General features: G+C 56.3%; 53 protein-coding genes and 3 pseudogenes. 24 read left to right on the top strand and 32 right to left on the bottom strand.

Translation table 11 applies throughout. The features are described from left to right. Positions 1-177: 177 nt before the first annotated feature. The 9 genes from BOW52_RS04650 to BOW52_RS04610 all read right to left on the bottom strand — a co-directional run bounded on the left by BOW52_RS04650 (position 178) and on the right by BOW52_RS04610 (position 8,005). Complete coding sequence (locus BOW52_RS04650; protein ID WP_078482925.1) at positions 178-411, bottom strand: sulfurtransferase TusA family protein; 234 nt, start codon at positions 409-411, stop codon at positions 178-180. 16 nt (positions 412-427) lie between these two features. After that, positions 428-934 (bottom strand): DsrE/DsrF/DrsH-like family protein, encoded by a 507-nt coding sequence (locus tag BOW52_RS04645; protein ID WP_330359758.1) that lies wholly within the window; start codon positions 932-934, stop codon positions 428-430. Positions 935-1,305: 371 nt separating this feature from the next. Continuing rightward, complete coding sequence (locus tag BOW52_RS04640) at positions 1,306-3,516, bottom strand: PAS domain S-box protein (protein ID WP_078482924.1); 2,211 nt, start codon at positions 3,514-3,516, stop codon at positions 1,306-1,308. Further along, positions 3,468-3,833 carry a hypothetical protein gene (locus BOW52_RS04635; protein ID WP_078482923.1) on the bottom strand — a complete coding sequence of 122 codons (366 nt, stop codon included), beginning with the start codon at positions 3,831-3,833 and terminating at the stop codon, positions 3,468-3,470. The genes BOW52_RS04640 and BOW52_RS04635 overlap by 49 nt, the downstream gene beginning before the upstream one ends. An 8-nt stretch (positions 3,834-3,841) precedes the next feature. Next, on the bottom strand, positions 3,842-4,819 hold the full coding sequence (locus BOW52_RS04630; RefSeq protein ID WP_135622031.1) for an ABC transporter substrate-binding protein: 978 nt from the start codon (positions 4,817-4,819) through the stop codon (positions 3,842-3,844). Between the two features lie 161 nt (positions 4,820-4,980). After that, positions 4,981-6,066, bottom strand: a complete 1,086-nt coding sequence (locus tag BOW52_RS04625; RefSeq protein WP_078482921.1) for an HD domain-containing phosphohydrolase — start codon at positions 6,064-6,066, stop codon at positions 4,981-4,983. 101 nt (positions 6,067-6,167) lie between these two features. Next, the gene (locus BOW52_RS04620; RefSeq protein ID WP_078482920.1) at positions 6,168-6,596 is read right to left on the bottom strand and encodes a rhodanese-like domain-containing protein; all 429 of its coding nucleotides are present in this window, start codon (positions 6,594-6,596) and stop codon (positions 6,168-6,170) included. A 35-nt stretch (positions 6,597-6,631) separates the two neighbouring features. Beyond that, a complete protein-coding gene (locus BOW52_RS04615; RefSeq protein WP_078482919.1) occupies positions 6,632-7,078 on the bottom strand; it encodes an NfeD family protein in 447 nt (148 codons plus the stop codon). 3 nt (positions 7,079-7,081) lie between these two features. Then, on the bottom strand, positions 7,082-8,005 hold the full coding sequence (locus BOW52_RS04610; protein WP_078482918.1) for an SPFH domain-containing protein: 924 nt from the start codon (positions 8,003-8,005) through the stop codon (positions 7,082-7,084). Between the two features lie 89 nt (positions 8,006-8,094). Between BOW52_RS04610 and BOW52_RS04605 the strand changes: the two genes are divergently transcribed. The 3 genes from BOW52_RS04605 to BOW52_RS04595 are packed head-to-tail and all read left to right on the top strand — an operon-like array spanning position 8,095 to position 10,340. Then, positions 8,095-8,838: an ATP-binding protein gene (locus BOW52_RS04605; RefSeq protein WP_078482917.1), complete on the top strand. Its 744-nt coding sequence runs from the start codon at positions 8,095-8,097 to the stop codon at positions 8,836-8,838. A gap of 6 nt (positions 8,839-8,844) precedes the next feature. Then, complete coding sequence (locus BOW52_RS04600; protein ID WP_078482916.1) at positions 8,845-9,735, top strand: lysophospholipid acyltransferase family protein; 891 nt, start codon at positions 8,845-8,847, stop codon at positions 9,733-9,735. Positions 9,736-9,755: 20 nt separating this feature from the next. Further along, positions 9,756-10,340: a GNAT family N-acetyltransferase gene (locus BOW52_RS04595; protein WP_078482915.1), complete on the top strand. Its 585-nt coding sequence runs from the start codon at positions 9,756-9,758 to the stop codon at positions 10,338-10,340. Between the two features lie 5 nt (positions 10,341-10,345). On the opposite strand, the gene BOW52_RS04590 is transcribed toward BOW52_RS04595, so the two are convergent. After that, entirely contained in the window at positions 10,346-10,972 is a 627-nt protein-coding gene (locus BOW52_RS04590; protein ID WP_078482914.1) for a TetR/AcrR family transcriptional regulator, read from the bottom strand. A gap of 267 nt (positions 10,973-11,239) precedes the next feature. Here BOW52_RS04590 and BOW52_RS04585 point away from each other — a divergent pair. Together BOW52_RS04585 and BOW52_RS04580 are read left to right on the top strand one after the other, a co-directional pair. Next, positions 11,240-12,160, top strand: a pseudogene (locus BOW52_RS04585) (homocysteine S-methyltransferase family protein). Positions 12,161-12,237: 77 nt separating this feature from the next. Beyond that, positions 12,238-13,005 carry a sulfotransferase gene (locus tag BOW52_RS04580; protein ID WP_172840157.1) on the top strand — a complete coding sequence of 256 codons (768 nt, stop codon included), beginning with the start codon at positions 12,238-12,240 and terminating at the stop codon, positions 13,003-13,005. Between the two features lie 13 nt (positions 13,006-13,018). On the opposite strand, the gene BOW52_RS04575 is transcribed toward BOW52_RS04580, so the two are convergent. From BOW52_RS04575 to def, 12 genes are all read right to left on the bottom strand, one after another. Next, positions 13,019-13,339, bottom strand: a complete 321-nt coding sequence (locus BOW52_RS04575) for a tetratricopeptide repeat protein (protein ID WP_078482912.1) — start codon at positions 13,337-13,339, stop codon at positions 13,019-13,021. A gap of 51 nt (positions 13,340-13,390) precedes the next feature. After that, on the bottom strand, positions 13,391-13,843 hold the full coding sequence (locus BOW52_RS04570; protein WP_078482911.1) for a C-GCAxxG-C-C family protein: 453 nt from the start codon (positions 13,841-13,843) through the stop codon (positions 13,391-13,393). Positions 13,844-13,851: 8 nt separating this feature from the next. Continuing rightward, positions 13,852-14,085, bottom strand: coding sequence for a hypothetical protein (locus tag BOW52_RS04565; protein ID WP_078482910.1), 234 nt, complete (start codon positions 14,083-14,085; stop codon positions 13,852-13,854). After that, complete coding sequence (locus BOW52_RS04560) at positions 14,066-14,671, bottom strand: class I SAM-dependent methyltransferase (protein ID WP_078482909.1); 606 nt, start codon at positions 14,669-14,671, stop codon at positions 14,066-14,068. Before BOW52_RS04560 ends, BOW52_RS04565 begins: the two co-directional genes overlap by 20 nt. A gap of 6 nt (positions 14,672-14,677) precedes the next feature. Beyond that, positions 14,678-16,129: a TrkH family potassium uptake protein gene (locus BOW52_RS04555; protein WP_078482908.1), complete on the bottom strand. Its 1,452-nt coding sequence runs from the start codon at positions 16,127-16,129 to the stop codon at positions 14,678-14,680. A gap of 15 nt (positions 16,130-16,144) precedes the next feature. Beyond that, positions 16,145-17,518 carry a Trk system potassium transporter TrkA gene (gene trkA, locus BOW52_RS04550; protein WP_078482907.1) on the bottom strand — a complete coding sequence of 458 codons (1,374 nt, stop codon included), beginning with the start codon at positions 17,516-17,518 and terminating at the stop codon, positions 16,145-16,147. An 85-nt stretch (positions 17,519-17,603) separates the two neighbouring features. After that, on the bottom strand, positions 17,604-18,971 hold the full coding sequence (locus tag BOW52_RS04545; protein WP_078482906.1) for a sigma-54-dependent transcriptional regulator: 1,368 nt from the start codon (positions 18,969-18,971) through the stop codon (positions 17,604-17,606). A 37-nt stretch (positions 18,972-19,008) separates the two neighbouring features. Further along, complete coding sequence (locus BOW52_RS04540) at positions 19,009-21,201, bottom strand: sensor histidine kinase (RefSeq protein WP_078482905.1); 2,193 nt, start codon at positions 21,199-21,201, stop codon at positions 19,009-19,011. Positions 21,202-21,215: 14 nt separating this feature from the next. Then, complete coding sequence (locus tag BOW52_RS04535) at positions 21,216-21,764, bottom strand: DUF4390 domain-containing protein (RefSeq protein ID WP_172840155.1); 549 nt, start codon at positions 21,762-21,764, stop codon at positions 21,216-21,218. A 93-nt stretch (positions 21,765-21,857) separates the two neighbouring features. After that, the gene (gene rsmB, locus BOW52_RS04530; RefSeq protein ID WP_078482903.1) at positions 21,858-23,150 is read right to left on the bottom strand and encodes a 16S rRNA (cytosine(967)-C(5))-methyltransferase RsmB; all 1,293 of its coding nucleotides are present in this window, start codon (positions 23,148-23,150) and stop codon (positions 21,858-21,860) included. Then, a complete protein-coding gene (gene fmt, locus BOW52_RS04525) occupies positions 23,147-24,100 on the bottom strand; it encodes a methionyl-tRNA formyltransferase (RefSeq protein WP_078482927.1) in 954 nt (317 codons plus the stop codon). The genes rsmB and fmt overlap by 4 nt, the downstream gene beginning before the upstream one ends. A gap of 29 nt (positions 24,101-24,129) precedes the next feature. Further along, complete coding sequence (gene def, locus BOW52_RS04520) at positions 24,130-24,672, bottom strand: peptide deformylase (protein WP_078482902.1); 543 nt, start codon at positions 24,670-24,672, stop codon at positions 24,130-24,132. Between the two features lie 147 nt (positions 24,673-24,819). Here def and BOW52_RS04515 point away from each other — a divergent pair, with 147 nt between their 5' ends. From BOW52_RS04515 to hemF, 10 genes and pseudogenes are all read left to right on the top strand, one after another. Continuing rightward, positions 24,820-25,836 (top strand): LysM peptidoglycan-binding domain-containing protein, encoded by a 1,017-nt coding sequence (locus BOW52_RS04515; protein WP_078482901.1) that lies wholly within the window; start codon positions 24,820-24,822, stop codon positions 25,834-25,836. 35 nt (positions 25,837-25,871) lie between these two features. Beyond that, positions 25,872-27,023: a DNA-processing protein DprA gene (dprA, locus tag BOW52_RS04510; RefSeq protein WP_236725640.1), complete on the top strand. Its 1,152-nt coding sequence runs from the start codon at positions 25,872-25,874 to the stop codon at positions 27,021-27,023. Beyond that, positions 27,004-27,483, top strand: a complete 480-nt coding sequence (locus tag BOW52_RS04505) for a DUF494 family protein (RefSeq protein WP_078482900.1) — start codon at positions 27,004-27,006, stop codon at positions 27,481-27,483. Before dprA ends, BOW52_RS04505 begins: the two co-directional genes overlap by 20 nt. Before the next feature lie 81 nt (positions 27,484-27,564). After that, positions 27,565-29,883 carry a type I DNA topoisomerase gene (gene topA, locus BOW52_RS04500; RefSeq protein WP_078482899.1) on the top strand — a complete coding sequence of 773 codons (2,319 nt, stop codon included), beginning with the start codon at positions 27,565-27,567 and terminating at the stop codon, positions 29,881-29,883. Positions 29,884-29,931: 48 nt separating this feature from the next. Continuing rightward, the gene (gene purE / locus BOW52_RS04495) at positions 29,932-30,441 is read left to right on the top strand and encodes a 5-(carboxyamino)imidazole ribonucleotide mutase (protein WP_078482898.1); all 510 of its coding nucleotides are present in this window, start codon (positions 29,932-29,934) and stop codon (positions 30,439-30,441) included. Positions 30,442-30,457: 16 nt separating this feature from the next. Continuing rightward, positions 30,458-31,018: an L-threonylcarbamoyladenylate synthase gene (locus tag BOW52_RS04490; RefSeq protein WP_078482897.1), complete on the top strand. Its 561-nt coding sequence runs from the start codon at positions 30,458-30,460 to the stop codon at positions 31,016-31,018. Positions 31,019-31,101: 83 nt separating this feature from the next. Then, complete coding sequence (locus tag BOW52_RS04485; RefSeq protein ID WP_078482896.1) at positions 31,102-32,502, top strand: YdgA family protein; 1,401 nt, start codon at positions 31,102-31,104, stop codon at positions 32,500-32,502. 25 nt (positions 32,503-32,527) lie between these two features. After that, on the top strand, positions 32,528-32,953 hold the full coding sequence (locus tag BOW52_RS04480) for an HIT domain-containing protein (protein ID WP_078482895.1): 426 nt from the start codon (positions 32,528-32,530) through the stop codon (positions 32,951-32,953). A 104-nt stretch (positions 32,954-33,057) separates the two neighbouring features. Then, a pseudogene (locus tag BOW52_RS04475) lies at positions 33,058-33,552 on the top strand (peptidylprolyl isomerase); the annotation flags it as partial. 47 nt (positions 33,553-33,599) lie between these two features. Beyond that, positions 33,600-34,517 (top strand): oxygen-dependent coproporphyrinogen oxidase, encoded by a 918-nt coding sequence (hemF, locus tag BOW52_RS04470; protein ID WP_078482893.1) that lies wholly within the window; start codon positions 33,600-33,602, stop codon positions 34,515-34,517. Positions 34,518-34,520: 3 nt separating this feature from the next. On the opposite strand, the gene BOW52_RS04465 is transcribed toward hemF, so the two are convergent. From BOW52_RS04465 to BOW52_RS04440, 6 genes are all read right to left on the bottom strand, one after another. Beyond that, positions 34,521-34,748 carry a hypothetical protein gene (locus tag BOW52_RS04465; protein WP_078482892.1) on the bottom strand — a complete coding sequence of 76 codons (228 nt, stop codon included), beginning with the start codon at positions 34,746-34,748 and terminating at the stop codon, positions 34,521-34,523. Positions 34,749-34,797: 49 nt separating this feature from the next. Beyond that, positions 34,798-35,850: an SO_0444 family Cu/Zn efflux transporter gene (locus tag BOW52_RS04460; RefSeq protein WP_408021563.1), complete on the bottom strand. Its 1,053-nt coding sequence runs from the start codon at positions 35,848-35,850 to the stop codon at positions 34,798-34,800. A gap of 71 nt (positions 35,851-35,921) precedes the next feature. Then, positions 35,922-36,464, bottom strand: coding sequence for a hypothetical protein (locus BOW52_RS04455; RefSeq protein WP_078482890.1), 543 nt, complete (start codon positions 36,462-36,464; stop codon positions 35,922-35,924). A gap of 2 nt (positions 36,465-36,466) precedes the next feature. Beyond that, positions 36,467-37,429, bottom strand: a complete 963-nt coding sequence (gene arsS / locus BOW52_RS04450; RefSeq protein WP_078482889.1) for an arsenosugar biosynthesis radical SAM (seleno)protein ArsS — start codon at positions 37,427-37,429, stop codon at positions 36,467-36,469. Positions 37,430-37,495: 66 nt separating this feature from the next. Further along, on the bottom strand, positions 37,496-38,626 hold the full coding sequence (locus BOW52_RS04445) for an NAD(P)/FAD-dependent oxidoreductase (RefSeq protein ID WP_078482888.1): 1,131 nt from the start codon (positions 38,624-38,626) through the stop codon (positions 37,496-37,498). Between the two features lie 45 nt (positions 38,627-38,671). Next, entirely contained in the window at positions 38,672-39,070 is a 399-nt protein-coding gene (locus BOW52_RS04440; RefSeq protein ID WP_078482887.1) for a hypothetical protein, read from the bottom strand. A 148-nt stretch (positions 39,071-39,218) separates the two neighbouring features. Between BOW52_RS04440 and hemB the strand changes: the two genes are divergently transcribed. The 3 genes from hemB to BOW52_RS04425 all read left to right on the top strand — a co-directional run bounded on the left by hemB (position 39,219) and on the right by BOW52_RS04425 (position 41,717). Next, positions 39,219-40,214, top strand: coding sequence for a porphobilinogen synthase (hemB, locus tag BOW52_RS04435; RefSeq protein ID WP_078482886.1), 996 nt, complete (start codon positions 39,219-39,221; stop codon positions 40,212-40,214). A gap of 69 nt (positions 40,215-40,283) precedes the next feature. Continuing rightward, positions 40,284-41,114: a shikimate dehydrogenase gene (gene aroE, locus BOW52_RS04430; protein WP_078482885.1), complete on the top strand. Its 831-nt coding sequence runs from the start codon at positions 40,284-40,286 to the stop codon at positions 41,112-41,114. Between the two features lie 21 nt (positions 41,115-41,135). Then, positions 41,136-41,717, top strand: coding sequence for a PhnA domain-containing protein (locus tag BOW52_RS04425; protein WP_078482884.1), 582 nt, complete (start codon positions 41,136-41,138; stop codon positions 41,715-41,717). A 40-nt stretch (positions 41,718-41,757) separates the two neighbouring features. Here the strand turns inward: BOW52_RS04425 and BOW52_RS04420 are convergent, their stop codons facing one another. From BOW52_RS04420 to gorA, 3 genes are read right to left on the bottom strand one after another with little or no spacing between them, the layout of a single operon-like run. Beyond that, positions 41,758-42,249 carry an RNA recognition motif domain-containing protein gene (locus tag BOW52_RS04420; RefSeq protein WP_135622027.1) on the bottom strand — a complete coding sequence of 164 codons (492 nt, stop codon included), beginning with the start codon at positions 42,247-42,249 and terminating at the stop codon, positions 41,758-41,760. A gap of 8 nt (positions 42,250-42,257) precedes the next feature. Continuing rightward, the gene (locus BOW52_RS04415) at positions 42,258-42,791 is read right to left on the bottom strand and encodes a gamma carbonic anhydrase family protein (RefSeq protein WP_078482882.1); all 534 of its coding nucleotides are present in this window, start codon (positions 42,789-42,791) and stop codon (positions 42,258-42,260) included. Then, positions 42,791-44,143, bottom strand: coding sequence for a glutathione-disulfide reductase (gorA, locus tag BOW52_RS04410; RefSeq protein WP_078482881.1), 1,353 nt, complete (start codon positions 44,141-44,143; stop codon positions 42,791-42,793). The genes BOW52_RS04415 and gorA overlap by 1 nt, the downstream gene beginning before the upstream one ends. A 379-nt stretch (positions 44,144-44,522) precedes the next feature. Here gorA and BOW52_RS04405 point away from each other — a divergent pair, with 379 nt between their 5' ends. From BOW52_RS04405 to BOW52_RS04395, 3 genes are all read left to right on the top strand, one after another. After that, entirely contained in the window at positions 44,523-46,088 is a 1,566-nt protein-coding gene (locus tag BOW52_RS04405) for a methyl-accepting chemotaxis protein (protein ID WP_078482880.1), read from the top strand. A 195-nt stretch (positions 46,089-46,283) separates the two neighbouring features. Further along, positions 46,284-47,870: a methyl-accepting chemotaxis protein gene (locus BOW52_RS04400; RefSeq protein ID WP_078482879.1), complete on the top strand. Its 1,587-nt coding sequence runs from the start codon at positions 46,284-46,286 to the stop codon at positions 47,868-47,870. Positions 47,871-48,074: 204 nt separating this feature from the next. Then, complete coding sequence (locus BOW52_RS04395) at positions 48,075-49,652, top strand: methyl-accepting chemotaxis protein (protein WP_078482878.1); 1,578 nt, start codon at positions 48,075-48,077, stop codon at positions 49,650-49,652. 4 nt (positions 49,653-49,656) lie between these two features. Here BOW52_RS04395 and BOW52_RS04390 read toward each other — a convergent pair whose 3' ends face one another. Further along, entirely contained in the window at positions 49,657-50,676 is a 1,020-nt protein-coding gene (locus BOW52_RS04390; protein WP_236725638.1) for a serine/threonine protein kinase, read from the bottom strand. Positions 50,677-50,742: 66 nt separating this feature from the next. Between BOW52_RS04390 and prlC the strand changes: the two genes are divergently transcribed. The 3 genes and pseudogenes from prlC to BOW52_RS04375 form a co-directional block, all read left to right on the top strand. Then, on the top strand, positions 50,743-52,782 hold the full coding sequence (gene prlC, locus BOW52_RS04385; protein ID WP_078482876.1) for an oligopeptidase A: 2,040 nt from the start codon (positions 50,743-50,745) through the stop codon (positions 52,780-52,782). 153 nt (positions 52,783-52,935) lie between these two features. Further along, positions 52,936-53,703, top strand: coding sequence for an exodeoxyribonuclease III (gene xth, locus BOW52_RS04380; protein WP_078482875.1), 768 nt, complete (start codon positions 52,936-52,938; stop codon positions 53,701-53,703). A gap of 19 nt (positions 53,704-53,722) precedes the next feature. Beyond that, positions 53,723-54,067, top strand: a pseudogene (locus BOW52_RS04375) (hypothetical protein); the annotation flags it as partial.

Below are 54,067 nucleotides of genomic sequence, written 5' to 3'. Positions count from 1 at the left end.
CGGGGCGCCGTAGGCATAAACGGTCGCGTTAAGTATTTGCCGCTTGCTTGGGCTTGGATGCCCAAAACAAGCTTCCGCAAAAATAGCGACTCCCCGACCACTTTCTGCAGCGCCTCAAGCGCGTGGCTACCGACAAAGCCGCTAGCCCCCATGACCAATACACGCCTTGCCACTCGCCTACCCCTTCTTCACCAGGAAGGCGAAGGCACCACTCTCTTCAGCCGTCTCAATCAACTCATTACCGGTCTGGGTACAGAACGCCTCCATATCCTTTACCGAACCGGGGTCGGTTGCGACCATCTTCACCACATCACCGCTCTCAACACTGCCCATCGCCTTTTTCATGCGCAGAATGGGTAGTGGACAGTTAAGTCCTCGGGCATCAACTTCCTGTGCAACTGCATGACTCATTACGCTCTCCTTATTGCTAGATAAACAGCCCGACATCGGCCTTGGCGGCCACGGGCAGAAATGAGGTGGCACCAATCCAGTCGCTCACCTCGGGGATAAACTCGTTCTGGTCATATCCGAACAGATCGACCGTCATCTGGCAGGCGACCAGCTTCACCTCAGACTCAACGCAGATGTCACGCAGCTCACCAACCGTTGCAACACCTTTGTTCTCCAGTGTTTTGCCAAACAGCCCCTTGGTCATGCCCTCAAATCCGGGCATGTTGTTCATCACCATATTGGGCAACTTCCAGTTGATACGCTGGAACCAGTCAGGTCCGACCGGCATCTTCATCGGCATCGCTGGATTGCCTATCGGTGTGACGTTGAGATCGAGATCGCGCTTGAGCAGCTCCAGACCGTAGAAGGTGAAAAAGATCGAGACATCCCACCCGAGTGCTGCGGTGGTAGAGGCGAGGATGAAGGGGGGGATAGGCCATATCGAGCGTGCCCTTGGTGGCGATGATTGCCAGTGAGGGGACATGGGCTGCCTCCCGCTCCGCCATTCGCTGATCAAACGCCTCACTGAACCAGCGATCGAAGGTCTTACGATCGAGTGATGCGATATCCGATTTAACCTGCTGCTCTGCCATCGCCATGGTGACCACCTCCTGAACCCGCCATAAGTAAGACAACTGTCTTATTTGTTATTAAATAAATAATACAGCCGTCTTACTATGTCAAGGATGGTGATGTGTGGTAGAGGAAAACAAAGTCGTACAGATCATATTAACCAACGATATTCTCGTTGGTTAATAAAGAGTTAAAAGTGAATATTCGCAGTGATAATGCGCCGACAGATGATAACCATCGACTATCAAGACGGGCGAGAAATGTCCGCGTGGGTAGAGATTATTATGTGGTGGGAAGGCCCGAGATTGGCAGCTCGATCCAGAAGGTGCTGCCTTCACCTTCACGACTGACAAAACCCAATGATCCACCCATCGCCTGGGCCAGGTTGTCAGAGATCATCAGGCCGATGCCGCTCCCCTCGATCTGACTCCCCTCCTGACCCAGGCGGTTGAAGGCCTCAAACATCTCGCTCTGATGACCCTCGGCTATACCGATACCACTATCGGTAACGCTGATGCGGACCCGATCCTCTATGAGGCCACAGCTCAATTCAATGCTGCCATTTTCACGGTTATATTTAGCCGCGTTGCTGAGCAGATTGAGCACCACCTGTTTGATGCGTGTGTAGTCACCATAGAATTTAAACTCTTCACAGACAGTGACATTACAGCCGAGGCTGAGCGATTTCTGCTCCACCAGCGGCTGCATCAGCTTACGGCACTCCTCAAACAGCACCTGTAGATTGACCTCTTCACAGCTCAGTGCGAAACGACCCGACTCGATTCGTGCGATATCGAGTACCTCATTGATCAACTCCAGCAGATGGTTGCCGGCCATCAGAATCTCCTGGATGCTATCACGCTGATCCTCACCCAGCTCCTCATCGACCTCGAGCAGCTGTGCAAATCCGAGCACGGCGTTCATCGGTGTGCGCAGTTCATGACTCATGCGCGAGAGAAACTCCGATTTGGCACGGTTGGCCTGCTCCGCTTCATTCTTGGCCTGCTGCAACTGCTCAGTACGCAGATCGACGCGCCGCTCTAGCTCATCGTGCGAATCGCGCAGCGCCTGCTCCATCGCCTTACGCAGGGTGATATCACGCAGCATCCCCTCCATGCCGATCACTTCGCCCTGCTCATTGGTCCGGCGCTGGAGATTGAGCGAAACCCAGACCTTCTTCTCATCTTTGCGCTGGAACTGCATCTCGAAGTCGTGCACCACACCCTCTTTTCGCAGCTTCTCCAGCATACGCGTGCGATCACCTGGGTCGACATAGAAGCCGCTTGTCTCTCGGCCCACCACCTCCTCAACCTCATAGCCGAGCAGATCGATTATTGCCTGTGACACCCGCTCGACCACACCGTTGAGATCGGTACGAATAAAGGTGTCAGACATGTTTTCGAGAATGGCACGCTGATCCGCCTCAGAACTCGTCAGTGCATGCTCTGCCCTCTTGCGTTGGGTGATATCCTCAACCGTCGACCAGATGTATCGCTGATCGTCATCTTCGATAATGAGCCCATTCAACAGAACCGGCACGCGGTGACCATCGGCGTGGATGTACTCCTTCTCATAGGGCCCATAGCGACCACTCTGCTCGAGACAGGCAAACTGCTGCTTCTCCTGATCCATATACTCGACCGGCGTGATGTCCATATAATTGATCTTCATTACCTCATCGACTGAACGACCGATTATCTTTGCATAGGCCTCATTCACATCGACGAGCTGGCCATCCATCGTGGCCAGCGCCAGGCCAATCGGCGTCTCCTCAAACAGGGTGCGGTTGTAGCGCTCACTCTTCTCCAGTGCCAGCTCACGACTCTCTCGTTCGATGATCTCGCCATTGAGTTCTTCAAGCGTCTCTCGCAGATCACGTGTCATGCCGTTAAAGGCAGCGGCCAGCTCGCCAAGCTCATCGTGGCTACCGACCTCAGCGGTGGCATAGAGATCACCGCCTCTGATTTCACGCGCCGTTACGGTCAACCTTTCAATCGGTGTAAAGATACTGCGCAGACCGTAGAAGGCCATATAGAGCGCGATCACCAACGTCACCACGATGATGGCAACCACCACGGCAACGGTCCTGATGGCTGGACGCATCGCCTCATCAAAGGCGATTTCGTTAACTATATGAAAGTGAGTAGCACCGATGTTGATCGGCTCAGCAGTCAGCACGGCATTCACGCCATTGATGCCACGTCCGACACCACTCTCGTGTTCGATATCGAAGTAGGTTTCACGCAGCACCACCGAGGGGTTCGGGTGCGCCAACACGCGATTATCTTGATCGAGTAGATAGACAATATTCTGCTCACCCTTACTCTCGGCAAGAATCTCACCCCACAGCCCTTTCAATCGCAGCTCAGCAACAAATGCACTGTGCACTTCGCCACTGCGAAGATCGATCTGTGGAACAATCATATTAAGGATCGGCTCACCGGTTAGCGGCTCGAAGAAGACACGTCCAAAGCCGATCTCTTTGCTGGCCATGGCGGCGAGGAACTCTGGCGTCTCTCTCGCACCATCAGCTCGGTCATATACTCGCGCTGCGTTGTGGCAGGAAGTTTATTAAAGGCCTGGAAACGGCTCAGCTCCTGAACTTCTCTTGAGGCATCGTTAAGAAAGGCGTTGACCTTGGCCGCCACGACACCGACTTCTCGCTGCTGATTGGCTAATACCCGATCGAGCTGCGTGTTGTAGCTGTACCAACCAAGCAGAAGCCCCGCTATTGTCAGAGGCACAATCGAGATCGCCAGCAACGACAGGGTCAGGTGTTTACGCAGTGAATCTCTTATTGCTTCAGCCATCTGCGTCGTTACCTGATGATCTCATCCATCTGCCGTAACATCGCATCTGAAACCTCAAGCCCGATAGCATTCACACTCTTCATATTGAGGAAGGTGTAATTTTCTGCCGTCTCCACAGGGAGATTACCTACTGCCGTCCCCTTGAGAACCTCAGCTACCAGGCGTGCCGCCTGCCTGCCAATACGACGATGTTCGAAGCCATAGCAGAAGAGCGCACCCTGGTCGACCTGTTGTTTGCTCGGTGCGGCTAGTGGTATTCCACGCGCCTCTGCGGCGGCAGCAAAGAGTGCGACATTGGCCTCGATACGGCTATCTCGTGGCAGGAATATTCCATCGATGTTCGCCGGCATCTGCGTAAGTAGTTTTTCAATACTGGCTCCTGGCATGGCACTCAGAGCAAACGTGTCTACCCGTTTAGCCTTGGCAACTTCACGAATCTGCCTGAGCGTCACCTCAGCACTCGGATCACCCTCGGTATAGGGGATGTAGATCTTGCGCATTGATGGCTTGAGTTTGAGCAGCCATTCAAAGCGTTTGCCGTCACTGGTCGCAAGACGAATACCGGTGACATTGCCACCCGGCTGTTTGTAGTCGGCAACGATGCCGCTGGCGACCGGATCGTTGACGGGCGCAAAGATGACAGGAATATTGCGTGGCGCTGCCTGCTTCTGCGTGGCAAGGGTGCCCGGTGTGCTGGTTGAGACAATCACATCGGGATCGGCCGCGATTACCTGTGCCACCCGTTTATCCAGCTGATCGGCCGAGGTAACGATCTCACGCCCGACAAACTCGACATTATCCCCCTCACGGTAGCCGTAGCGCTCCAGCCCCTCAATGAGACCAGCGGCAGTTTCACTGTTGATTGCAGTGAAAAGGATCAGTCCAACCCGGACAGTTCGCTTCTCATTCGTATCCTGTAGCGTATACATCGCAGCAGCCGCCACGACGATAGATAGAACAACGATTAAAGAGAGTTTCTTGAGCAAGGGTGTGGCCTCATTCCTATTAAGATCACTCTGAAAATATTTCAACAAAAGATAATGTGCTCATATGAGCCTCCGCACATCATAAAGGTCTACGGCTATTCTTGACCAATCTGCACTGTAATAGTTTGTTACAAGATATCCGGCATGGCGCGTTTTTAGCGTTACTCACCGTTATCGCGAAAGCGGTGACAGATCATCTTAAACTCCCCGGCATGCTGCTTCACCACCTCAGCGCACTGTGGATCGAACTGCCGACCCGACTGTTCAGCGATATAGTCAACCGCGGTCTCATACGCCCAAGCCTTTTTATAGGGACGTTCGGTGGTCAGTGCATCAAGCACATCGGCCACCGCCACAATTCGTCCCTCGATCGGAATATCCTCTCCGACGAGACCGGCCGGATAGCCGCTACCGTCATACTTCTCGTGGTGACAGGCGATGATGTTGCGAGCGATATCGAGGTGTTCCAGATGTCCCAGATCGAACTCAGAGATAATCGAATCGATGATGCCGCGCCCCTTGATCACATGCTCTTTGACCTGCTCAAACTCATCGGCCGTTAACTTATCCGGTTTCAACAGAACGCTGTCAGAGACACCGATCTTGCCGATGTCATGCAGCGGTGCGTATTGCAGTACCAGTTCAGCAAACTCGTCACTCAATCCCAAAGGCTCGGCCAACTTCTGCGCAATCAGGTGTGAATAGTGCGACATGCGCTGGATATGCGCGGCGGTCTCCTCATCACGATGGTGGGTGAGGTGTTTTGCGGTGTTGATCGCACCACGCAGGGTATGGATCGGAGCAAATTCGTTGATCAGGATCGCGCCGATCAGTTCAGAGTAGATTGCCAGGCTGTTGATGATCAGATCGGCAAAGTAGTTCGGTTTATCGGCATCAAAGAAGAGAAAACCGAGCAGCTGTTCGTGGCTGAAGAGCGGTACGGTATAGCTGGAGCGAAAGCCTGATTTGAGTAGCCACTGACTGTGTTTCGATTTTGAGGAGGCGAAAACCTCAAGATCCTCAACGACCCGACGCTCACGTGTATCGGCCAGCTGTTTTAACGAGGGCACCTCGGAGAGTTTCATGCTGTAACGCGAGAGTGGATCGACGCTATCAGTGCTGTTGACGAAGGTCTTGAGTAGATCGGTCTTGTCATCGTAGATGGCAACTGCGATGCGACAGAGGTGCGGCCAAGCGTCACGCAGTCCGCCGTGGAGCTGCACAACCTTCTCTCCGATGTAGTCCATGCTTAATACCCTTTTTATTCTTAGCGTACCCGGATCTTCCCTGCATGCTGGAGTAGTTTTCTCTATATGTTCTCTATTCTATCGCGCCTAACTAACACTAACTAACACTGCTCCCAGGGCAGCCCATCAAAGCGCCACCCCCCCAGGGTGCTGCGCCGATGGTTCTCGTCTCGTTCTCCCTCAAAACCATCAAGTACGTTATAGACTTCGTTGAAACCCGCCTCAATCAGGGCATTACCCGCATCCACAGAGCGCTTGCCACTGCGACAGATGAGGATCACCGGTGCGCAGCCTGCGTCACCGTCACAGATGATGCCTCCCAGCATCAACTCACGCACCAGGCGCACAAAGTTAGGATTAACCACCCAGTCGGGTTCATCGATCCACGGGATATGCACCGCCCCCTTGGGGTGGCCGACAAAGAGAAACTCCATGTTGGAGCGCACATCGACCAGAATCGCGCGCGGTTCCTGCTCAATCAGCTCGAACGCCGCCTTGGGGGTCAGGTGTTGTAGCTCATAATCAGCCATGGTGAATCTCCACTACACTTCGGATCGCCATAGATTTAGCGTAGTTCAACCTTGAGCACGACATTGTCGACACCAACCACCTCTACCTTGCTGCCCGCCTCACAATCGGTACCCTCGATCTTCCAGATGGTGTCATCGACCTTGACCTTTCCTGTGCCATTCAGAATCGGCTCCTCCAGGGTAAAGATGCGGCCGACGTACTGGTGTCCACGGCGGTTGAGGTTGGGCTGATCGGTCTGCTCTGGGCTCTGTTTGAACCAGGCACGCCACACCAGCACGCTACTAACCGAGAGAATGGCAAAGATCAGTACCTGATACTCCCAGCCGGTCGAGGGGGCAACCAGTACCAGCAGACCCACCACAGCGGCCGAAATACCCATCCACATGAAGAAGGTACCGGGTGCAAATATCTCGAGAATCACCAGCACCACGGCCAGAATCCACCAATGCCAGTGGTCGAGGCCCTGCAGTAGCTCGCCCATTAGTTAAACTCCCGTCTTGTTGAAGGCCTGTTTGGCCAGCTCACCGATACCACCGATGGCACCGATCACACCGGAGGCCTCAAGCGGCATCAATACCAGCTTCTCATTCGGTGCCGAGGCGATATTCTGCAACGCCTCCACATACTTGGTAGCAACAAAATAGTTGATGGCGTTGATGTCACCCTTGGCAATCGCCTGGGAGACCATATCGGTCGCCTTCGCCTCGGCCTCGGCCAGACGCTCGCGTGCCTCCGCCTCACGGAAGGCGGCCTCTTTTTCACCCTCCGCCTCAAGGATCGCACTCTGTTTCTCACCTTCAGCCTTGAGAATGGCCGCCTGACGGAAACCCTCAGCCTCAAGGATATTGGCGCGCTTCTCGCGCTCCGCCTTCATCTGGCGGGCCATCGCATCGACCAGGTCGCGTGGCGGCGAAATATCCTTGATCTCAATACGGGTCACCTTCACACCCCAGGGGGTGGTGGCATCATCGACCACATTGAGCAGCTGTGCGTTGATCTCATCTCGCTTGGAGAGCAGCTCATCGAGATCCATTGACCCCATCACGGTACGGATATTGGTCATGGTGAGATTGAGGATCGCCAGCTCCAGCTGATTGACCTCGTAGGCGGCCTTGGCCGCATCGACCACCTGGAAGAAGACCACGCCATCAACAGTGACCATGGCGTTATCCCTGGTGATGACCTCCTGCGAGGGCACATCCATCACCCGCTCCATCACATTCATCTTCGAGCCGATCTTGTCGATCACCGGCACAATGAACTTAAGGCCCGGGTACAGCGTGCCGGTATAACGACCAAAACGCTCCACGGTGTACTGCATCCCCTGCGGCACCGTTTTGACGCCCATGAATATCAGCACTACACCCATTACAAGCAGGAACAACACAAACGAGGCAAATCCTTCCATCACACTCTCCTAGTTATCGACTCTGATTATTCTTGAATAAGAGCGTAACACCTGCACCGCTCCGCTGTGAATCACGATAGAATCGCAACATGACTATTAAGATCAAACCACCCAAGGGACTGCTACGTCCCGTCGGTCGCGCTATCGGCGACTACACCATGATTCGTGAGGGCGACCGGGTAATGCTCGGCCTCTCTGGTGGCAAGGATTCACTCTCGCTACTGCATATCCTGATCCATCTGCAGCGTCACGCTCCGATCCACTTCGATCTCGCTGCGGTAACTGTAGACCCCCAGCACGAGAGCTTCGACCCCTCACCGCTAAAGGCATACCTGGCCGAACTGGGCATCCCCTACTTCTATATCTCACAGCCAATCGCCGAGGAGGCGATGACCCATCAGGATGAACCAAAGTTCTCTTACTGCGCCTACTGCTCACGCATGAAACGCGGCATTCTCTACACCACGCTGCGTAACGAGGGTTACAACGTGCTGGCGCTGGCACAGCACCTTGACGATCTGGCCGAGAGCTTCCTGATGTCCGCCTTCTATCGCGGCCAGCTGCGCACCATGAAGGCCCACTACCTCAACGATGCGGGTGATGTGCGTATTATCCGCCCGCTGGTCTACGCCCGTGAGCGTCAGACCGCCGAATTTGCGCGTGAGGCTGAGCTGCCGGTGATCTTCGAGAACTGTCCCGCCTGCTTTGAGAAGCCGACCGAGCGTTACCATATGAAGAAGTTACTGGCCGGTGAGGAGCAGCACAACAAACAGCTGTTCAAGACCATGCTGGCAGCGATGCGTCCGCTGATGGATGAGAACATGCCCGAGTAATCAGCCATGCGTTCCCTACTCGCCACTCTCTTTTTCCGTCTGATCAGCCTGCTGCCGCTACGCCTCAACTATGCGCTCGGCGGCTTCATCGGCTGGTGGATGGCGGTCATCCCCAACAATCTGCGCCACATCACCCGCATCAACATCGCACTCTGCTATCCCGACATGCCATCCAGCGAACAGGCTGCACTGGTTCGAGCCAGTCTTAAATCGACGGCACGAACCGCCATCGAGGCAGGACCGATGTGGCTCTGGTCGAGTGAGCGGGCACTAAAGACACTGGTCGAGGTAGAGGGCGAATCGATACTCAACGCCGCCGTCGAACGTGGCAAGGGCATTATCCTCGCCCTGCCGCACCTCGGCTGCTGGGAGATGGTCGGGCTCTACGGCGCCGATCGTATGCCGATGACCTCCCTCTACCGTCCACTGCGTCTCGACGGTCTCGACCAATTGGTTCGTAGCGGACGTGAACGCAACGGCGCCACCCTGGTACCCACCGATGCCAGCGGTATCCGTTCGCTCTACCAGGCGCTCAAACGCGGTGAGCTGATCGCCATCCTGCCCGATCAGGAGCCCGCCGATGGCGGTAGCGGCACCTTCGCCCCCTTCTTCGATATTGAAACCAACACCACCACCCTGCTCTCGCGACTGGCTGCCAAATCAGAAGCCACGGTTCTATTCAGCTTCGCTGAACGTTTACCGAAAGGTGGTGGTTATCGGCTACACTTTCTAGATGCTCCCAGAGGGATTGCAGAGCGAGATCAACGCCTCGCTGCAACGGCAATCAACCAGGGTGTTGAAACGTGTATCGCGCGAGCGCCCACCCAGTACCAATGGGCCTATAAACGATTCCGCAGTCGACCCAAGGGCGAACCAAAACTCTATAAAAAAAATTAAAAATAGGGAGACGATTACCGATGGAACTTGAGATACGTACTGCACAGCAGTACGACTGCTTTGCTATTGCCGAACTGGCATTGATGGCCGGCGAGGGCATTCCTGCCCACTTCTGGGAGAGCGGCCGCACCGGCGATGAACCGATCGAGGCGGTCGGCGCACGAAATGCAGCCAGCGAAGATGAGAACTTCTCCTATCGTAACGCCCACCTCGCCCTCATCGATGGCAAGATTGCCGGTATGCTGCTCGCCTATCGGTTGCCAGCCAGCGAAGAGAGTGACGATCTCAACGAGCTACCCGAGTTTATTCGCCCGCTGGTTGAGCTCGAACAGTGTGTACCGGATAGCTTCTACATCAACATGGTCGCCAGCTATCCCGAGTTTCGAAGTCAGGGTGTCGGCACAGCGCTGATGGGTGTAGTCGATCAGCTCGCCGTCGACGCAGGTTGCGACACCGTCAGTATCGAGGTATTTGACCAGAACGAGGGGGCGTTACGCCTCTATCAACGGCTCGGCTTCGATGTCATCGAGACACGTCCGGTTATTCCCCACCCCTGCCACCCCTATACCGGTAACATCGTACTGCTGACCCGTCCGGTTAACTGATCAGCTCATGAGAGCAGTGAGGCATCGTTAAAGAGCAGTCTCAGATAGGTGCGGTACTGCAACAGCTGTTCGGCCAGCACCGCCTGGGTGGAGAAGACACGTGAAACGACGATACTCCCCTCGATCACGCTGGTGAGCATATCGGCCAGTTCGGTCAGTGAGACCTCGATACGCATCGGATAGCGTGCTGCGATGCGTGCCAGGCGCTCCTCGAACAGCTCCCGCCAACTCAGCATTCCTTCAGCGGTAAGACGCTTGATCTCATCGTCAAATTGCTGGCTCTCGTAGGTGTAGGCGGCGACCAGACAGCCGGGGTGGGCACCCGGCAGATCCTCCATCGCCTGGGCATAGAGCTTGAGGAACAGCAGCATCTGCTGCAGTGGATCCTCACTCAGTGCATCTGCCTTCTCGAAGAGGTTATTGAAGAACTGCTCATCCTGCTGCAGATAACGCTCCAGCAGGTGTCGCGCCAGGTCTCCCTTGCCCTTGAAGTGGTAGAAGAAACCACCCTTGGTGATGTGCGCTCCGTCGATAATCTCGTCAATCGAGGTGGTTGAGAACCCCTTTTGCAGCACGATACATTGCGCTACCTCGAGAATTTTTTCGCGCCGATCCTCACCTCTTGCCGCCATCACCTGCTCCTTAGCCTCGTGTTGACTGTACCGACGGTACAGTTTGCGTGGTCACACGCCATCACACACACCTCATGACCGCCACACATACAATCCTATCTTGCTGATAGATCAAGAGAATATCAGACGAATCGATAAAAGCACCATCAGTTCACTAGTTTTGAAACGGGGTAAAAACTAAATTTATTACCACTGACCAGCCAGCCATTTTCAACCCAGGTCACCCAGGGGTGACAGAGATAACAGAACCCTTACAGGAGTAACACTATGGCTAAATATAGAGATCATCTCCCCCAGCTTGACGGCAACACCTTCCTCACTGATGGCGGCCTTGAGACGACGCTCATCTTTCACGATGACGAGGAACTCCTCTGTTTTGCCGCCTTCGATCTGCTCACCACTGCGGCGGGCGTCGACAAGCTCTATCGCTACTATGACCGCTACTGCAAGATTGCGATTGCTCAGGGGGTAGGCTTTACCTGGCGTGCCAGTCGCGACTGGGGCCAGCAGCTCGGCTACGATGCTGCGGCACTTGATACGCTCAATACGCAGGCGATTTAGATGCTGAGTGATATCCGCGATCAGTATGATGGACACGGATCTACAATGGTCATCAGCGGCTGCATCGGCCCGCGTGGCGACGGTTACGTGGTCGGTGAGGCGATGAGCGTCGCTGAGGCTGAGGCCTACCACCGCTTACAGATCGAGACACTGAGTCGTAGCGATGCCGATATGATCTCCGCCTTCACCATGACCAACAGCGAGGAGGCGATTGGCATTACCCGCGCGGCACGCGCTGCTGGCATCCCCGCCGCGATCTCCTTCACCGTTGAAACCGATGCTCGTCTACCAAGCGGCGAGAGCCTGCAGGGTGCGATCGAACGGGTTGATAGTGAGACCGACAACGGTCCCGTCTACTTCATGATCAACTGCGCCCACCCGAGCCACTTCGATAGCGTGCTCGACGATGCACCCTGGTTACAGCGCATTGTCGTCATACGTGCCAACGCCTCGGTAATGAGCCACGCCGAGCTTGATGAGGCGGAGGAGCTCGATGACGGCAACCCAGATGAACTGGCCCATCAGTATGGAGCGCTTAGCCACAAGCTACCGAATCTCAACGTGGTGGGTGGATGCTGTGGCACCGATCATCGTCATATCGACGCCATTGCCCGAGCCTGCAGCTAAGTTGTCGCTCTTACATCATTCTGGGAAGATGCGGTACTGCGCCTATCGGATGCCTCACTGCTGCCCAACCCAAGATAATGAAAATACTTAAAAAACTGATATTCACACCGCACCGAGCCGTCATCAAACTCGGTTATATCGCATTGAGCCTGGTCGGCCACACCGATTACACACCCTTTATCATTCTCTCCCGTTCTCGTACCGGCTCCAATCTGCTCCGCTATGCACTCCAGTCACATCCCAACATCTACTCCGCTGGCGAAATCTTTATGCACCTTAACGGGAGAGACTACCGTACCGTGCTTAATCGAATCTTCTCCAGACACCCCAGGTTTATACGTGCGGTCGGCTTCAAGCTCTTCTACTACCATCCACACGACGTGGAGGACCCAGGCATTCAACAAACACTGATCGAGAAGAGTCGATTACACGTCATCCATCTGAAGCGCCGCAACATATTGCGCTCAGCAATCTCCCGTAAAATCGCCACCAATAACCAGATATGGGTCACAAGAAAAACGCGTGACGTACTACCTGCCAAAGCGAAGCGAGTGAGCTTCACTCCAGAAGAGATTGAGTCTGAGATCGATAACACACTTCAGGAGATCGGGCAGGGAGACACACGCTTTGGCGACAAGCCAATGCTGACGGTCTACTACGAGGATCTGGTCGCCGATCACGAGGCCATCTTCAGAGAGATCACATCTTTTCTCGGCCTACCCTACGCCAAACCAAGACTCACCCTGAAAAAACAGAACCCAGAGCCGATGAGCGAGCTGGTGGAGAATTTCGATGAACTAAAGGCACACTTTAAGGGGCACCGTCTGGAACACTACTTTGAGTAGCGTACAAACCTCCCTATTGAGCCTTCTGTTTCTGCAGACGCCGGAGAAAAACTTGCATCTCCTTGGCTGCCTGAATATCGCCGCGTTGGTTGGCAATATCGATACCGCGCTGGTAGACCACCGCTGCCGCATCATTTCGCCCGACCTCAACTAACGCCTTACCATAGAGCTTCCATGCCGCTGAATAGTCGGGATCGAGCTCGACAGCACGAGCCAAAGAGGCAATTGCACGGTTGCCATCTCCCGCCTTGAGATAGGCACCGCCGAGGGTAAAGCAGAGCATTGCGCTCTCCTGTCCGGCTGCCACCATCTTTTCGAGTGCTTCTATATCCATAAGCTGAACTTAGTCAGCCATGTGGATGAAAACAACGAAAATCTTGTAGGGTTATTCTTCCTCTGCCTGGTCGATTACCCGCTCGAGAATCTCTACGGCACTCTCAACGATCTCGGGACAGCGCACTATAAATAGCGCCTGATCACGCGCTGCTTCATACCCCTCGGCGGTACCGATGTTACAACCGAGCAGCTCGCGACACTCGGTGGTGCCCCAACGCTGCTCAAACGCCGCGATCAACTCACCCACCGTGTCATAGGTATTCTGCTTCGCGGACTGATCCTCCTTGTGCGTCGCCCCCTTCTCCAGACCGGCCACCATGATCGCACCGGTCAGTGCCCCACAGGTGTTACCGGTTCTACCCATGCCGCCACTAAACCCAGCGGCAATCTTGAAGGCAAGTTCGGGGGCGAGACCGTACTGCTCGGCATAACTGGAGAGGATCGCCTGCGAACAGGAGGTGCCGTTGCAGAACTTCTCAGCGATCTCTTTACACTTACTCATTTTGTATTCTATTGACCCACCTGCTCCATACGTTGCTTGAGATTCTGCTGCATCGCATCCTCAAGCTGTTTCGCCTCTTCAATGGTACGTGTCTGATCCTTCCAGACATGCTCACCCTCTTCGACCTCTGTTGAGCAACCGACGATGGACACCAGGGCCATGCCGCACAACAAGCAGTGAAACATCTTCATCTCAGTCTCCCATTTATGAATCACCACACTCTTATAGCGCAGTGTGTTCATTGACGAGAGGCTTACGAGCGATCAGCTCTGCTTCGTCTCTAAAACCGTGATCCAGATCACCCACACGTCCCTCTTCACGATAGTAGATCAGCTCCAATGCAGGGAAGGCTCGTAGCAGTTCATTGGGCGCGAGACGGAATTCAGAATTGAAGGGGCCACTGCCAGTCACGTGCTGTTGTGTATAGGTTTGATAGAAGAGCAGCCCGCCGGGCTTGAGCGCTGCTGCAATCGCTGCAAACAGCGAGCGCTCGAGATAACGACTGATGATCATCACATCGAACTGCTCGGCTTGCGGTGGTTCGGCTACCAGATCTCTCACCACACCCTGCAGCGACAGGCCACGCTCACGTGCTGCTGCCGCAAGTAGATCGATGGCAACAGGGGATATATCCCACCCCTCACACTCCAAACCCTGTTCAGCCAACAACATAATGTTGGCACCCATGCCACAGGCGAGCTCTACCACACGCCCCTCGCGGGGCAACAGGTGCAGATTTTCTCTGAGCAGCGCGATAGGCTCCAGGATCGAGTTATCGGCCAACTTACGGTAGCGCGCATCCCAGCGCGCTTGATCTTCAAGACTCATGGCCGACTATTTACGCCAGAACGTAGGGGTAAGCAGCACCAGCAGGGTGAAGATCTCAAGACGCCCGAGCAGCATCGCAAAAGAGAGTACCCACTTGGCCAGATCACTGATGTCAGCGTAGTTGGAACCGACATCACCCAGCCCCGGACCGAGGTTGTTCATGCAGGCAGCCACCGCCGAGAAGGCGGTCACCTGATCGAGCCCGGTCGCCATCAGTGTCAGCATCATTACGGTAAAACTCGCCACGTAGATGGCGAAGAAACCCCATACGGCATCGACCACCTTCTCCGGCATCGGTGTGTTGCCAACCTTGATCAGCAGTACCGCATTAGGGTGAACCAGTCGCTTGATCTCACGTACGCCCTGCTTGAACAGCAGCAGAAAACGCATCACCTTCATGCCGCCACCGGTCGAGCCAGCACAGCCGCCGATAAAGCTGACAAAGAGCAGCATCACCGGCAGAAAGCCGGGCCAGGAGGCGTAGTCTGCGGTGGTGAAACCCGTGGTGGTACCGATTGAAACCGCCTGGAAGATACCGTGGTGCAAGGCACTGCCGAAGTCGCCGAAGGTCTGCGTCAGCACCAGGTAGATAGTGGTAATCGCAGCGGTGACCAGCAGCACCACAAAGTAGGTGCGTGACTCAGGATCTTCACTATAAGGTGCCGCGCTCAAGCGCCGCCACGCCAGATAGTGCAGCGCGAAGTTGATACCGGAGAGCAGCATGAAGACCACCGCAACCGACTCAATCAGTGCACTGTTAAAGAAACCCATACTCATGTCGTGAGTCGAGAAGCCACCGATCGCGACCGTCGAGAAGCTGTGTGCAATCGCATCGAAGGGGTCCATGCCAGCGGCAAAGTAGGCCACTGCACAGGCGATGGTCAGACCCAGATAGATATACCAGAGCGCCTTGGCCGTCTCGGTAATCCGTGGTGTGAGCTTGTTATCCTTCATCGGCCCTGGCGTCTCGGCACGATAGAGCTGCATACCACCGACACCGAGCATCGGTAGTACCGCAACCGCCAATACGATGATGCCCATGCCACCGAGCCACTGTAGCTGCTGGCGATAGAAGAGCAGCGAGTGGGGAAGATCATCAATACCCACCAGCACCGTAGCACCGGTGGTGGTGAGCCCCGAGAGCGACTCGAATACCGCCCCGGCAAAGTTGAGATTGAGCTCTTCTGCCAGTGCCAGTGGCACCGCACCCGAGAGGCCCAGCACGGTCCAGAACAGGACCACCACCACAAACCCGTCGCGAAGGCGCATATCCTCGTCGATATGGCGTACCGGCAACCAGAAGAGCAGACCGGCAACAAAGATCAGCAGAAAGCCCTGCATGAAGGGTGAGATGGCACCATCGCCATAGAGCCAACCGACCAGAATCGGCGGCGCCATGGAGAAGCTGAAGATCATCAGCAGCAGACCAAGAATGCGTTGTACGACCAGAAGTTGCATCTGCTAACCGGGGCCCTAGAAGAAGGTCACATCGACCTGGAACAGTGTCTCGACCTCAGCAATACGCTGCTTGTCGACCAAGAACATGATGACGTGATCCTCTGCCTCAATGATGGTGTCGTGATGCGCCATCAGCACCTCACTGCCACGCACGATCGCACCGATGGTGGTGCCTGGTGGCAGGGTGATCTCATCGATCTGTCGCCCTACAACCTTAGAGTTTTTGCTATCGCCATGAGCCACCGCCTCGATCGCCTCGGCCGCACCACGACGCAACGAGTGGACCATTGCCACATCACCTCGGCGTACATGGGCGAGCAGACTACCGATGGTCGCTTGCTGCGGCGAGATGGCGATATCGATACTGCTACTCTCAACCAGATCGACGTAGGAGGCGCGGTTAATCAGCGACATCACCTTACGCGCACCGAGCCGTTTGGCGAGCATCGCCGAGAGGATATTCGCCTCATCATCGTTGGTCAGTGCGCAGAAGATATCGGTATCCTCGATATTCTCCTCCAGCAGCAACTCCTCGTCGGCGACATCGCCCTGCAGCACGATGGCACTGTTGAGCTGCTCTGAGAGCTGGCGAGCACGAACCCGATTGTGCTCGACTATCTTCACGTAGTAGTTGCTCTCCAGCGCCTTGGCGAGACGGGTGCCGATGTTGCCACCACCAGCAATCATGATCCGCTTCACCGGCTTATCGAGCCGACGCAGCTCACTCATCACGGCACGGATATTTTTGCGCGCGGCAACAAAGAAGACCTCATCATCGGCTTCGATTACGGTATCGCCTTCGGGAATGATCGGTTTGCCACGGCGGAAAATCGCCGCAACGCGGGTATCGATACCCGGCATGTGATCACGCAGGTTATGCAGCTCATGGCCCACCAGAGGTCCACCGTAGTAGGCACGCACCGCCACCAACTGTACCCGGCCAGCGGCAAAATCGAGCACCTGCAAGGCACCGGGGTGTCTGACCAGGCGCAGAATATCGTCGGTGACCAGCTGTTCGGGGCTGATTAACACATCGATCGGCAGCGACTCCTGCGAGAAGAGGCGAGGGTGGGCGAGGAACTCAACACTGCGCACACGCGCGATCTTGGTCGGGGTACGGAACAGGGTATAGGCAACCTGACAGGCGACCATGTTGGTCTCATCACTGTTGGTCACGGCAAGGATCATGTCGGCATCCTCGGCACCGGCACGAATCAGCACATCGGGGTGCGCGGCGTAACCGGCCACGGTACGCAGATCGAGACGATCCTGCAGATCACGCAGAATCTCGCTACGCTGATCGACCACGGTAATGTCATTGGCCTCGCTGGCGAGGTTATGCGCCACCGATGCACCGACCTGTCCCGCGCCGAGGATGATGATTTTCATAGTCTGCTCAAGCCAACCAATGCCTTAAATATGGTGCGCGATAATACGCCTGCCACGTGAGCATCTCTACCTATTCAGGGGCATGCTATCGACCGACACTCTTCGGATCGATACCCAGCGCCTTCAACTTACGATAGAGATTAGTGCGCTCCATGCCGGCCAGCTTCGCCAGTTTACCAACACTGCCACCACTCACCTCGAGCTGATGCTCAAGATAGACACGCTCAAACTGATCACGCGCCTCACGTAGCGGCAGATCGAAGACGGTCGGTGAGAGGCCATTGATCGCCACCGGTACCGCCTTGCTACCAAGCATCGTCTCCACCTCTTCGAGGCCGATCTCCTCATCACCACCGAGGATCAATAGACGCTGCACCAGGTTCTTTAGCTCACGGATATTGCCGGGCCAGCCGTAGTTACGTAGTCGATTCTGTGCCGCCATGCCGAAATGGCGATAGGGGAGGTTGTCGTTACGTACGCAGTAGTCGACGTAATATTGCAGCAGATCGGAGACATCCTCGGCATGCTCGTGCAGCTCCGGGATCTGTAACGGCATCACGTTGAGGTTGTAGTAGAGATCCTCACGAAAAGCCCCTTCACGGACCAGTTGTTCGAGGTCACGATGTGTCGCTGCGACCACCCGCACATCGACCTCAACCGACTCACTACCACCGACCCGCATGAAGTTTTTGCTCTCGAGCACACTCTGCAGACGCGCCTGGGTCTGCTGGTCCATATCGGCGATCTCATTTAGGAACAGGGTACCGCCGTTGGCCTGCTCGAAGAGACCGTAGTGGACCCGGTCACCCTCTTCACTACCAAACAGTTCAACCGCTGAGTTCTCGCCAGCGATTGCACCCACGCCGACCTCGACAAAGGGTGCATCGGCACGGGCGCTGGAGGCGTGCAGATAACGTGCAAAGACCTCTTTACCGGTACCCGGCTCACCAAGGATCAGCACACGGGTATCGTGCTGAGCGATACGCACCACCTGATCGCGTAGCTGCTGCATGCGCTCACTCTTACCAGAGGGTTCATCGGCGGGTGCCTGTTTTTTCAGACCGACGTTCTCACGCTGCAGACGGCCACTCTCAAGAGCGCGCTGCACCATCACCAGCAGCTTGGCAAGTGAGATCGGTTTCTCGACAAAGTCGTAGGCGCCAAGACGAGTTGCCTCAACCGCCGTCTCTACCGTGCCGTGGCCCGACATCACGATGACTGGCGAGGGTAGGCCGCCAGCTTCATTCCACTCCTTGAGCAGAGTGATGCCGTCAATATCGGGCATCCAGATATCGAGCATGATCAGATCGGGGCGTCGACCGCGTAGTGCCTGTCGCGCCGCCTCACCATTTTCAGCGGTAGCGACATCGTAGTTCTCATCCTCAAGGATCTCCTTGAGCAGGTTACGAATATCGGGTTCGTCATCGACGATTAATATGTGAGGTGCACTCATCTTGTTATCTCCACTTCATCTCTCGCCTGACTTACGATCAGGCTTGCTCCTCGCGGTCACTCTTTCCATCCATAACCGGCAACTGAATCACGATCGCTGCGCCGTTTGGTTCGAGATTCTCACCGCGAATCACACCACCATGCTCCTCAACAATCTTCTTCACTATCGCCAGACCCAGTCCTGTTCCCTTCGTCTTGGTCGTTACATAGGGTTCAAACAACTGCCCCAGCAGCTCCTCGGGGAAACCGAGACCATTATCCTCAAAACGAAGCTCAATGTAGCGACAATCTTCTTTCTGCATACAGGCCGTTCGTACCGTTACCACTGGCGTATCTACATCCTCCAGCGCCTCAATCGCATTCTTGAGCAGATTATGCACCAACTGCCGTAGCCTGCCCGCATCGGCCTCAATCTCTGGCAGCGCATCGGCCAACGACTTTTCGATCGCGACACCACTACCCGGACCGCGATAGAGCTCGAGCACATCGTAGACCAGGGTATTGAGATCGAGTCGCTGCAACTCGATCTTCGGCGCACGCGCATAGTCGGAGAAGGCGTTAACCATCGCCTTCATCGCATCCACCTGCTGGACGATAGTATGGGTAGAACGATCGAGCACCGCCGCATCCTTCTCCTCCATCTTATTGAGGAATTTGTGACGCAGCCTCTCTGCCGAAAGCTGAATCGGTGTGAGCGGATTTTTGATCTCATGGGCGAGACGACGAGCTACCTCACCCCAGGCAGCATCGCGCTGTGCCTGCACCAGGTTGGTAATGTCATCAAAGACGATAACGTGACCAACCGCCCCCCCATCCTCATCAGGCAGGGTGGTGCCGCGACACATCAACACTTGGCGGCCACCGCCACTAAATAACGTCACCTCTTCACGCCACTCGCTACCGCCCTGATCGAAGTGAGGCGTTAGCGCAGCCACAAAATCCTCTAGTCCCGGATGCAGTTCCGCCAATTGAGTGAAGGGCTGATCGAGGAGCGCACTTCGGTCAACCTTGAGGAACTGCACGGCCATCTCGTTGATGGTCCGCACATAGAGCTCACTATCGAGCACCACCACACCGGATGTGAGGCGCGATAACACCGCCTCAAGATAGGCGTGCTGGCTCTGCGCCTCCTGTTGGCTGCGTCGTGCCTCATCACTGGCGTGTGCGATGCGTTTGGTCATGACGTTGAATGAGCGCACCAGAATTCCGAGCTCATCGCCGCCAATCTCTGGAATGCGTTTGTTGTAGTCGCCCGCTGCAACCGCACGGGTACCCTCAGCCAGATCACCAATCGGTGCCACCAGCCGACGCGCCGAGGAGAAGGCAGCGAGTACCGCGGAGAGGATACTCAGTAGCAGTACAAGAGAGAGGGTAACGATAAAGCTGAACTTGAGTGGTTCACGCAAATAGGCGAGCGCTTTGTAGCGCCCATAGGCGTCCTGAACGTTTCTCGCGAGCCGATCGAGCCGTTCTGCGACCGGATAGAGCACCTGCATAATGAAACCACCCATACCCCCATCAACTACGCCCGTCACCGGCACGACCACTCGAATGTAGAGTAGATCGTTAATCGCATCGAGTCCGACATAGGGTCCCGTGTTACGCACGTAAGAGAGGATCACATCGTCGGGTTGATAGGGAACGATGCGGGTCGGGTCACTACTACTGGAGGCGACGATGTGGCCGTTCTGCGCCAGCAGGGTCAGCTCATCGGCGCCACTCTCAACGCGCAAATCATCAACCTCTACCGCCATAAAGGTATCACTGACGTTCTCCAGCTTGCCTCCCATCACCTCACTGTCGTGCAGCAGCTCCTTCATGCGTGCATCGAGCGAACTACGGCTCAGCTCTATCGCATCCTCCAGTGCACTCTCCACCTGCACATTGAACCAGCTATCGATACCACGCATCAGAAACTGCACTGAGAAGAGGTAGACGATGGTCACCGGGGTAACGGCGAGAATGACAAACATCACCACCATGCGCATGGTCAGACGTGCGCCGGGGGCTCGGTTGCGATAGCCACGAATCAGCTTAATCACACTGTAGATGATCAGACCGAGCAGAATCACCAGAATCAGCGCATTGAGCGCCAACATGGCGATGTAGAGCTGGGAGAACTGTTCGCTGTTCTGGGTCGACTCACTCAACAGATAGAGCGAGGTGAGCAGCATGGCAAAGAGCAGCAGCGCGGGAAGCGTACCGCTGAACAGGTAACGCACAAACCTCATCGTCCGATCACCCGCTACTTAACACGCACTTCATGCCAATCACCACCGAGATACCAGGAGGGTTTGACGAAGGCGAGAGTACGCAGAGGAATCGGCAGCGCATTGAGATCGAGGCTGGCACGCAGACGCACCGTATATTTGTCATTGCTATCGAGCAGGTTGCTGTCGATTACCGGCACCCCCTCGACAATACCGAGTCGATAGAGCGCCGTCTCCAGGCCGGAAACACTCTCCTGCACACCGCTGTTGAGATTGATCAGGATGTAACGCTCGGTAAAGGCGTGGTAACGCAGCTCGTAGCGCTGCAGCAGCGAGGCGACCGTCTCAGTCCAGAGGAACTGGCGTTTGTGCAGCAGTTCAATCTGCAACTCAAAGACCAGTGGCACTCCGCTCTGCAGCGCATCAAGTGCCGAGTTGCTGAGGCGATATTCGATCGCCGCATCGAGCTGATAGACCTCATCGATCAGCTCAACCTCAACACTTCTGACCTCAAAGCCGGGATCGGCCGCAGCTGCCGGCACCGCAATAAGCGCCGTCAACCAGCCGAACAGTGCAAATAGCACGCTCCAGGTTCGATGTTGTGTTGGTCCGAACATTCAGTCGTCACAATCGACGCAATGCGCCGCACACCCTTTTTATAATCAGTTTATTTATAACTATCGCTTCATCAGAGAAGCGTAATAGAAACCATCCATCCCATCACTACCCGGTAGGATTTGACGCCCATACGGCTGTACCAACCCCCACTGCGACGCGATTGGCTGCTCCTCGGCATCGTCGTGTTGTTTTAGAAACGTCTCGATCTGCTCGCTATTCTCCACCGGTAGCACTGAACAGGTAGCGTAGACCAGCATACCGCCAGGGGCGAGCAAGGGCCACAACGCCTCCAGTAATCGCTGCTGCTCTTCGACCAGCGATGCTATATCACTCGGTCGACGCAACCATTTGATATCGGGATGACGTCGGATAACACCCGTCGCCGAGCAGGGCGCATCGAGCAGAATTCGATCAAAAGGCTTGCCATCCCACCAGGCCGTTTCAGCTGCATCCGCCTCGATCAGCTCAGCTGAAAGACCGATGCGCGCAAGATTATCGGCGACCCGAATCAGCCGTTCACCCTCCGAGTCGATCGCCACCACCTCTGCCAGCGCAGCTTCAGACTCGAGAATATGACCGGTCTTACCACCCGGCGCTGCACAGGCATCGAGCACACGCTGCCCCGGCTGCAGATCGAGCAGAGGTGCGGCCAGCTGTGCCGCAGCATCCTGCACCGACACCAGGCCCTCTTCAAAACCGGGCAGGCGCATCACATCGACAGGCTCTGCCAGGATCAGTGCAGAGTCGACCACAGGATGCGGTTGCGCCGCTATCTCGGCACTCTCTAGCTGCAGCAGATACTCCTCACGCGTGGTAACCGAGCAGTTAACGCGTAATACCATCGGCGCCCGTTCATTATTGCCCTGCAGAATTGCCTGCCACTGATCTGGCCACGCTTTGCGCAGACGCTCGATCAACCACTGCGGATGGGCATACTGCACATCCAGTTTGTCCGCAGCAGTGGCTGGTAGCGCCTCGCCCTGCCGCTGCAGATTACGCAGCACACCGTTGACCATGCCGCTAGCCCAACCCTTCTTCAGCTGACGTGTGGCGGCCACGCACTCATTCAGCGCCGCATGGGCTGGCACCTTGGCATCAAAGAGCTGGTAAGCACCACTGAGCAACAGCGCCTCGATATCGGAATCACGTTTTTTCAGTGGCTGTTTAAGCAGGGGTTTGATCAGCGCACGGAGGCGGGGTAGATCACGTAATACGCTGTAGCAGAGGTTCTGCACAAAACCGCGATCCTTGGCGACAACCTTGTTAAGCACAGACGGCAGGGCCGAGGAGAGCGAACGCCCCTCGCCCAACACCTGCGCCAGAACACGGGCGGCAGCGGCCCGTGAGTTCACGCTTGACCGCCTAGTACGACACCGCTCAGATCACGTGAATTGATGAAATCAGCCACCGGTAGGGCCTTGCCGCCAGGGAGCTGGACCTCCAGCAGGCGCAACACCCCTTCGCCACAGGCGACATCAATACCATCGGCACTCGTATGCACCACGGCACCGGGGGTGGCATCTGTCGTAACACCCTCTACAGTTCGCGCCTGCCAGATGCGCAGTGTCTGTTCTGCCAACGCCGTCTGAGCCACCGGCCAGGGATTAAAGGCCTGTACCGCCTGTGCGATCTCCCGAGCAGGATTGGACCAGTCGATCTGCGCCTCCGCTTTACTCAGCTTGGCGGCATAGGTCACACCCGCTTCATCCTGCGGTTGTGGCGAGATATCACCGTCACTCATACGCGCCACGGTATCGACCAGTGTGGCAGCACCGAGCTGTGAGAGTTTGTCGTGCAGAGTCGCTGAGGTCTCCTCGGGGAGAATCGGCAGAGTGGCGAGACTCAGCACGTCACCGGTATCGAGCCCCACATCCATCTGCATGATTGCCACACCCGTCTCGCTGTCACCGCTGTGGATGGCGCGCTGAATCGGCGCCGCACCACGCCAGCGCGGCAGCAGTGAGGCGTGGATATTGATACAGCCAAGGCGCGGTGCATCGAGCACCGCCTTCGGCAGTAGCAGGCCGTAGGCAACCACCACCATCAGGTCGGCATCCAGTGCTGCAATCGCGGCCTGCTCTGCCTCATCCTTGAGCGAGAGTGGCTGGAAGACGGGAATATTGTGTTCAAGCGCCACCGTCTTAACCGGACTGGCGCGTAGCTTACGTCCCCGACCGGCCGGGCGGTCGGGCTGGGTATAGACGGCGCAGACGGTGTGTTCGGAGTCAAGCAGTGCCTGCAGGGGCGGAACGGCAAAATCGGGCGTACCCGCATAGATAATCTTGAGGGGGGAGTTACTCATCATCTTCTCGGTGAACGCCAGCGGCGTTGTTAAATCGCCTTCTCGCCATCAGCAGGGCTCTGCGCTGAACTTCCCGCCTGCTTGCGCTCCTTCTCGAGTCTTTTACGGATACGCTGACGCTTCATCTGCGAGAGGTAGTCGACAAACAGCTTGCCATCGAGATGGTCGATCTCGTGCTGGATACAGACCGCCAGCAATCCTTCAGCCGACAATTCATAGGACTCACCTTCACGATCAAGGGCTCGCATCTTGACCCGTTCGGCACGCTGCACCAGCTCATAGGTACCCGGCACAGAGAGACACCCCTCCTCCATCTCTTCAACACCCTCGAGTTCGAGTATTTCGGGGTTGATCAATACCAGTGGATTGTCCTTATCCTCGGAGACATCGATCACCACGATACGCTTGTCGATGTTGACCTGAGTCGCCGCCAGACCGATGCCCGGCGCCTCATACATCGTCTCAAACATGTCGGCAACAATCTGGCGCACACCATCATCAACCTCTGTCAACGGCTTGGCCTTGTTGCGAAGTCTGGGGTCTGGAAAGCGAAGGATCTCTAGTTTTGCCATCTGTATTTACCGAAATTTCTGATATACAACTGCTATGCTACGATCATACCGGAAATGGCCATATCAAACCTACTATAAGAAGTGGTGGATATCGGCTAGAATCGCCGAATCGCCACAATAACGTATCTAGGATTGATAGGGATAACTATGCGAATCATCAAGCTGTTTACTCTGCTGTTTTTACTGGTAGGTGCTGTTAACGCCGCTGATGAAGTTAAGCTAAGAGCCGACCACCCCGACCGCTACGTGGTCGTTAAAGGCGACACTCTCTGGGACATCTCCGAACGCTTTCTGATGAGCCCATGGCTCTGGCCCGAGGTATGGCAGGCCAATCCCCAGATCGAAAACCCCCATTTGATCTACCCCGGCGATGTCATCACCCTGATCTATGTTCAGGGAAAACCGAAGCTGGTGATCGAACGCAAGATTCCAACCGTCAAACTCTCACCGCAGATTCGCGCACAGCGTATCGAGCAGCCGATCCCGCTGATACCCATCGACACTATTCGCCAGTTCCTTAACGAGAACCGTGTTGTCGGTAAAAATGAGTTCGACAACGCGCCCTATGTGGTGGCCCACGATGAACTGCGACTCGCTACTGCCAGCGGTGACAAAATCTATGCTCGTGGTATCACTAGTGCCGATCAGAATTACTCAATTCTGCGCCTCGGCGACGCCTACACCGACCCTGACAGTAAAGAACTACTGGGTTACGAAGCAGTTCACGTCGGTAACGCAAAGATGCTCCGCAGCGGTGATCCAGCCACGTTCAAACTCTCTGGCACCAATCGTGAAGTCCAGACCGGCGACCATCTACTCCCGATACTGGAAACCCCCGTACTACACAACTATCTGCCCCACGCCCCCAAGACTCAGATTAAGGGCCGCATCATTTCGATCTTCGATGCCGTCTTCCAGGCGGGGCGCGACCAGGTGATCACCATCAATCTGGGTGAACGAGATGGTATGGAAATCGGCCATGTACTTGCCATCGATCGTGCAGGCGATGAAATCGTTGACTCCGTCAAGGGCGGCACGGTACAGCTTCCTGACGAGCAGTCTGGACTACTGATGGTCTTCCGCACCTTTGAGAAGGTCAGCTATGCACTGATTCTAGAGTCGAGTCGTGCTATCCATATTCTTGATAGCGTAAGAACTCCATAACCAGATTCTCCGGGGCAAAGGATGGCCCCTGTTAAGTGTCAAACAGCGAATATCCCATTGAAGCAGTGAAGCCGTGGCTTCAGCTACTCCACACGCCCGGCATCGGGCCTCGCACCTACGCCAAGCTACTCAATCACTTTGATTCACCAGTGGCTGCAATCAATGCATCCACATCCATTCTGAAAGAACTGGGGCTTCGCGAGCAGAGCATCCGGCACCTGCAGCAGAACAATGAAGATCTTATTTGCGCCGATCTTGAGTGGCTTGAGGGCAGCGCGAACACAATCATCACGCTCAACGACACCCGCTACCCCGTGCTGTTGCGTGAGATCGCCGACCCGCCACCGCTTCTTTTTGTCCACGGCGACCCAGACTTCCTCTCATCACTACAGATTGCGATAGTAGGCAGTCGTAACCCGACAACCGGCGGCAGCGAGACGGCGCGTGACTTTGCCCGCCACCTGGCCGGCGCATCATTTACTATCACCAGCGGTCTGGCGCTCGGCATCGATGCCGCCAGCCACGAGGGCGCACTGCAGGGTGGTGGCCCCACCATTGCCGTAGCCGGTACCGGACTCGACCGCGTCTACCCCGCCCGACACCGTGACCTCGCCCACCGCATTGCCGCACACGGCGCACTGGTCTCCGAGTTCCCACCCGGCACCGGCCCCCAACCCGGTCACTTTCCACGCCGCAATCGAATCATCAGTGGTCTCAGCCTCGGCACTCTGGTTATTGAGGCGGCACAACGAAGCGGATCGCTGATTACCGCGCGGCTCGCCATGGAACAGGGACGCGAGGTCTTTGCCATTCCCGGCTCAATCCACAACCCACTTGCCCGCGGCTGCCACCGCCTGATTCGCGACGGCGCCAAGCTGGTGGAAACGGCCAACGATGTGCTCGAAGAACTTGGCTCACTGGCGACGGCACAGGCTCATGCCACTCAAGATGCGACGACCGATAACGCGTTGGAATCCAACCTCGATCCAGACTATCAACGCCTGATAGAGGCGATCGGACACGACCCCGCCTCGGTCGACACCCTCATCGAGCGCAGCGGATTGACGGCCGATGTTGTTTCATCCATGCTGCTTATATTAGAGATGCGCGGTATCATTACCGCACTGCCCGGCGGCAGCTACACCCGGACAAGCCACGAGAGCCACGATGAAAGAGAACGTCCTTGACGCCCTGATGTACCTGTTCGAACAGTACTATCTGGACGACGACAGCAACCTCACCCCCGACCACGATTCGATCAAAGATCGGCTCAACGAGGCTGGTTTTCTTGAGGGCGAAATCGACAAGGCGATTCACTGGCTTGAGGAGCTTGCCGACAATCAGCACCTTATCGACACTATCGTTCCAGCCAACCGCTCATTCCGCATCTATACCGACCAGGAGGCCGCTCGCCTCAACAAAGAGTGTCGCGGATTTCTCATCTTTCTTGAGCAATCTGGCATCCTCACCCCACTCAGTCGCGAGCTGGTGATCGAGCGTTTTATGGCACTCAATACCGATGAGATCGACCTCGAACAGCTCAAGTGGGTTGTGCTGATGGTGCTCTTCACCCGCCCCGGCGAGGAGGAGGCCTACGCATGGATGGAAGACCTCGTATTTGACAACCCTACCGGGTATCTGCACTAATCTCCCTCCCATAGCCTTGACGTTTTATGCCGAACCGGCAGCGTCAACCATTGACCTAACGCAACGCAAGCCATTGATAAAATGAGCAAAAACCTTGTAATTGTGGAGTCGCCCGCAAAGGCGAAGACCATCAAGAAATATCTGGGCAAGGACTTCGAGGTCCTCGCTTCATATGGTCACGTGCGTGATCTGGTACCGAAAGAGGGTGCGGTCGATCCCGATAACGACTTCGCTATGAAGTATCAGGTGATCGACAAAAACGACAAACATGTGCAAGCGATCGCCAAGGCGTTTCGCAAGGCCGATGTACTCTATCTCGCAACTGACCCTGATCGCGAGGGTGAAGCGATCTCCTGGCATCTGCTAGAGATACTACGCGCCAAAAAGCTACTAAAAGAGAAACCGGTCTTCCGTGTTGTCTTCCACGAAATCACTAAACGCGCCGTCAATGATGCCGTCGCCAACCCTCGCGAACTGGCTCAATCACTGATTGATGCGCAGCAGGCGCGTCGCGCCCTCGACTACCTGGTCGGCTTCAACCTCTCACCACTACTGTGGAAAAAGATCCGTCGCGGTCTCTCCGCCGGACGAGTGCAGAGCCCCGCGCTACGCATGATCGTTGAACGCGAGGAGGAGATCGAGGCGTTCGAGGCGCGTGAGTACTGGACCATTGAGGCGGGCGCGAGTAAGGATAGTCAGCCGCTACAGGCCAAGCTCTCCTACTACAAGCTCTCCTACTATAAGGGTGAAAAGCTCGGACAGTTCACCATCAACAACGGTGAACTCGCCTCTGAGGCGGAGCGCACCCTGCTTGAGGCAGCAGGCGGCAAGCTCACCATCGACAAGGTGGAGAAGAAGCAGCGCCGTCGTAATCCGGCCGCCCCTTTCACCACTTCTACTCTGCAGCAGGAGGCGTCGCGTAAGCTCGGCTTTACCACACAGCGCACCATGCGTACCGCACAGCAACTCTATGAAGGTGTTGATATTGGTGGTGAGACCGTTGGCCTGATCACCTACATGCGTACCGATTCGGTTAATCTCGCCCAGGAGGCGTTGGATGAGATTCGCAGTCTGATCGCAGAGCGTTACGGCGCAGAAAATGTGCCGAAGGAAGCGCGTGGCTACAAGACCAAATCGAAGAATGCTCAGGAGGCGCACGAGGCGGTACGCCCCACCTCGGTCAACCATCTCCCTGACGAGATAAAAGACCGTCTCTCTACCGAGCAGTACAAACTCTACAACCTGATCTGGAAGCGTACCGTCGCCTGCCAGATGATCCATGCCACCCTCGACACTGTGGCAGTTGATCTCGGCGCCGGTGAAGGCAACACCTTCCGCGCCACCGGCTCCACCATCACCAAACCCGGCTTCATGACCCTCTATCAGGAGAGTAAGGATGATGCCAAGGGCGACAGTGATGAGAAGTTGCTACCACCGATGAATGAGGGTGAGACGGTCGAGTTGGTCGAGATTAAGCCGGTCCAACACTTCACCGAGCCACCACCACGTTACACCGAGGCGAGTCTGGTCAAGTCGCTTGAGGAGCACGGCATCGGCCGCCCCTCCACCTACGCCAGCATCATCTCCACCCTGCAGAACCGTGAATACGTAGAGATGGACAAAAAACGCTTCATCCCCACCGATGTCGGCCGGGTGGTAAAGCGTTTCCTTACTGAACACTTCACCCCCTACGTCGACTATGACTTCACCGCCAAGCTCGAGGATGATCTCGATGCGATCTCACGTGGCGAGATGGAGTGGGTGCCGGTGCTGAGCAAGTTCTGGAAACCGTTCAAGGAACAGATCGACGATAAGGAGGTGAGCGTCAAACGTAGCGACGTTACCACCGAAGCGCTCGACGAGGAGTGCCCCAAGTGCAGCAAGCCTCTCAACATCCGCCTCGGACGTCGTGGCCGCTTTGTTGGCTGTAGCGGTTACCCGGAATGCGACTACACCCGTAATCTGGGCGATGACAACAGCAGCAACGAACCTGAAATTGTCGAGGGTCGTAGCTGCCCCGATTGTGACTCTCAGCTGGTTATCAAGCAGGGTCGTTACGGCAAATTCATCGGCTGCAGCAGCTACCCCGACTGCAAGTTCATCGAACCGCTGATCAAACCGGAAGATACCGGCGTAGAGTGCCCCAAATGCAAACAGGGGACGATCCTCAAGCGTCGTTCACGCCGTGGCAAGATCTTCTACTCCTGTGCCCGCTACCCCGACTGCGACTACGCGATCTGGAACGAGCCACTCAACGAGCCGTGCCCCAAATGCGACTGGCCGATTGTTACCGTCAAGACCACCAAGCGTCGCGGTACCGAGAAGGTCTGCCCGCAGAGCGAGTGTGACTTCGCCGAACCCTATGAGGTTGAAGAGAACGAATCCTCCAGCGACAGCTAGATTACAAACCACCATTTTTCACAAAGTTAAGAAACGGAAGTTATCAACATGAGCAAACCATTCGTAGCCATCCTGATGGGATCTGACTCCGACCTGCCCGCGCTGCAGGCCACCTTCAAGGCCCTGAAATCTTTTGATATTACCTATGAGGTGCGTATCCACTCGGCACACCGCACCCCAGAGGCAACCCACGACTATGTCACCGGTGCTGAAGCGCGCGGTTGTCAGGCCTTTATCTGTGCTGCAGGCCTTGCAGCGCACCTCGCCGGCGCTGTCTCCGCCATCACCGTACGCCCCGTTATCGGTGTACCGATGGACGGCGGCCCACTCAAGGGTCAGGACGCGCTGCTCTCCACCGTAATGATGCCCGGCGGTATCCCGGTTGCCACCGTTGCTATCGGAAGTGCTGGCGCCAAGAACGCCGCCTATCTGGCCGCACAAATCATGGCCGTCTCCGATAGCGATCTGGCACAGAAGCTGCGCGATGAGCGTGAAGCGAACAAGAAAAAGATTCTCGCCCGCAATGACGAAGTGCAAAAGGAGCTTGGGCTAGCCTAAGCAGCGGGCCTATCCCTTGGCCACACCCTTCCAGATCAGGCATGCCACCCACGCACTACGGCGTGGTGGCATCGTCGCCTATCCAACAGAGTCGGTCTTTGGCCTCGGCTGCAACCCCCTCAATGGAGCCGCTGTGCTGCGCCTGCTGGCGTTAAAGCAGCGCCCTATCGATAAGGGGTTGATTCTGATCGCCTCCGAATTAGTGCAGCTTGAACCCTTTCTACAACCACTAGCCAAACCGATGCTAAGGCGGATCAGTCAGCGTTGGCCCGGCCCGACTACCTGGCTACTTCCCGCTCGCTCAGAGGTACCTCAGTGGCTATGCGGTCATCACAACACACTCGCTGTACGGGTCACCGCCCACCCACTAGCCGCTGCACTCTGCGACAGCTTTGGAGGTGCGCTGGTCTCAACCAGCGCCAATCGTAGCAATCAACCACCAGCACGTAGCGCTCTGCGTGTAGAGCAATATTTCGACAATCGACTCGACTACACACTTCACGGTGAGTTAGGTGGGAACGCTCAGCCAACCGAGATCCGCGATGCCGCTAATGGGCGACTGATTCGTGCCGGCTAAAACTCATCGATACATGCCGCCATCACGCGATTCTGTTAACGTCGCAACCTTCAGCCAACAACTAATAAGACAGGGATAACACCATGGGTACAAAGAGCGTACTGGCCATCATCACACTCGGCGCGGCGGGCGCCGCTGTTGGACTCCCCTACTACAACGGCATGCAGGCCGAGCAACACTTCGATACCCTGCTGACACGCTACACCACACCTGGCGTTATCAAGCTCGACAGACTCGAGTATCAGCGCTCACTCTTCGATGCGAGTGCACGCTCCCAGATGACGCTTAATCATCAGAAGGGCACCCTGATTCTCGAACTCAACCATAAGATCCAGCATGGTCCTACAATCGATTCCACCGACGCCTTTACCATTACCACTGAGGCGACTATCCCCGCCGATCAGCAGTACGAGTTCAAACACTACTTTGGTGATCAAGCACCACTGAGCGTCATCAGCCGAATCGCCCATGATGGTAGCGAGGCAACCGAGATCCTCTCACCCGCCTTTAGCGGCAGCGCACTGGAACGCCCTTCGGTTGCGATCGAGTGGCAGGGAGTGAACGGCACCATCCATCAAGACCAACAGATGAAGCAGACCAACGCCGATCTAAAGGCGCCAGGTCTCAAGGTCTCCGATAGCGAGGCGAGTATGGAGATGGGCGAGATCTCCATGCTCGCCAATCTGAACCGTGTACGCGATATGGTCTGGATCGGCGAGAGTCGTATCGGCATGGATCATCTTAAATTCGACTTCACTGCACCCGACAAACCCGACTTCCGCCTCGACAAGCTACGCATCGTCTCTAATCAGCAGGCTGAGAGCGAGAAGTTACACACCATCTCCGTCGCGTTCGATGCCGACAGCCTCACCGTCGATGACTATCAGCTCACCGCTCCCGGCTATGCGATCGAAATCAAACATCTCGATATTGACGCCTATGTGGAGCTGAATCGGAAAATCACCGAGATTCAGGCGATGGGCATCGAACCAGAAGCCGCTGTACAGATGATGGGGCTGACCCTGATCGGCAATCTACCGACCCTACTGCGCAGCTCACCCGAGATCTCAATCACCCGTATGGGGGCGACCACTCCCGAAGGGAGGGTTAACGGCAACCTGCGCATCGCCTACACCGGCGATGGCAATCTCCATCTCGATCAACCGATGGCACTACTGATGGATCTCGACGGCGATGTTGAGTTCGACATGCCCAAGGCACTGGTGAAAAAAGCGATGCTCCAATCGAGCAAACAGCGTATCGCCACCGCCGCTGCCCAGCAGGGACAGGAGATCGCCGACGATGAACTTGAAGCGCTGGCGCTACAAGGGGTTGAGAGCCAGCTGATCCTGTTTGGTCAACAGCAGTGGATCGTTGAGCAGGGCGACAGCTACCGCAGCCGCATCGAGTACCGCAAGGGTGCACTGACCATCAACGGTCAGGCAGCCGACATCCTCTCGATGCTGATGCAACCACAGCAGTAATTCACCGAGACTTCGGTAACTGGCTATGTTTCAACTCCACCCACAGCTCGATAACGACTGCTTTACTCTAGGTCGTTTTGAACTCTGCCGATTGCTGATGATGAACGATGCCAGCTATCCCTGGTTCATTCTGGTGCCGGAGAGGAGTGAGCTACGCGAGATCCACCATCTCGACGAGGGCGATCAGCAGCAGCTGATCTCTGAGTCTAGCGCCCTGGCCAGCGCTATTGAAACGGCCTTTGCGGCCGAAAAGATCAACGTCGCCGCACTCGGCAATCTGGTGCCACAACTGCACATACACCATATTGCCCGCTACGCCTCCGATCCCAGCTGGCCAGCACCGGTATGGGGCAAACACCCGGCAAAGCCATACAACGATCGGCTGCGTGACGAACGGATTGAACAGCTACTTGATCAACTCCAACGCCCCCTTTACCCCGTTGATTGCTAGGGGAATAGAGGTAATTTTTCCGATAAAGCGCTAGAATTTGCCGCTTCTGGAATTTTCACCGCGACGATCGCGGTCCAAACCGATTTAGAGAGATCAGGAGCATACCCATGGTTGTTTTTTCCACCTCACACGGCGACTTCACCCTCGAGTTCTACCCCGAGAAGGCACCGATCAGCGTTGAGAACTTTCTCAAATATGTCGACGACGGCTTCTTCGACGGCACCATCTTCCACCGTGTGATCCCCGGCTTCATGATCCAGGGCGGTGGCTTTGATGAATCGATGAGCCAGAAAACGACACGCGAGACGATCAAGAACGAGGCGGACAACGGCCTGAAGAACGAGCGCGGCACTCTCTCGATGGCGCGCACCTCGGAGGTCGACAGCGCCACCTCACAGTTCTTCATCAATGTGGTCGACAACGCCTTCCTCGACCACGGCTCGCGTGACTTCGGCTACGCCGTCTTCGCCAAGGTTGTTGATGGCATGGATGTGATCGACAACATTGCCAAGGTACAGACCGGTAACCAGGGCGGTCACCAGGACGTACCGGTTGAACCGATTGTGGTCAGCTCTGCAAAACGCGTCGAAGAAGCCTAAATAGAAGTCTGCGGGGAGTCAGCTCTGACTCCCCGCTCCCCCTCATCTTGAACAGTCCCGATATCGAAGCGGTAAAAAGCTATCTGCTCAAGCTGCAGAGTCATATCTGTGCAGCACTTGAGACTGCGGATGGTAAGGCACGTTTTGAACTTGATGAGTGGCAGCGAGAACAGGGCGGCGGCGGACGCACCCGCCTGTTGAGCGACGGCACAGTATTCGAGCAGGCTGGGGTCAACTTCTCTCACGTTTTCGGTAGCTCCATGCCCGCCTCAGCCACAGCCCACCGCCCCGAGTTGGCCGGGCGTAGCTTTCAGGCGATGGGAGTTTCACTGGTCATCCACCCCCACAACCCCTATGTGCCCACCTCGCACGCTAACGTACGCTTCTTCATCGCGGAGAAGGAGGGCGAGGCGCCGGTCTGGTGGTTCGGCGGTGGTTATGATCTGACACCCTACTACCCCTTCCATGAGGATGTAGTTGAGTGGCACCAATGTGCCAAAGCGGCCTGCGATCCCTTCGGCCCAGAGCTCTACCCAAAATATAAGAAGTGGTGCGACGACTACTTCTTCCTCAAACACCGCAGCGAGACCCGTGGTGTCGGCGGACTCTTTTTCGATGACCTCAACAGCCCTGGTTTCGATACTGCTTTCGCCTTTATGCAGAGCGTCGGCAACAGCTATACCGACGCCTACCTACCGATCGTCCAGCGACGCCAGGCGACCCCTTTCGGTGAACGCGAACGTGACTTCCAGCTCTACCGTCGTGGCCGCTATGTAGAGTTCAATCTGGTCTTCGACCGCGGCACCCTGTTCGGTCTGCAGAGCGGTGGTCGCACCGAGTCGATCCTGATGTCACTACCGCCACTGGTGAAGTGGCGCTACAACTGGCAGCCAGAGCCCGACAGCCCCGAGGCGGATCTCTACGAGAACTACCTCAGGCCACGTGACTGGCTGGGTAAAAAATAGACGCTACTTCTGCTGCTCCATCAGGCTATGGATATTGCCCAGCCGCTCATTGATCGAGAGCAGGGTGTAGACCAGACCGGTAGCGAAGATGCCGCCGATCAGCCCCCCCACAAGACCGAGCAGTGCACCGAGCGGCCCATCCTGCGCACCCGATACAACACCGAGAACAACGATCAAGACAAAGGCGATGCCGGTAATCGTCTCTAACCACTGCACAACAAAACTCTTCATTTTGAACTCCAGGTTTTCTTATTAAATCCAGCTCTCACTCGCACCATCACTACGGCGGCAACACCCTATTGAACAGCCGACGTAACGGCCTGATGGCAAACAGTAGCAGTAGCAGGCTTAGCGCCGCCAACCAGAGAGGTACCAGCTCACCACTTGCTGCCAGCTGCGCGACCACATCAATCTGCTGCCAGCCGAGCAGTGCATCCAGCAGCAGCCCTAGCGACACACTGCAGATCGCAATACCCAACAGATAGATTGCTGCTGTGGCACGCCCCAGTTCACGCCCAACCACCATCAGGGTCGCTATATTCGTTGCGGGGCCCGCAAGTAGGAAGACCAGTACCGTGCCGGGTGAAATGCCGGTCAACAGCAGCCCGGCTGCCACTGGCGTAGAGGCAGTGGCGCAGATATAGATCGGGATACCGATCAGCAGCATCATACCCATCGCCGCCAGACCACTGCCCCACTGTGCCAACGCCAGTGGCGGCACCAGGGTCTCGACCAGCGCCGCCAGCACCATACCGATGGCGAGCCAGAAGACAATGTCATCCCAGATATCGAACGTTGCGCGCAGGTAGGGTGAGAGCGCCGTTTCTGAATCCTTCACTTCGACCTCCGATTCACAGCCACTCGTGCAGTCGCTGCCGCAACTCTCAGTTATTTCGGGTTGATTCGGCTCCAATCGGGTTCTCTCTGCATCCGGTAAAAACAGCGCCAGAAGGCCGGTCACTACCGCAGTGATTACCGCAGCAATCGGGCGTACCACCATCATGACGGGTCCGAGCAACACGTAGGAGAGCGCCACCGAATCGACCCCTGTCTCGGGGGTAGCGATTAGAAAGGAGAGCGTTGAGCCACGCGATGCTCCACCACGGCGCACCGCCAGCGCCGCCGGCAACACACCACATGAGCAAAGCGGCAACGGTGCCCCAATCAATGCCGCCTTGGTCACCGACCAGAGGCCACGTCCACCCAGCCAACGTGCCACTATGCCCTCCGGTAGCAGTACTTTGATAACCGCCGCCGCGACCAGGCCAAAGAGCAGCCAGGGGGCCGCCTCCAGACAGATCTTGAGCAGATTTTCTAAAAAGAGCACCACCAAACACCTCAGCCTAAAAGCTGCAAAGCAACCAGCCAGATCATTAGATTGTTTAAAGCACCGTTGGTGCCCGTTCAGCCAACCGTGTCGATCGGTTCGCGTTTTGGCACCATGGCTGTACATCCGCCCATGCGCTGAATCACCGCCGCCTCGGTCAGCAGTGCCTCGAGTCCAAGCGGTTCGGCGGGGTGTGGCGCAGTGGGTAGACAGGCGAGCACTTCGTGGCGTTTAAGCACCTCGAAGTAACCCTCCGCTTCGAGCAGATTGCTCGCCTTCATAAAGGCCGATTTGAGGTGATGTAGTGCACCCGACAGCTTGCGGCTCACCAATAGCTGCCCCTGCAGCAGTTCCACCAGCACCTGCTCATATTCACTGCTGGCGAGCTGCGCCATCTGTAACCACTCATCCTCCTCATACCCCCCGAGCCAGAAGCTGGCGAGTAGGGCGGTCAGTCTGGGAAGGAAGGGTGATGTCGCATGGATCAGCGCCGTCCGCTGCGCCTGTTGTGCCCTCTTGAACAGCACCTCCGCCTCTGACTGTGACATCGGCTCGGCATACCAGAGGGCTAGCGAAGGGCTTTCACCCGATAACAGGCTCGCACCACCCTCAGTGGTCATGTTCAGTCGAGCTGCCCACCGCAGCTACTCCCCTGACCGGCGGTACAGCCGTAGCAGTGGTCGGCCACAGCAATTGGTTGCCCCTCGATCTGCTGATCCTGCAGATCACTGATATGGGTCCGCTCACGGCCACCGGCCTGCAGTGACATCTCCAGCATCTGGTTAAAGTCGCAGTCGTAGAGGTAACCCTGCCAGTCAACACTGATCAAAGTGCGGCACATCACCGCTTCGAGATTATCGGCACAGTAGGAACCACGCAGCAGCGCCATGTAGTCATCAAAGCCCCCCTTGGAGACCAGGGTGCTGCCAAATCGTTTGATCGGCATGTTGGTCAGGGTGTGCAGGTGACTGAAGCGGATACCGTACTGTTCACCCAGAATCTTTCGATAGTCGGCCTCAAGCGCCGTCTGCGGCGGTGGCAGAGAAGGGCCTATGGGGTTGAACATTAGGTTAAGAACCAGATCACTTCCCGCCTCACCGTAACCGAGTGCGTTGAGCTGCTTCAGCCCTTCAATACTGCGTTCATAGACACCACGCCCCCGCTGCGACTCAACATTCTCTTTCAGGTAGCAGGGGAGCGAGGCGGTGATCTCCACCTGATGGTCGGCGAGGAACTGTGCCAGATCCTCCTGCCCCGGCTCCTGCAGGATGGTGAGATTGCAGCGGTCGATCACATGCACGTCCATATTGCGCATCGTGGTGACTAGCTGGCGGAAGTGTTGATTTAGTTCGGGGGCACCGCCCGTCAGATCGAGGCGTTTGATCCGGTTCGCCTTAATGAAGGTAATGATCTGTTCGATCGTCTCCGCCGACATCTCCTCGGTGCGTTTCGGCCCGGCGTTGACGTGGCAGTGCAGACACTGCTGGTTGCAGCGGTAGCCGAGATTGACCTGCAGTGTTTCGAGTTTGGCGCGGCTCAGCGCCGGGAAGTCGCTCTTCTCAAGCAGCGGAAGGGTTGCGTGCATTACTGTTCCAATTCAGACCTGTTCACTCGGATAATAGCCGATTCGACACCATCCGTCCGTTAATGGCTAGCGCAGGCCGCGTAGATACCACCACTCGAAGATCCGCTTGGCCCAATGGCCGATACGAAGCGGCGGCAGCATCAGATTGCGCTTGGGCGTACGGGTGACCAGCATGCCGCTATTAAGAGAGTCGACGATACACATCAGCTCCACCTTGAAGCCGGTGTTCGATGTTCGACCCGCCAGCTCATCGACGATGTTGGCAGCCGCCGCCTTCGCCTGCAGATCAGCCATGTGTGCCTGCTTCGGCATCCACTCGGGACCGGGGAAACTACCGGAATCACCCGCCACATAGATCCGCTCACTCCCCTCGACACGACAGAGCGCATCGGCCTTGAGCATGCCACCTTCGGAGCGTGCCAGCTCGGTATTATCAAACCACTGGTTGCCAGTCATCCCCGGCATGAAGAGGATCAGGTTCGCATCGAACTCACCACCCTCGGTGATCACCTTGCTCTCGGTGAACTGCTTCATCTTGTGGCCGAGATGGGTCTCGATGCCGCGCTTGGCCATCGCATCGAGTAGCCCCTTGACTGCCTTCGGCCCGAGGCGCTTACCTGGCTCAGGTGCCGGGGTGAAGAAGACCAGCTTGAACTGATCTCGTCGCCCCTGCTGGCGAAGCAGGGTATCGATACCAAACAGGAACTCAAACATCGGCCCACCGCGCATCGCCGAAGGCTCCTTAGGATTACCACTGAAGCCGATGGCGATGGTGCCGCCCTGCATCTCCGCGATACGGTCGCGAATCTTCTCCGCTGCCGCGATCCCCTCACAGGGGGTGATGGCATTCTCGATACCGGGCAGTTTCTTGATGAAACGACCACCGGAGGCAATCAGTAGCGCATCGTTCTCCACCTCACCGTTCTCGGTCACCACCGTACGACCGCCATCCTTGAGGCCAGTCGCCTCACCGGCGTGGAAATTAACACGCATGCGGCGAAAGAAGTTATCGAGGCCGACCACTAGATCACTCCCCTGACGCATGCCCGAGGGGATCCAGATCAGACTCGGCAGGAAGACGAACTCTGCCTTGCGACCGATCACCGTGATCTCCGCCGAACTGTCACGATTACGCAGCTCACGCACCGCCGTGACGGCCGCAAAGCCGGTTCCAATGACTGTAATCCGTTTACTCATCTCAATACTCTCTTGTGAACTGAACGCTACTCAAACCGAAAATTATTAGGTGTGACAGAGTGGCCGGTTGTCGGGGTTTTCCATCTGCTTGGCGATATCGTGAATCATATCGCGCAGCTCCTCGAGACTGATCTCATTGAGCATGCGACTCATCAGATCGGGATCGATGCGAATGGTGCAGGGGGTGCCATCGGCCAGCTCGATGCCGACTCCGGCGACATTCTTCTCAAAGCCGTTTTCATCGTCGAGCTCATCAACATGGGCCTGCAGCAGATTCTCGTACTGCTCGTCGACCAGACCTCCCAGCGCATCGTCGATATTCTCCGGCACACCGACGCTGTAACCCGCCTCATGGTCACTGACCTCGTAATCGATCGCCTTGCGGGTCAGGAACTCAATAAAGATGTCACACAGCTTTTTGTTGAAAAAGAGATACTCGAGCATCCCGGACTCCCTGGAGTGGTGGCGTAAAGGTCAGATTTTAACCGTGATCCTGGCAGACGCCAGTGCCAATATTTGGCCGTGTCGCGCGAACTCATTTATCCTAACAGGATTACCGAAACGAAAACCCCATCTCCGAGGAGAGAATCAGATGAGTGCATTCCCCAACAGCCGCATGCGCCGCATGCGCCGCGACGACTTCTCACGCCGCCTGATGCGCGAGTCTCAGCTTAGCTGCGACGATCTGATCTACCCGATGTTCATCCTCGAGGGTGAGGGACAGCGTGAGGCGGTTCCCTCAATGCCGGGTGTCGAGCGGGTCAGTATCGATGAGCTACTGATTGAGGCGGCGCAGCTGGTCGAGCTTGGCGTACCCGCCGTGGCGCTCTTCCCGGTCACACCGGTGGAGCAGAAATCACTCGACGCCGCCGAGGCCTACAACCCCGAGGGGCTGGCACAGCGTGCGGTGCGCAACCTGAAGGCCAACTTCCCCGATCTGGGCGTAATTACCGATGTGGCGCTCGACCCCTTCACCACCCACGGTCAGGATGGACTGATCGACGAAAGCGGTTATGTGATGAATGACGAGACGGTCGACGTGCTGGTCAAGCAGGCGCTCTCCCACGCCGCTGCCGGTGCCGATATCGTCGCCCCCTCCGACATGATGGATGGCCGCATCGGCGCAATCCGTGATGCTCTCGAGGGTGCTGGCAACATCCACACCCGTATCCTCGCCTACTCAGCCAAGTACGCCTCCAGCTTCTACGGTCCATTTCGCGATGCGGTCGGCTCCTCAGCCAACCTCGGTGCCGGCAACAAGTACACTTACCAGATGGACCCGGCCAACAGCGATGAGGCGATCCACGAGGTGGCGCTCGATCTCGACGAGGGTGCCGACATGGTGATGATCAAGCCGGGTATGCCCTACCTCGATATTGTGCGCCGTATCAAAGATGAGTTCGGTGCACCCACCTTCGTCTACCAGGTGAGCGGTGAGTACGCGATGCTCAAGGCAGCCAGCGATAACGGCTGGCTCGAGGAGAAGGCGGTGGTAATGGAATCCTTACTCGCCTTTAAACGCGCCGGGGCCGACGGCATCCTTACCTACTACGCCAAACAGGCGGCTATCTGGCTCAAGGAGTCCTAGACCTCCAACCACCGGCGTATTCGACACCTTCGGGTACGCCGGCCTCATCCTCTCTGGAATCATCTGACCATGACTGATCACTACGCCGTGATGGGCAACCCTATCGCACACAGCAAATCACCTCGAATACACACCCTCTTTGCTGAACAGACCGAACAGGCGCTCGATTACCGCGCGATCAGAGTCGATGAAGGGAGTTTTCCCCAGGCGGTGTCCGAGTTCCGCAACGAGGGCGGCAAGGGGCTCAATATCACTGTCCCCTTCAAACTCGAGGCGTGGCAGCTGGCCACCGAGCTGAGCGAGCGTGCCCGGCTCGCCAATGCGGTCAACACTCTGCTGCTGCGCGATGACAATACCCTGCTGGGGGATAATACCGACGGTGTCGGCCTGCTCGCCGACCTGCGCGATAACTATCAGATCGAACTAAAGGGCGCGCGTATCCTGGTACTTGGCGCCGGTGGCGCGGTGCGTGGCGTACTCGCTCCTCTGCTCTCTGCCAATCCCGCCGCGATTGTGGTCGCCAACCGCACCGCCTCACGTGCCATAGAACTGGCCGAGGGCTTTGCCCAATTGGGAACTATTTCGGGCTGCGGCTTCGACCAGATCGACGAACGCCCCTTCGATCTGATCATCAACGGTACCTCTGCCAGTCTGCAGGGCGATGTACCGCCTATTCCAGCCAGCGCTATTGCCAAAGAGGGCTGGTGTTACGACATGATGTACGGCGCAGAACCGACCGCCTTTATCCAGTGGGCCACTGAACAGGGCGCAACCCACTGCGCCGATGGCCTGGGCATGCTGGTAGAGCAGGCAGCCGAGTCATTCCTGCTCTGGCGCGGCGTAAAACCCGCCACCCAGCCCATCATCGAACTGCTGCGTCACGAACTCAGCAATAGCTAACCGAACCAGAGACCATCGACCATGAGCGTTGAATCCGAACTGCAGAGTCGCAGCGAATCGAAGTGCGAACTCTGCAGTGCCACCAAGGGGCTCGCCATTTATGAGATCCCGCCCAATTCGGACGGCAGCGCCGAGCAGTGCCTGCTTATCTGTGAGACTTGTAGCGATCAGCTCAATAATCCAGACACTATCGATCCCAACCACTGGCGTTGTCTCAATGAGAGCATGTGGAGTCAGGTGCCCGCTGTACAGGTCGTCGCCTGGCGTATGCTGACACGCCTCCGCAGTGAGGGGTGGCCCCAGGATCTGCTCGATATGCTCTACCTCGAACCAGATATGCAGAGCTGGGCCGAGGCGACCGGTGAGGGCGTAGGTGATGAGAGTGGTATCAAACACCTCGACAGCAACGGTGCACAGCTTGAGGCGGGCGATACCGTCACCCTGATCAAGGATCTCAACGTCAAGGGCGCCAACTTCACCGCAAAACGTGGCACAGCCGTACGTGGTATCTCACTGGTTGCTGATAATGCAGAACATATCGAGGGGAGGGTAAACGGTCAGCAGATCGTGATTTTGACCAAATTTGTTAAGAAGTCGACTTGAGCGCTATCACAAAGAGCAGCTGCTTCCAAAACGCATTACACTACGATTTCCTCGCGTGCTCGCGGTAACCCTCAACCTCCATTTCAGCATCAGCAGCCGGTTTTTCGCTATCACTTAGCCACTGGTCAAAATCATCAATAGGTCGATTTGCATCACTAAATCGACGCTCATGCTGTCTGCGTTCAGCACCTGACCACACTCTATTTCGCCATCCCAACGTACGACGCTCATTGCCGTAACTACGCGCAATAAATTCTCTAAGAATCACTGGCTGTCCATGCAATGGTTTCCCATCAAGCTGTTTAATCGCACTTTGTGCGTGTCGTTTTGAGTGAAAAAGAGCCAATCCGTACCGACATGAGGCACCCTTTGCAGCCTTTGCCACCAACGTGATATCCGCTTTTTTTCGAAACGCCTTAAACAGCGTCTCCAACTCCGACTCCGTCACCCGCTCATGCAGATTACGAACGATCACTTCAACAACCGTCTCTTCGCCTCGACTGGAAATAAAGAACATTGCCACACGCCCCACATCAGACCCTATTCCTCAGTAATATAGTCCTCTTTCAGCTTTCTATAGTGCTCAGCCGAGTAACTGAACCAGGCCAGCTCTTTTTCTGTGAGCACTCTGACTCGCTTAACCGGAGAGCCGAGCCAGAGATAGCCCCCCTCCAGCCGCTTGTTGGGAGCGACCAGACTACCGGCACCGAGCAGTACCCCCTCCTCTAATACTGCGCCATCGAGAATGGTCGATCCCATACCGATCAGGCAGCCGTTACCAATGGTGCATCCGTGCAGGGTGACGTTGTGTCCGATAGTCACATCGTCACCGATGATCAGTGGATTACCCTCTGGGTTTGCGGGGTGGCGGTGGGTGACGTGGCAGACCGTGCCATCCTGAATATTGCTACGTCTGCCGATACGAATCTTGTTCACATCACCACGCAGCACCGCCATCGGCCAGACCGAACTCTGCTCACCGAGTACCACATCACCGATAACAGCGGCCTGCTCATCGACATAGCTACCCGCCTCGAGGGTCGGCGTGATGCCCTTGTAACTGCGAACAGCCACTAGCGAAGTGTCACCAGCTCCTCGGAGCTGGTCGGGTGAATCGCCACGGTATTATCGAAGTCCTCCTTGGTCGCGCCCATCTTCACCGCCACGGCAAAGCCCTGCAGCATCTCATCGGCACCGGGGCCGATGATGTGCACCCCTACAACCTTCTCCTGCGCACCGACGCAGACCAGCTTCATCGCGGTGCTCACCTTATGCTCTGTGAAGGCGTGTGACATCGGGGTAAAACGAGTCTGGTAACACTTCACAGCCGCCGTACCGTGCTCCTCCTGCGCCTGCGTCTCGCTAAGCCCCACAGTGCCGATCGGTGGATGGCTAAAGACCACGGTAGCGATGTTTTCGTAGTCGAGCTTTCGCTCTGGCTGGTTATTGAAGAGACGGTCGGAGAGGCGGCGTGCTGCGGCTATCGCGACGGGGGTGAGCTGCGCACGCCCAGTCACATCACCGACCGCGTAGACGTTTTCAACGTTGGTGTTCTGAAACTCATCGGTGGGAATATAACTCTGCTCGTTATGTTCGACCCCAGCCGCATCGAGGTTTAGCGGGCCACTCAACGGCTCACGACCAATCGCCCAGATCAAACTGTCGACGCCGGTCAGCTCAACGCCACTCTGGCAGTGGATATGGAGCTTGCCATCATCCTGCTTTTCAATGCGTTCGATCTGAGTCTGCGACATGATATTCACGCCACTGTTGACCATATCCTCCATCAGCGTCTCCCGCAGCATGCAGTCAAAGCTGGAGAGGAAATGATCACGACGCAGCAGCAGAGAAACCTCAGTACCGAGTCCATTAAGCAGTCCCGCAAGTTCAACGGCGATGTAACCCGCACCGACGATTACAGCGCGCTTTGGCTGCTCGGTGAGCTCAAAAAATCCGTTGGAATCAATGCCATGCTCAGCGCCGGGAATGTCAGGCACTACCGGCGTACCACCCGGTGCGATGACGATATGATCGGCGGTGTACTGCTCTCCCCCAACCTCAAGGGTGTGGGCATCTACAAAGCTCGCCGTACCGACAATCTCATCGATGTTCGAGTCCTTCAGGTAGGTGTGGAACCAGTCGTTGATACCGCCGATGTAACCCTCACGTTTCTTGACCAGCTCGCCCCAGTCGAAACCCTTCACATCGACATCAAAACCGTAGTCCTTGGCATCATGCAGGGCGTGGGCAATGCCAGCACCGAACCACATCACCTTCTTCGGCACACAACCAACATTGACGCAGGTACCACCGAGTCGTGCCTGTTCGACCACAGCCGTCTTTTTACCGTATAGCGCTGCCCGCTCTGCTGCCGAAAGACCGCCGCTGCCGCCACCAATGGCGATCAGATCGTAGTGCTTACCCATGAAAATCCCCTGTCTGGACCGTTTATCTGAAGCGGCCATTCTAGCAACATGCGCCCGGTGCGCCATCTTTCAGGAGACGATTTGCAATATACTTGACAGAATAGGTAGGGAATACTACAGTGGGTTTCAAGACATGTTTTTCCTCCCTTAATGTCTAATTTGTTGGAAGGCTCCCCCAGCCTTCCATTTTTTTTGCCCCGCACATACCCATTCGTCCAGTAGTGTTATTGTGAGTTCGTAGTAAGAGAGTGTGGTATACCTTGTCTAAATCAGGCTCATTTCTGACTCAAGATGTGATGCAATCCACCGATATATAGGCTTAAACAACTAATCATAATACCGGGAGATAGGAAGCTCCGGAGAACTGGGAGAGATCCAGATGCGTAAGAACCTGCCTGTAACCGGTAATAACGTCGATTTTTCAGACGATGCAAATATCCTCTCGACGACCAACCTCAAGGGTCAAATCAGCTACATCAACGAAGACTTCATCGAGATCAGCGGCTTTGAAGAGTCAGAACTGATGGATCAGCCGCACAATATTGTGCGCCACCCCGATATGCCACCGGCCGCATTTGATGACCTATGGAAGACCATCAAGGGTGGTGAATCGTGGATGGGTATGGTGAAGAACCGCTGTAAAAACGGTGATCACTACTGGGTTGATGCCTTTGCCACCCCAATACGCGATGGCGGCAGCACCATCGAGTACCAGTCGGTACGCATGAAGCCGGAAGCCGAGTATGTCGAGCGTGCCGATAAACTCTACGCTCAACTCAACGCCGGCAAGACCCCCAGCTCCATCAAGCCCTCAGCCCTGGGGCTCAAGGGGAGCCTTATCCTCATCGTCCTCGCTGCACTGCTTCCACTTCTGATTGCTGCACTGATGGAGAGCTCGCTCATTGGTACCGTACTGGCGCTGCTCGTATCCGCTGCCATTGGCATTGTCGGCATTCAGCTGGTGATGCGTCCGATGCAGCATGCAATCGAGGAGGCACGCAGCATCGTCTCAAATCCCGTTGCTCAGCAGGTCTATACCGGCCAGCGCGGAGAAGGTGGCGAGGTGCGTCTGGCGATCAAACTGGTTCGTTCACAACTCAAAGCGGTACTGGGTCGTATCAGCGATGCAGTCAAACAGCTCGAGACCACCTCACAGAGCCTCTCCGGCAACGTCACCCTGACCAAGGCGGGTGTCTCCCATCAGGAGAGCGAGACCAATCTGGTCGCCACCGCCGTGACCGAGCTGGCCGCCTCAGCGCTCGAGGTGGCACGCAACGCACAGAATGCTGCCGAGGGGACCCAAGTTGCCAGTCAGGATGCTGACAACGGCCGTCGCGTGGTCTCTGAGACGATCGACACTATCAGTGAGCTGGCCAAGGAGGTGGAACGCTCCTCCGAGGTGATCCAGAAGCTGCAGTCCGACAGCGAGGAGATCGGTACCGTGCTCGATGTGATTCGTGGCATCGCTGAGCAGACCAACCTGCTGGCACTCAATGCCGCCATTGAGGCGGCTCGTGCCGGTGAGCAGGGGCGTGGTTTTGCGGTGGTTGCCGACGAGGTGCGCAATCTCGCCTCACGCACCTCCTCAGCCACACTCGAGATCCAGGAAATGATCGAACGGCTGCAGACTGGGACCGGTGAAGCCGTAACGGTGATGAATAGCGGGCGCGAGAAGGCACAGCGCGGAGTAGAGCGTGCGGCCGAGGCGGGTGCCTCACTCGATACCATTACCCAGGCGGTCAGCAACATCAACGACATGAACGCCCAGATCGCCAACGCCGCCAATGAGCAGAGCACCGTGGTCGAGGAGATCAATGAGCACGTCAACACCATCAGTGAGGTCAACGAACTCACAGTCGACAGCATGGAGAGTACCGCCCAGACCAGTGATCAGATCGAACAGATGGCGAAAAACCTGCAGCTGCTCTCCAAACAGTTCAACTAACCCTCTCCGGTGCGAAATACCGCCCCTACCTGCTCGCACCGGTTACACAGTCGTGTGCGGACAGCACATCGTATAAACCACAATATTTGTACCCATTCCAAAACCATACTAAAGTTACGGCCATCGCTTACCGATAGTTAATCACAACAACTCGAATACACGTGGTACGCATAAGGAATCTACAGGAGGTAGATAATGCGCAAAAATCATCCCGTCACCGGTCAAGAGATCCTCTTCCCCAGTGAGGCCAACATCCTCTCTACTACCGATCTGAAGGGCCAGATCACCTACTGCAACGACGATTTCATCAACATCAGCGGCTACACCGAAGAGGAGCTGCTGGGAAAAGCCCACAATCTAGTACGCCATCCCGATATGCCATCCCCCGCCTTCCAGGATCTCTGGGATACCCTGTCGAAGCGACAATCGTGGATGGGCATCGTAAAAAACCGCTGCAAAAATGGCGATCACTACTGGGTTGACGCCTTTGCCACCCCGATCACCCGCAACGGCGAGGTAACCGAGTATCAATCGGTGCGCAGCAAGCCATCACGCTCACTGGTTGAGCGCGCTGAAAAACTCTACCAGAACCTCAACGCAGGCAAGGTTCCCACCGCGCTGAAACGACGTAATCTTCCAATCCACTACCGCCTCTTCCTCATCACCTTACTCTCACTGCTTCCCCCTGTGCTCTACACCCTGATAGCCGATCAACCCGCCACCACTGGCATGCTGGGCGCGCTGCTTATCTCACTCGTTATCGGCGTCAGCGGAACATTACTTGCCACCCGCAAGCTACGTCAGGTCTCTCGTCAGGCACGTGGAGTCATCGACAACAAGATCATGCAGCACGTCTACACCGGCGATATGAGCGAGAGCGGTGAACTGACGTTGGCCATGAAGGTATTGCAGTCGGAGAAGGCCGCCATCCTAGGCCGTATGTCCAACGCGGTAGAGCAGATGAAGACGATGTCTGGGCAACTCTCCGACACCTCCAGTACCACTCACGGCGAGATCCAGAACCAGGAGCAACAGACCACCCAGATAGCCACCGCGATCAGTGAGCTCTCTGCCTCGGCACAGGAGGTCGCCGAGAGCGCCACTCAAGCCGCCGAAGCCGCGCAGCACGCCAACAGCAGCGCTAGCGAGGGGCGTCAGGTCGTCGAACAGAACATCACCTCAATCCGTGAACTCGCCGCCGAGGTCGAACGCTCTGCCGAGGTAATCGACCAGCTCGCCAAGGATAGTGATGGTATTGGCGGGGTACTGGATGTCATCCAAGGCATTGCCGAACAGACCAACCTTCTAGCACTCAACGCCGCCATTGAGGCCGCCCGCGCCGGTGAACAGGGTCGTGGCTTTGCCGTGGTGGCCGATGAGGTGCGCACCCTCGCCTCACGTACTCAGGAGTCGACTCAAGAGATCCAGAGCATGATCGAGCGATTACAGAGCGGGGCACGCAGCGCCGTCACCGCCATGGAGAAGGGTCGTGAGAAGGGCCAGGAGGGCGTTGAACAGGCGGGGCGTGCGGGGCAGGCACTTAACGAGATCAGCGACTCGGTGATCACCATCTCCGATATGAACAGTCAGATCGCCAGTGCTGCCAGCGAGCAGAGCACCGTCTCCGAGGAGATCAATCGTAGTATCCACGCGATTATCGAGATCAACGATCAGATCTCCGTCTATATGAGCGAGACGATCTCCGCCTGCGGTGAGAACTCCGATATCGCCGAAGAGATGAGCCTGCTCTCGACTCACTTCAGAAACCAACTCCAGTCATAACAGATAACCCGCCCCATCTGGGGTGGGACCATCGCCTACCTTTAGAATCATTCTCAATAAAAACCGCAAATCTCAAATGGTTGCCTCCTATCGACAACCGGCGCATCATCGTCAGTAACCCTATAAATCCTCAAGTATGTCGTTTAGCTACCGATGAAGATGGTTAAGCGACCGAATAGATAAAAATAATTAGCGAGGAAGTCGATGCGTAATAACCAGCCTGTCACAGAGCAGGAAGTCCCAGTATCTGATGAGAGTTACATACTCTCCACCACCAATCTAAAGGGCCAGATTACCTATTGTAATGACGGTTTTGTGCAGATCAGTGGGTTTGAGAAAAGTGAGCTACTCAACGAGCCACACAATGTGGTGCGCCACCCCGATATGCCACCCGCCGCCTTCGATGATCTCTGGACGACATTGAAAAACGGTGACTCCTGGAAAGGTATCGTCAAGAATCGTTGCAAAAATGGTGACTACTACTGGGTCGACGCCTTTGCCACGCCAATCTTTGAAGATAGTAAGACGGTCGAATACCAATCGGTCCGCCGCCATGCTGATGAAGCGGATGTTGCACGCGCCGAGAAACTCTATTCACAGCTCAGTGCTGGCAAGAGTCCCAACGTACTTAAACGCGCCAAGCTCTGTCTCGGTGTCAAACTCGGCATGCTCTGCGGTATCGGCATGCTGCCGTTGCTGCTCGCTGCGCTCGATGAGAGCGAAACCGCTGTGGTGCTGATGGCACTCGCTATTGCTGTTGCAATCATCGGTGGCGGTATCTACTGGCTACTGACGCCACTACGCAAGCTGATCGCTGAATCGCGTAAAACGATCGACAATCCAATTGCCCAGTGGGTCTATACCGGTCGTCGTGATGAGGTGGGCCAGTTACAGCTGGCAATGAAGATGCAGCGCTCTGAGATCAGTGCGGTACTCGACCGTATCGATGACTCGGTGAAACAGATCGAAGAGACCGCTGAACAACTCTCCGCCTCGATCACCCTGACCAAGATGGGCGTTGGTCACCAGGATGAGCAGACCGATCAGGTCGCCACCGCCGTTACCCAGCTCTCCGCCTCAGCCCAGGAGGTGGCACGCAACACCCAGCAGGCCGCCGAGCAGACTCAGACCGCCACCAATGAGGCCAACCACGGTAGCGAAGTTGTCACCAACACCGTCAGCTCTATCAATGCCATCGCCAACGAGGTCGGTGAAGCAAGCGATGTAATCAACCGCCTCAAGAACGAGAGCGAGGATATCGGTACCGTGCTTGATGTCATTCGCGGTATCGCCGAGCAGACCAACCTGCTCGCCCTCAACGCCGCCATCGAGGCGGCACGCGCCGGTGAGCAGGGACGCGGTTTTGCGGTGGTCGCCGACGAGGTTCGCACCCTCGCCTCACGCACCTCATCGGCCACACTTGAGATACAGACGATGATCGAGCGACTCCAGGATGGCGCAACCAAAGCGGTGACGGTGATGGATACCAGCCGCAAACGCACTCAAGAGGGCGTCGATCAATCCTCTGAGGCGGGTGAGGCACTCGATACGATAACCCGCGCCATCTCCACCATCAGCGACATGAATGCACAGATCGCCAACGCCGCCAATGAACAGAGCAGCGTGGTAACCAATATCGAAGAGAACGTCTCGACCATCACCGAGGTAAATGAGCTGACGGTTGATGGCATGCAGCAGACTGCCGATGCGAGTGAATCACTCAGCAAGATGGCACGCAGTCTGGAGTTGATGGCGAAGATGTTTAGCGGTCGCGCCGCCTAGAGAGCTACGCTCCGAGTGTTAATGGCGGTGCGTCCAGGCGCAGTAACTGTTCGCGCAGCGCCACCAGCTGCTCCTCCCAGTAACGTTCGCTATTGAACCAGGGAAAGGCCATCGGGAAGGCGGGATCAGACCAACGGCGCGCCAGCCAGCCCGCATAGTAGATCATGCGCAAGGCACGCAGTGGCTCGATCAGCGTCAGTTCACGCAGATCGAACTCGAAGAACTCCTCATATCCCATCAATAGTGCATCAAGCTGCATTACCATCTCGTGGCGCTCGCCCGAGAGTAGCATCCAGAGATCCTGAATCGCAGGCCCAGTCATACAGTCATCGAGATCGACAAAGTGCGGCCCCTCACGCCACAGCACGTTGCCGACGTGGCCATCACCGTGGATACGCAGCATCTGCAAATTGGGAAGTTCGGCAAAGGCCGCATCGACTCGTTGCAGCATCTGCTCAGCCAGCGACTGATACTCAGACGCCAAATAGCTCGGAAGAAAGTCGTTCTCTAGCAGGTAATCCAATGCGGGTCTGCCGTAAAAGGCGACACCCAGCGTGGGTCGATGTTCGAATTCACCACTGGCACCCACCGCATGAATGCGCGCCATGAAGCGCCCCAACCACTCAAGATGATCGAAATCGCTCAGCTCCGGGGCATGGCCACCACGGCGAGGAAAGAGTGCAAACCGGAAACCAGCATGCTCAAAGAGAGACTCACCATTCTCTCCCTTGAGCGGCGCCACCACCGGAATTTCGTGCTCCTGCAGGGCGTGACTGAAGGCGTGCTCCTCAAGGATCGCCTCGCTGCTCCAGCGTCCCGGCCGGTAGAACTTTGCGATCAACGGTTCACCCTCATCGAGCCCCACCTGATAGACGCGATTTTCATAGCTATTAAGCGCCAGCAGCGAACCGCTCGCCACCACGCCGAAGCTATCAACCGCATCGAGTACCACCTCGGGGGTCAGCGCATCGTAAGGGTGTGTTGTAATCTCCTCACTCACTGTTTGGGATTCTTTGTTGGCCACTGTGCACTCTGCTAGATTTAGAGCGCCATTTAACCACAACCCGCTGTACTTTATTGAGGATAGAGCATGTCCAACCCGCTACTCGAGATGACCGGTCTACCCCCCTTCTCAGCCATCCAACCGGAGCACGTTGAATCGGCCATCGATGCGCTGTTGAAGGAGAATCGCGACCGGGTCACAGCACTGCTCGCCACCACCGAACACTGCAGCTGGGAGAATCTGGTCGAACCACTCGAGTATCTGGAGGATCGTCTCAACCGCGCCTGGTCACCGGTCAGCCACATGAACTCGGTGGTCAACTCCGATGCACTGCGCAACGCCTACAACGCCTGTCTCACCAAACTGAGCGACTATGCCACCGAGATGGGGCAGAACCGCGACCTCTTCGAGGCGTTCCAGCAGGTCGCCGATGGTGAGGAGTACCCGCAGCTGAGTGGTCCACAGCAGAAGATCGTCGATAACGCCCTGCGTGATTTCCGCCTCTCCGGTATCGATCTGCCCGAGGCACAGCAGCAGCGCTACAAGGAGATCATGCAGGAGCTCTCCAGGCTGACCAATAAGTTCAGCGAAAACCTGCTCGATGCGACCAACGCCTGGAAACGTGAAGTAAGTGATGAGAGTGAACTCGCTGGTCTGCCCGAGAGCGCGGTCCAGATGGCAAAACAGAATGCCGAGGCCGAGGCGTTCGAAGGCTGGCTCTTTAATCTACAGTTCCCCTCCTACTTCCCAATCATCACCTACGCCGACAACCGCGATCTGCGCCGTGAGCTCTACACCGCCTACGTCACCCGCGCCTCCGACGAGGGACCACATGCCGGTCAGTGGGATAACAGCGAGCTGATGGAACAGATCCTGGCACTGCGCCACGAAGCAGCGCAACTACTCGGTTTTGCCAACTACGCCGAGCGTTCGCTCGCCACCAAGATGGCGACCAATCCGGAACAGGTTCTGCAGTTTCTCAACGACCTCGCCGAACGTTCACTGCCGATGGCACGCCACGACCTCGATGAGGTGCGCATCTTCGCACGCAACCAGCACGGCATGGAGGGGCTTGAGGCGTGGGACATCCCCTACTACTCGGAGAAGCTGCGCCAGCATAAATACGCCGTCAGCCAGGAGGAGCTCAAGCCTTACTTCCCGGAGGATCGGGTCTTGAAGGGCATGTTCTTTGTTATCGAACGCCTCTACGGCCTCAGTGTCGAGGAGCAGCACGATATAGAAACCTGGCACAAGGATGTACGTTTTTTCGATATCCGTAGCGAACAGGGTGAGCTGCGTGGCCAGTTCTACCTCGATCTCTATGCGCGCACTAATAAACGCGGTGGTGCCTGGATGGATGAGTGCATCAGTCGGCACCTCACCGCAGACGGCCTGCAGACTCCAGTTGCCTACCTTACCTGCAACTTCACCGCCCCGATCGGTGACAAACCGGCGCTTTTCACCCACGACGAGGTGCAGACCCTGTTCCACGAGTTCGGCCACGGTCTGCACCATATGCTGACCCGCATCGACCACCCAAGCGTCTCGGGCATCAGCGGCGTACCGTGGGACGTGGTCGAGCTGCCGAGTCAGTTCATGGAGAACTGGTGCTGGGAGCGCGATGCACTCAACGAGATCTCCGGCCACGTCGAGAGCGGCGAAGCATTACCCGACGATCTCTACGAAAAGATGATCGCCGCACGCAACTTCCAGTCAGCAATGCAGATGGTGCGTCAGCTCGAATTCTCCCTGTTCGATTTCCGCATGCACATGGAGTTCGACCCGGAGCGTGGCGGTCGTATCTACGAACTGCTCAATGAGGTGCGCGAAGAGGTGTCCGTAATCGAGCCCCCCTCCTTCAACCGATTCCCACACAGCTTCTCACACATTTTCTCCGGTGGTTACGCCGCAGGTTATTACAGCTACAAGTGGGCCGAGGTACTCTCAGCCGATGCCTTCAGCGCCTTCGAGGAGAGTCACATCTTCGATCGCGAGACCGGGCTACGCTTTCTAAGCGCCATTCTCGAGCAGGGCGGTTCACGCGAGCCGATGGAGCTGTTTGTTGAGTTCCGTGGCCGTGAACCGACCATCGACGCACTGCTGCGTCACAGTGGCCTGGCTGCCTAATCGAATCCCCACATCGTGGGGGATGATGCTGCGCCGAAGTACTGAATGATGGTCGCAGCGTTTAAAACTATTTCTCGCGACATCACTTCCTGACTATACGTTTATAATCGATTCAGCTTACCCCTGAATTACATCGGATTACTCGAGCAACAAATGAAAATCGCCACCTGGAACGTCAACTCCATCAATGTCCGCCTATCTCATGTCCTGACTTGGCTGGAGAGCGCCCAGCCCGATGTGTTGGTGCTGCAGGAGACCAAATGTGTCGACGAGAAGTTTCCGCGTGATAAGCTGGAGGCGGCGGGTTATCAGGCCGCCTTCTCCGGACAGAAGACCTATAACGGCGTGGCGATCATCAGCAAACATGCCATCGAAGATGTAATAACCGATGTGGCCGATCTCGACGACCCGCAGCGGCGCATCCTTGGTGCAACCATCAATGGGGTGCGTATTCTCGATCTCTATGTAGTGAATGGCTCCGAGGTTGGGTCAGATAAGTTTGACTACAAACTCAACTGGCTCGAGAAAGTATCCATCCATATTAAAAATGAACTGACCGACCATTCCGACTATGTGGTGCTGGGGGATTTTAATATTGCACCAGCCGATGCCGATGTGAACGATCCCAAGGCGTGGCATGAACGCATTCTCTGCAGCACGCCCGAGCGTGATGCACTAAAGCGGATACTAGATCTTGGCTTTACCGACACCTTCCGTCTCTTCAAGCAGGAGGAGAATAGCTTTAGCTGGTGGGACTACCGGATGAACGGTTTTCGTCGTAACCGAGGTTTGCGCATCGATCTGATCCTCGCCTCTTCATCACTTGCTAAAAAGTGCACAGCATCTGAGATTGATAAGGAGCCACGTGGCTGGGAACGCCCCTCGGACCACGCACCTGTCATGGCCAGCTTTGAGCCCTAAGCTCAACGGTATAAAAGAGATGGACATCACACCACCCAGAATCGATATTGTCACTACCTGCATGGGACGCCTGTCCCATCTACAGCAGTCACTGCCACTGGCACTCGCCCAGCCAAACGTGAACTGTATCGTGGTCGACTACTCCTGCCCAAACAATAGTGGCGACTGGGTGAGGGCACACCATCCCGAGGTAACCGTTGTCGATGTACCAGACCAGATGCATTTCAGTGCCGCAACTGCACGAAATCTAGGTGCAGGGCACAGCGATCCGGGGAGTCGCTATTTTTGCGAAAGTTTGTTTTGGGCATCCAAGCCCAAGCAAACAGCAAAAACTTCACGCGACCGTTTATGCCTGCGGCGCCCC

Source organism: Solemya pervernicosa gill symbiont, from assembly GCF_002020875.1.
Lineage (GTDB): Bacteria > Pseudomonadota > Gammaproteobacteria.
This window is presented reverse-complemented; position numbering and strand designations above follow the sequence as displayed.

Coding starts and splice junctions, on each gene's coding strand:
- BOW52_RS04605 (WP_078482917.1), top strand. CDS start 8,095: ATGACTATTAAGATCAAACCACCCAAGGGACTGCTACGTCCCGTCGGT.
- BOW52_RS04445 (WP_078482888.1), bottom strand. CDS start 38,626: ATGAGTAAACGGATTACAGTCATTGGAACCGGCTTTGCGGCCGTCACG.
- aroE (WP_078482885.1), top strand. CDS start 40,284: ATGACTGATCACTACGCCGTGATGGGCAACCCTATCGCACACAGCAAA.
- BOW52_RS04565 (WP_078482910.1), bottom strand. CDS start 14,085: ATGAACACACTGCGCTATAAGAGTGTGGTGATTCATAAATGGGAGACT.
- BOW52_RS04570 (WP_078482911.1), bottom strand. CDS start 13,843: ATGAGTAAGTGTAAAGAGATCGCTGAGAAGTTCTGCAACGGCACCTCC.
- BOW52_RS04610 (WP_078482918.1), bottom strand. CDS start 8,005: ATGGAAGGATTTGCCTCGTTTGTGTTGTTCCTGCTTGTAATGGGTGTA.
- BOW52_RS04645 (WP_330359758.1), bottom strand. CDS start 934: ATGTCCCCTCACTGGCAATCATCGCCACCAAGGGCACGCTCGATATGG.
- BOW52_RS04465 (WP_078482892.1), bottom strand. CDS start 34,748: ATGAAGAGTTTTGTTGTGCAGTGGTTAGAGACGATTACCGGCATCGCC.
- BOW52_RS04650 (WP_078482925.1), bottom strand. CDS start 411: ATGAGTCATGCAGTTGCACAGGAAGTTGATGCCCGAGGACTTAACTGT.
- hemB (WP_078482886.1), top strand. CDS start 39,219: ATGAGTGCATTCCCCAACAGCCGCATGCGCCGCATGCGCCGCGACGAC.
- BOW52_RS04425 (WP_078482884.1), top strand. CDS start 41,136: ATGAGCGTTGAATCCGAACTGCAGAGTCGCAGCGAATCGAAGTGCGAA.
- BOW52_RS04400 (WP_078482879.1), top strand. CDS start 46,284: ATGCGCAAAAATCATCCCGTCACCGGTCAAGAGATCCTCTTCCCCAGT.
- BOW52_RS04555 (WP_078482908.1), bottom strand. CDS start 16,129: ATGCAACTTCTGGTCGTACAACGCATTCTTGGTCTGCTGCTGATGATC.
- BOW52_RS04395 (WP_078482878.1), top strand. CDS start 48,075: ATGCGTAATAACCAGCCTGTCACAGAGCAGGAAGTCCCAGTATCTGAT.
- BOW52_RS04455 (WP_078482890.1), bottom strand. CDS start 36,464: ATGACCACTGAGGGTGGTGCGAGCCTGTTATCGGGTGAAAGCCCTTCG.
- BOW52_RS04480 (WP_078482895.1), top strand. CDS start 32,528: ATGTTTCAACTCCACCCACAGCTCGATAACGACTGCTTTACTCTAGGT.
- xth (WP_078482875.1), top strand. CDS start 52,936: ATGAAAATCGCCACCTGGAACGTCAACTCCATCAATGTCCGCCTATCT.
- BOW52_RS04640 (WP_078482924.1), bottom strand. CDS start 3,516: ATGGCCAGCAAAGAGATCGGCTTTGGACGTGTCTTCTTCGAGCCGCTA.
- BOW52_RS04485 (WP_078482896.1), top strand. CDS start 31,102: ATGGGTACAAAGAGCGTACTGGCCATCATCACACTCGGCGCGGCGGGC.
- topA (WP_078482899.1), top strand. CDS start 27,565: ATGAGCAAAAACCTTGTAATTGTGGAGTCGCCCGCAAAGGCGAAGACC.
- prlC (WP_078482876.1), top strand. CDS start 50,743: ATGTCCAACCCGCTACTCGAGATGACCGGTCTACCCCCCTTCTCAGCC.
- BOW52_RS04595 (WP_078482915.1), top strand. CDS start 9,756: ATGGAACTTGAGATACGTACTGCACAGCAGTACGACTGCTTTGCTATT.
- BOW52_RS04440 (WP_078482887.1), bottom strand. CDS start 39,070: ATGCTCGAGTATCTCTTTTTCAACAAAAAGCTGTGTGACATCTTTATT.
- gorA (WP_078482881.1), bottom strand. CDS start 44,143: ATGGGTAAGCACTACGATCTGATCGCCATTGGTGGCGGCAGCGGCGGT.
- BOW52_RS04635 (WP_078482923.1), bottom strand. CDS start 3,833: ATGGCTGAAGCAATAAGAGATTCACTGCGTAAACACCTGACCCTGTCG.
- BOW52_RS04575 (WP_078482912.1), bottom strand. CDS start 13,339: ATGGATATAGAAGCACTCGAAAAGATGGTGGCAGCCGGACAGGAGAGC.
- BOW52_RS04540 (WP_078482905.1), bottom strand. CDS start 21,201: ATGAGGTTTGTGCGTTACCTGTTCAGCGGTACGCTTCCCGCGCTGCTG.
- BOW52_RS04615 (WP_078482919.1), bottom strand. CDS start 7,078: ATGGGCGAGCTACTGCAGGGCCTCGACCACTGGCATTGGTGGATTCTG.
- BOW52_RS04600 (WP_078482916.1), top strand. CDS start 8,845: ATGCGTTCCCTACTCGCCACTCTCTTTTTCCGTCTGATCAGCCTGCTG.
- BOW52_RS04625 (WP_078482921.1), bottom strand. CDS start 6,066: ATGGACTACATCGGAGAGAAGGTTGTGCAGCTCCACGGCGGACTGCGT.
- BOW52_RS04515 (WP_078482901.1), top strand. CDS start 24,820: ATGCGAATCATCAAGCTGTTTACTCTGCTGTTTTTACTGGTAGGTGCT.
- trkA (WP_078482907.1), bottom strand. CDS start 17,518: ATGAAAATCATCATCCTCGGCGCGGGACAGGTCGGTGCATCGGTGGCG.
- purE (WP_078482898.1), top strand. CDS start 29,932: ATGAGCAAACCATTCGTAGCCATCCTGATGGGATCTGACTCCGACCTG.
- def (WP_078482902.1), bottom strand. CDS start 24,672: ATGGCAAAACTAGAGATCCTTCGCTTTCCAGACCCCAGACTTCGCAAC.
- BOW52_RS04545 (WP_078482906.1), bottom strand. CDS start 18,971: ATGAGTGCACCTCACATATTAATCGTCGATGACGAACCCGATATTCGT.
- BOW52_RS04405 (WP_078482880.1), top strand. CDS start 44,523: ATGCGTAAGAACCTGCCTGTAACCGGTAATAACGTCGATTTTTCAGAC.
- arsS (WP_078482889.1), bottom strand. CDS start 37,429: ATGCACGCAACCCTTCCGCTGCTTGAGAAGAGCGACTTCCCGGCGCTG.
- fmt (WP_078482927.1), bottom strand. CDS start 24,100: ATGAGTAACTCCCCCCTCAAGATTATCTATGCGGGTACGCCCGATTTT.
- BOW52_RS04560 (WP_078482909.1), bottom strand. CDS start 14,671: ATGAGTCTTGAAGATCAAGCGCGCTGGGATGCGCGCTACCGTAAGTTG.
- BOW52_RS04590 (WP_078482914.1), bottom strand. CDS start 10,972: ATGGCGGCAAGAGGTGAGGATCGGCGCGAAAAAATTCTCGAGGTAGCG.
- BOW52_RS04620 (WP_078482920.1), bottom strand. CDS start 6,596: ATGGCTGATTATGAGCTACAACACCTGACCCCCAAGGCGGCGTTCGAG.
- BOW52_RS04505 (WP_078482900.1), top strand. CDS start 27,004: ATGAAAGAGAACGTCCTTGACGCCCTGATGTACCTGTTCGAACAGTAC.
- BOW52_RS04580 (WP_172840157.1), top strand. CDS start 12,238: ATGAAAATACTTAAAAAACTGATATTCACACCGCACCGAGCCGTCATC.